Origin of the sequence: Fortiea sp. LEGE XX443 (assembly GCF_015206815.1) — a bacterium.
GTDB lineage: Bacteria > Cyanobacteriota > Cyanobacteriia > Cyanobacteriales > Nostocaceae > Nostoc_B.
Window position 1 is genome coordinate 1 of sequence record NZ_JADEXZ010000022.1, and the last position, 57,671, is coordinate 57,671.

54 protein-coding genes, 2 tRNA genes and 1 pseudogene are annotated in these 57,671 nt (G+C 40.0%); 32 read left to right on the forward strand and 25 right to left on the reverse strand.

Annotation, left to right across the window (positions count from 1 at the left end; genetic code table 11):
• Positions 1 to 93: pseudogene (locus IQ259_RS10760) on the forward strand (IS5/IS1182 family transposase); the annotation flags it as partial.
• A 70-nt stretch (positions 94 to 163) separates the two neighbouring features.
• Here IQ259_RS10760 and IQ259_RS10765 read toward each other — a convergent pair.
• Positions 164 to 919: a class I SAM-dependent methyltransferase gene (locus IQ259_RS10765; protein ID WP_193884509.1), complete on the reverse strand. Its 756-nt coding sequence runs from the start codon at positions 917 to 919 to the stop codon at positions 164 to 166.
• 192 nt (positions 920 to 1,111) lie between these two features.
• Here IQ259_RS10765 and IQ259_RS10770 point away from each other — a divergent pair, with 192 nt between their 5' ends.
• The 4 genes from IQ259_RS10770 (at position 1,112) to IQ259_RS10785 (ending at position 5,190) form a co-directional block, all read left to right on the forward strand.
• Positions 1,112 to 1,915, forward strand: a complete 804-nt coding sequence (locus IQ259_RS10770; protein ID WP_193884511.1) for an FkbM family methyltransferase — start codon at positions 1,112 to 1,114, stop codon at positions 1,913 to 1,915.
• A 92-nt stretch (positions 1,916 to 2,007) separates the two neighbouring features.
• The gene (locus tag IQ259_RS10775) at positions 2,008 to 2,667 is read left to right on the forward strand and encodes a glycosyltransferase family 2 protein (RefSeq protein ID WP_193884513.1); all 660 of its coding nucleotides are present in this window, start codon (positions 2,008 to 2,010) and stop codon (positions 2,665 to 2,667) included.
• Between the two features lie 47 nt (positions 2,668 to 2,714).
• Positions 2,715 to 3,887: a glycosyltransferase gene (locus IQ259_RS10780; RefSeq protein WP_193884515.1), complete on the forward strand. Its 1,173-nt coding sequence runs from the start codon at positions 2,715 to 2,717 to the stop codon at positions 3,885 to 3,887.
• 4 nt (positions 3,888 to 3,891) lie between these two features.
• Entirely contained in the window at positions 3,892 to 5,190 is a 1,299-nt protein-coding gene (locus IQ259_RS10785; RefSeq protein ID WP_193884517.1) for an ABC transporter substrate-binding protein, read from the forward strand.
• A gap of 50 nt (positions 5,191 to 5,240) precedes the next feature.
• On the opposite strand, the gene IQ259_RS10790 is transcribed toward IQ259_RS10785, so the two are convergent.
• Together IQ259_RS10790 and IQ259_RS10795 are read right to left on the reverse strand one after the other, a co-directional pair.
• Entirely contained in the window at positions 5,241 to 5,975 is a 735-nt protein-coding gene (locus IQ259_RS10790; protein WP_193884519.1) for a TVP38/TMEM64 family protein, read from the reverse strand.
• A gap of 378 nt (positions 5,976 to 6,353) precedes the next feature.
• Positions 6,354 to 7,067 carry a TIGR04283 family arsenosugar biosynthesis glycosyltransferase gene (locus tag IQ259_RS10795; RefSeq protein WP_193884521.1) on the reverse strand — a complete coding sequence of 238 codons (714 nt, stop codon included), beginning with the start codon at positions 7,065 to 7,067 and terminating at the stop codon, positions 6,354 to 6,356.
• A 713-nt stretch (positions 7,068 to 7,780) separates the two neighbouring features.
• Here IQ259_RS10795 and IQ259_RS10800 point away from each other — a divergent pair.
• Entirely contained in the window at positions 7,781 to 9,298 is a 1,518-nt protein-coding gene (locus tag IQ259_RS10800) for a catalase (protein WP_228014478.1), read from the forward strand.
• A gap of 347 nt (positions 9,299 to 9,645) precedes the next feature.
• Here IQ259_RS10800 and IQ259_RS10805 read toward each other — a convergent pair whose 3' ends face one another.
• The 3 genes from IQ259_RS10805 to IQ259_RS10815 form a co-directional block, all read right to left on the reverse strand.
• Positions 9,646 to 10,986, reverse strand: coding sequence for a TldD/PmbA family protein (locus tag IQ259_RS10805; RefSeq protein WP_193884525.1), 1,341 nt, complete (start codon positions 10,984 to 10,986; stop codon positions 9,646 to 9,648).
• Between the two features lie 96 nt (positions 10,987 to 11,082).
• Positions 11,083 to 12,555, reverse strand: a complete 1,473-nt coding sequence (locus IQ259_RS10810; protein WP_193884527.1) for a TldD/PmbA family protein — start codon at positions 12,553 to 12,555, stop codon at positions 11,083 to 11,085.
• Positions 12,556 to 12,717: 162 nt separating this feature from the next.
• Positions 12,718 to 13,596, reverse strand: a complete 879-nt coding sequence (locus IQ259_RS10815) for a TetR/AcrR family transcriptional regulator (protein ID WP_193884529.1) — start codon at positions 13,594 to 13,596, stop codon at positions 12,718 to 12,720.
• Positions 13,597 to 13,819: 223 nt separating this feature from the next.
• On the opposite strand from IQ259_RS10815, the gene IQ259_RS10820 reads away from it, so the two are divergent.
• From IQ259_RS10820 to mazG, 4 genes are all read left to right on the forward strand, one after another.
• Positions 13,820 to 15,055, forward strand: a complete 1,236-nt coding sequence (locus IQ259_RS10820) for an ABC exporter membrane fusion protein (RefSeq protein ID WP_193884640.1) — start codon at positions 13,820 to 13,822, stop codon at positions 15,053 to 15,055.
• Positions 15,056 to 15,165: 110 nt separating this feature from the next.
• A complete protein-coding gene (gene devC / locus IQ259_RS10825; protein ID WP_193884531.1) occupies positions 15,166 to 16,344 on the forward strand; it encodes an ABC transporter permease DevC in 1,179 nt (392 codons plus the stop codon).
• Positions 16,345 to 16,396: 52 nt separating this feature from the next.
• Positions 16,397 to 17,107 (forward strand): DevA family ABC transporter ATP-binding protein, encoded by a 711-nt coding sequence (locus IQ259_RS10830; protein ID WP_193884533.1) that lies wholly within the window; start codon positions 16,397 to 16,399, stop codon positions 17,105 to 17,107.
• Positions 17,108 to 17,519: 412 nt separating this feature from the next.
• Positions 17,520 to 18,344: a nucleoside triphosphate pyrophosphohydrolase gene (gene mazG, locus IQ259_RS10835; RefSeq protein ID WP_193884535.1), complete on the forward strand. Its 825-nt coding sequence runs from the start codon at positions 17,520 to 17,522 to the stop codon at positions 18,342 to 18,344.
• A 33-nt stretch (positions 18,345 to 18,377) separates the two neighbouring features.
• Here mazG and IQ259_RS10840 read toward each other — a convergent pair whose 3' ends face one another.
• Entirely contained in the window at positions 18,378 to 19,409 is a 1,032-nt protein-coding gene (locus IQ259_RS10840; RefSeq protein ID WP_193884537.1) for a tRNA-dihydrouridine synthase, read from the reverse strand.
• 582 nt (positions 19,410 to 19,991) lie between these two features.
• Between IQ259_RS10840 and IQ259_RS10845 the strand changes: the two genes are divergently transcribed.
• From IQ259_RS10845 to IQ259_RS10860, 4 genes are all read left to right on the forward strand, one after another.
• A complete protein-coding gene (locus IQ259_RS10845; protein ID WP_193884539.1) occupies positions 19,992 to 20,219 on the forward strand; it encodes a hypothetical protein in 228 nt (75 codons plus the stop codon).
• Between the two features lie 185 nt (positions 20,220 to 20,404).
• Positions 20,405 to 21,685 (forward strand): acetyltransferase, encoded by a 1,281-nt coding sequence (locus IQ259_RS10850; protein ID WP_193884541.1) that lies wholly within the window; start codon positions 20,405 to 20,407, stop codon positions 21,683 to 21,685.
• Positions 21,686 to 21,707: 22 nt separating this feature from the next.
• Positions 21,708 to 22,235, forward strand: coding sequence for a hypothetical protein (locus IQ259_RS10855; protein WP_193884542.1), 528 nt, complete (start codon positions 21,708 to 21,710; stop codon positions 22,233 to 22,235).
• 471 nt (positions 22,236 to 22,706) lie between these two features.
• Complete coding sequence (locus IQ259_RS10860) at positions 22,707 to 23,489, forward strand: histidine kinase (RefSeq protein ID WP_193884544.1); 783 nt, start codon at positions 22,707 to 22,709, stop codon at positions 23,487 to 23,489.
• A 152-nt stretch (positions 23,490 to 23,641) separates the two neighbouring features.
• Here IQ259_RS10860 and IQ259_RS10865 read toward each other — a convergent pair whose 3' ends face one another.
• The 4 genes from IQ259_RS10865 to IQ259_RS10880 form a co-directional block, all read right to left on the reverse strand.
• The gene (locus tag IQ259_RS10865) at positions 23,642 to 23,827 is read right to left on the reverse strand and encodes a YqaE/Pmp3 family membrane protein (RefSeq protein ID WP_193884546.1); all 186 of its coding nucleotides are present in this window, start codon (positions 23,825 to 23,827) and stop codon (positions 23,642 to 23,644) included.
• 121 nt (positions 23,828 to 23,948) lie between these two features.
• Positions 23,949 to 24,356, reverse strand: coding sequence for a phage holin family protein (locus IQ259_RS10870; RefSeq protein ID WP_193884642.1), 408 nt, complete (start codon positions 24,354 to 24,356; stop codon positions 23,949 to 23,951).
• Positions 24,357 to 24,536: 180 nt separating this feature from the next.
• Positions 24,537 to 24,806, reverse strand: a complete 270-nt coding sequence (locus IQ259_RS10875) for a tyrosine-type recombinase/integrase (RefSeq protein WP_370568015.1) — start codon at positions 24,804 to 24,806, stop codon at positions 24,537 to 24,539.
• A 170-nt stretch (positions 24,807 to 24,976) separates the two neighbouring features.
• Entirely contained in the window at positions 24,977 to 25,351 is a 375-nt protein-coding gene (locus IQ259_RS10880; protein WP_193884548.1) for a MerR family transcriptional regulator, read from the reverse strand.
• 114 nt (positions 25,352 to 25,465) lie between these two features.
• Between IQ259_RS10880 and IQ259_RS10885 the strand changes: the two genes are divergently transcribed.
• The 3 genes from IQ259_RS10885 (at position 25,466) to IQ259_RS10895 (ending at position 27,338) form a co-directional block, all read left to right on the forward strand.
• Positions 25,466 to 26,437, forward strand: coding sequence for an NAD(P)-dependent oxidoreductase (locus tag IQ259_RS10885; RefSeq protein ID WP_193884550.1), 972 nt, complete (start codon positions 25,466 to 25,468; stop codon positions 26,435 to 26,437).
• Positions 26,438 to 26,643: 206 nt separating this feature from the next.
• A complete protein-coding gene (locus IQ259_RS10890; RefSeq protein WP_193884552.1) occupies positions 26,644 to 26,886 on the forward strand; it encodes a hypothetical protein in 243 nt (80 codons plus the stop codon).
• A 2-nt stretch (positions 26,887 to 26,888) separates the two neighbouring features.
• Positions 26,889 to 27,338 carry an HNH endonuclease gene (locus IQ259_RS10895; RefSeq protein ID WP_193884554.1) on the forward strand — a complete coding sequence of 150 codons (450 nt, stop codon included), beginning with the start codon at positions 26,889 to 26,891 and terminating at the stop codon, positions 27,336 to 27,338.
• Positions 27,339 to 27,418: 80 nt separating this feature from the next.
• Here the strand turns inward: IQ259_RS10895 and IQ259_RS10900 are convergent, their stop codons facing one another.
• The 5 genes from IQ259_RS10900 to nagZ all read right to left on the reverse strand — a co-directional run bounded on the left by IQ259_RS10900 (position 27,419) and on the right by nagZ (position 32,187).
• A complete protein-coding gene (locus IQ259_RS10900; RefSeq protein ID WP_193884644.1) occupies positions 27,419 to 27,883 on the reverse strand; it encodes an SRPBCC family protein in 465 nt (154 codons plus the stop codon).
• 32 nt (positions 27,884 to 27,915) lie between these two features.
• Positions 27,916 to 28,104 carry a CPXCG motif-containing cysteine-rich protein gene (locus tag IQ259_RS10905; RefSeq protein ID WP_193884556.1) on the reverse strand — a complete coding sequence of 63 codons (189 nt, stop codon included), beginning with the start codon at positions 28,102 to 28,104 and terminating at the stop codon, positions 27,916 to 27,918.
• A gap of 11 nt (positions 28,105 to 28,115) precedes the next feature.
• A complete protein-coding gene (locus tag IQ259_RS10910) occupies positions 28,116 to 29,762 on the reverse strand; it encodes a radical SAM protein (RefSeq protein WP_193884558.1) in 1,647 nt (548 codons plus the stop codon).
• 350 nt (positions 29,763 to 30,112) lie between these two features.
• Positions 30,113 to 31,006 carry a hypothetical protein gene (locus IQ259_RS10915; RefSeq protein ID WP_193884560.1) on the reverse strand — a complete coding sequence of 298 codons (894 nt, stop codon included), beginning with the start codon at positions 31,004 to 31,006 and terminating at the stop codon, positions 30,113 to 30,115.
• Positions 31,007 to 31,101: 95 nt separating this feature from the next.
• On the reverse strand, positions 31,102 to 32,187 hold the full coding sequence (nagZ, locus tag IQ259_RS10920; RefSeq protein ID WP_193884562.1) for a beta-N-acetylhexosaminidase: 1,086 nt from the start codon (positions 32,185 to 32,187) through the stop codon (positions 31,102 to 31,104).
• Between the two features lie 257 nt (positions 32,188 to 32,444).
• On the opposite strand from nagZ, the gene pds reads away from it, so the two are divergent.
• From pds to IQ259_RS10940, 4 genes are all read left to right on the forward strand, one after another.
• On the forward strand, positions 32,445 to 33,884 hold the full coding sequence (gene pds, locus IQ259_RS10925) for a 15-cis-phytoene desaturase (RefSeq protein WP_193884564.1): 1,440 nt from the start codon (positions 32,445 to 32,447) through the stop codon (positions 33,882 to 33,884).
• Positions 33,868 to 34,800, forward strand: coding sequence for a 15-cis-phytoene synthase CrtB (crtB, locus tag IQ259_RS10930; protein WP_193884566.1), 933 nt, complete (start codon positions 33,868 to 33,870; stop codon positions 34,798 to 34,800). The genes pds and crtB overlap by 17 nt, the downstream gene beginning before the upstream one ends.
• Before the next feature lie 108 nt (positions 34,801 to 34,908).
• Positions 34,909 to 35,000 (forward strand) — tRNA-Ser (locus IQ259_RS10935).
• Between the two features lie 189 nt (positions 35,001 to 35,189).
• A complete protein-coding gene (locus IQ259_RS10940) occupies positions 35,190 to 36,503 on the forward strand; it encodes an ABC transporter substrate-binding protein (protein WP_193884568.1) in 1,314 nt (437 codons plus the stop codon).
• Positions 36,504 to 36,563: 60 nt separating this feature from the next.
• On the opposite strand, the gene IQ259_RS10945 is transcribed toward IQ259_RS10940, so the two are convergent.
• A complete protein-coding gene (locus IQ259_RS10945; RefSeq protein ID WP_193884570.1) occupies positions 36,564 to 37,361 on the reverse strand; it encodes a hypothetical protein in 798 nt (265 codons plus the stop codon).
• Positions 37,362 to 37,486: 125 nt separating this feature from the next.
• Positions 37,487 to 38,425 carry a serine hydrolase gene (locus tag IQ259_RS10950; RefSeq protein WP_193884572.1) on the reverse strand — a complete coding sequence of 313 codons (939 nt, stop codon included), beginning with the start codon at positions 38,423 to 38,425 and terminating at the stop codon, positions 37,487 to 37,489.
• Between the two features lie 6 nt (positions 38,426 to 38,431).
• On the opposite strand from IQ259_RS10950, the gene IQ259_RS10955 reads away from it, so the two are divergent.
• From IQ259_RS10955 to IQ259_RS10965, 3 genes are all read left to right on the forward strand, one after another.
• Positions 38,432 to 39,133: a C40 family peptidase gene (locus IQ259_RS10955; RefSeq protein ID WP_193884574.1), complete on the forward strand. Its 702-nt coding sequence runs from the start codon at positions 38,432 to 38,434 to the stop codon at positions 39,131 to 39,133.
• A 17-nt stretch (positions 39,134 to 39,150) separates the two neighbouring features.
• Complete coding sequence (locus IQ259_RS10960) at positions 39,151 to 40,170, forward strand: glycosyltransferase family 2 protein (protein WP_193884576.1); 1,020 nt, start codon at positions 39,151 to 39,153, stop codon at positions 40,168 to 40,170.
• 64 nt (positions 40,171 to 40,234) lie between these two features.
• Complete coding sequence (locus tag IQ259_RS10965; RefSeq protein WP_193884578.1) at positions 40,235 to 40,801, forward strand: Uma2 family endonuclease; 567 nt, start codon at positions 40,235 to 40,237, stop codon at positions 40,799 to 40,801.
• Positions 40,802 to 40,940: 139 nt separating this feature from the next.
• Here IQ259_RS10965 and IQ259_RS10970 read toward each other — a convergent pair whose 3' ends face one another.
• On the reverse strand, positions 40,941 to 43,532 hold the full coding sequence (locus IQ259_RS10970) for a tetratricopeptide repeat protein (RefSeq protein WP_193884580.1): 2,592 nt from the start codon (positions 43,530 to 43,532) through the stop codon (positions 40,941 to 40,943).
• 698 nt (positions 43,533 to 44,230) lie between these two features.
• Here IQ259_RS10970 and IQ259_RS10975 point away from each other — a divergent pair.
• A complete protein-coding gene (locus IQ259_RS10975; RefSeq protein ID WP_193884582.1) occupies positions 44,231 to 44,599 on the forward strand; it encodes a hypothetical protein in 369 nt (122 codons plus the stop codon).
• A gap of 552 nt (positions 44,600 to 45,151) precedes the next feature.
• Here IQ259_RS10975 and IQ259_RS10980 read toward each other — a convergent pair.
• From IQ259_RS10980 to IQ259_RS10990, 3 genes are all read right to left on the reverse strand, one after another.
• Positions 45,152 to 45,448 carry a hypothetical protein gene (locus IQ259_RS10980; RefSeq protein WP_193884584.1) on the reverse strand — a complete coding sequence of 99 codons (297 nt, stop codon included), beginning with the start codon at positions 45,446 to 45,448 and terminating at the stop codon, positions 45,152 to 45,154.
• Positions 45,435 to 45,740, reverse strand: a complete 306-nt coding sequence (locus IQ259_RS10985; RefSeq protein ID WP_193884586.1) for a BrnT family toxin — start codon at positions 45,738 to 45,740, stop codon at positions 45,435 to 45,437. The genes IQ259_RS10980 and IQ259_RS10985 overlap by 14 nt, the downstream gene beginning before the upstream one ends.
• 177 nt (positions 45,741 to 45,917) lie before the next feature.
• The gene (locus tag IQ259_RS10990) at positions 45,918 to 46,508 is read right to left on the reverse strand and encodes a hypothetical protein (RefSeq protein WP_193884588.1); all 591 of its coding nucleotides are present in this window, start codon (positions 46,506 to 46,508) and stop codon (positions 45,918 to 45,920) included.
• Between the two features lie 267 nt (positions 46,509 to 46,775).
• Here IQ259_RS10990 and IQ259_RS10995 point away from each other — a divergent pair, with 267 nt between their 5' ends.
• From IQ259_RS10995 to IQ259_RS11010, 4 genes are all read left to right on the forward strand, one after another.
• Positions 46,776 to 47,657, forward strand: a complete 882-nt coding sequence (locus IQ259_RS10995; RefSeq protein ID WP_193884590.1) for a hypothetical protein — start codon at positions 46,776 to 46,778, stop codon at positions 47,655 to 47,657.
• Positions 47,658 to 47,871: 214 nt separating this feature from the next.
• Positions 47,872 to 49,113: an MFS transporter gene (locus IQ259_RS11000; protein WP_193884592.1), complete on the forward strand. Its 1,242-nt coding sequence runs from the start codon at positions 47,872 to 47,874 to the stop codon at positions 49,111 to 49,113.
• A 567-nt stretch (positions 49,114 to 49,680) separates the two neighbouring features.
• Positions 49,681 to 50,250, forward strand: coding sequence for a Pycsar system effector family protein (locus IQ259_RS11005; RefSeq protein WP_193884594.1), 570 nt, complete (start codon positions 49,681 to 49,683; stop codon positions 50,248 to 50,250).
• 69 nt (positions 50,251 to 50,319) lie between these two features.
• The gene (locus tag IQ259_RS11010; RefSeq protein WP_370568016.1) at positions 50,320 to 53,574 is read left to right on the forward strand and encodes a pentapeptide repeat-containing protein; all 3,255 of its coding nucleotides are present in this window, start codon (positions 50,320 to 50,322) and stop codon (positions 53,572 to 53,574) included.
• Positions 53,575 to 53,717: 143 nt separating this feature from the next.
• On the opposite strand, the gene IQ259_RS11015 is transcribed toward IQ259_RS11010, so the two are convergent.
• Together IQ259_RS11015 and IQ259_RS11020 are read right to left on the reverse strand one after the other, a co-directional pair.
• Complete coding sequence (locus IQ259_RS11015; protein ID WP_193884598.1) at positions 53,718 to 54,467, reverse strand: sucrose-phosphate phosphatase; 750 nt, start codon at positions 54,465 to 54,467, stop codon at positions 53,718 to 53,720.
• Positions 54,468 to 54,902: 435 nt separating this feature from the next.
• Positions 54,903 to 54,976, reverse strand: a tRNA-Arg gene (locus IQ259_RS11020).
• A gap of 37 nt (positions 54,977 to 55,013) precedes the next feature.
• On the opposite strand from IQ259_RS11020, the gene moaC reads away from it, so the two are divergent.
• Positions 55,014 to 55,523, forward strand: a complete 510-nt coding sequence (moaC, locus tag IQ259_RS11025) for a cyclic pyranopterin monophosphate synthase MoaC (protein ID WP_193884600.1) — start codon at positions 55,014 to 55,016, stop codon at positions 55,521 to 55,523.
• Position 55,524: 1 nt separating this feature from the next.
• On the opposite strand, the gene IQ259_RS11030 is transcribed toward moaC, so the two are convergent.
• A complete protein-coding gene (locus IQ259_RS11030) occupies positions 55,525 to 55,722 on the reverse strand; it encodes a DUF2795 domain-containing protein (RefSeq protein ID WP_193884602.1) in 198 nt (65 codons plus the stop codon).
• 292 nt (positions 55,723 to 56,014) lie between these two features.
• On the opposite strand from IQ259_RS11030, the gene IQ259_RS11035 reads away from it, so the two are divergent.
• Both IQ259_RS11035 and IQ259_RS11040 read left to right on the forward strand, forming a co-directional pair.
• Positions 56,015 to 57,220 carry a sigma-54-dependent Fis family transcriptional regulator gene (locus IQ259_RS11035; protein ID WP_193884604.1) on the forward strand — a complete coding sequence of 402 codons (1,206 nt, stop codon included), beginning with the start codon at positions 56,015 to 56,017 and terminating at the stop codon, positions 57,218 to 57,220.
• Positions 57,210 to 57,602, forward strand: coding sequence for a response regulator (locus tag IQ259_RS11040; RefSeq protein WP_193884606.1), 393 nt, complete (start codon positions 57,210 to 57,212; stop codon positions 57,600 to 57,602). The genes IQ259_RS11035 and IQ259_RS11040 overlap by 11 nt, the downstream gene beginning before the upstream one ends.
• Positions 57,603 to 57,671 lie beyond the last annotated feature (69 nt).

The following is a 57,671-nucleotide window of genomic DNA, read 5'->3' on the forward strand; positions in this document are numbered from 1 at the left end:
CGATTAGTTCGAGATTATGAGTTATTGCCCGAAACATCGGAGACGTTTATTTACCTTGCCATGATCCGGATCATGGTGAGGCGATTGGCATAAAATTTCACCACTCAAAACTTTTCAAACACCCTCTTACACTAATGCAAATTTTCGCACATTCTTAACTACTCTAATTCCTGAATTCTTCCCATTTACGGTAGCAACGAGATGTAGTGTAATAAGGATGAAAAACCTCTAAAAAATTGCTCTGAAGTGTCTTGTAAAAAGTTTCTATTACGTCAGGATCATCAAGGTGAAAAGGGTAATCTTGATTAAAACCTTTAAAGAAATACCAGTTGAGGATAGTTTTACCACCAGGTTTCAGTGCTTTATGAAACTTGAGTAACTGCTGAATGGGATCTGACAAATGTTCTAAAACATCAAAGGAAATAATTGTATCAAATGTCTCATTTTCTGGCATTTCCATGCAAAAACTCATTTTGTGATTTAATTTCATTTGCTCACATCGATAACGCACAAAATTATAATTAATCGGATTAATATCACAATAAACCACTTGCTCAACCTTTGGGCAAAGGGCAGCATTAATCGCATGAGTACCAATTCCACCACCAAAATCTAACACCCGACCTTGGGCATGATCTACAATCAAATGTAAAATATTTTCAATATTTTGACTTTGTTCTAAATGCCAGTTTCCCAACTCAAATAAATAGACATCTCCTACCTTGTCACGATAAAAATTCGCTGCTGTTTCCCAATCAAAATCTTTATAGCCTAATTCGGCCATTTTTTCCTGTCCTACTGCTAACTTTTGTTCTAGTGTTTCTGAATCTAAATGTAAAAATTCCTGTAAGTGCTGCTTTAAATCAAATGAACTTTGCCAATATTCGCTTAAAAACGCTGGAGCAGGGTACTTAGCCATAAATCTAACTATTTTTATCAGTGGTTTATATTTTAAACTGAATCAACCTCTAATGTTTAACTGGTACTTAATAGAGTCTGCGGTATTGACTAAGAGAGCCTATCAGTGTAATGTAAATCACTAGCATTATTAATTGTAATGCTATCTTTTTAGTATGAATTAGTTAAAAATTAAGCATTTAAACTAATAACAATGAATAGTAATCTAATCATAGATGTTGGCGTTAATACAGGACAAGATACAGAATTTTATTTAAAAAAAGGTTTTAAAGTTATTGGTATTGAAGCTCAACCTAGTACTTACGAATCTGCAAAGCAGCGACTCAAGTATTACCTTGACAAAGGTCAACTCATTCTTTTGAATGTAGCTGTATCACCAAAAGATGAACCAGTTAGTTTTTATGCCAATTTAGAAAAAGACTTTTGGGGTACGACATCATTAGATAGGGTGAATGAAACCCAAGAGTTGTTTGGAACAAATTTTACTGAAATAACTGTTGAAGGAAGAAGATTTGAAAGCATTTTGGAAGAATTTGGTATTCCTTACTATCTCAAAGTTGATATTGAGGGTAGTGATTTACTTTGTGTAAAAGCATTAAAAAAATTTGACACGAAACCACAATTTATATCTATAGAATCAACCAAGACATATTGGAATGATTTATTGGAAGAACTTGCTTTACTAAAAGAACTTGGTTATCAAAAATTTAAAGCTATTAATCAAGCACGAGTACCTAAACAGGTATGTCCATTACCAGCAAGAGAAGGTGAATATATCCCTTATCAGTTTGAATATGGTGCTAGTGGACTTTTTGGAAAGGAAACTCCAGGTGATTGGCTGTTAGAAAGTGAAATAATCAAAGTTTATAAACGTATTTTTTTGACATATAAAATAATTGGATTAAATGGGATTATTCACCGGTTTCCAATCGGAAAGATATTTCTAGATGCTCTCAAAATTAGGGAACCTTGGTATGATACTCATGCCAGCTTATGAAAAAATACAGATAATTGAAGAATATTATGAAGCAAATTTATTGCCTAATTGCCTACTGCAACAAGTAAAATCATTAATCAAATATGAGTGTTATGAGTCCTATAAATTTTGATTTGATTCCAGAAATATCAATTGTTATCTGTACTTACAACCGGGCAAATTACTTAAATAGAGCAATTGATAGTGTTGTTGCTCAAACTTTTAAAGATTGGGAACTTTTAGTAGTTGATGATGGTAGCGAAGATAATACCTTTGAAGTTGTTAATAATTACGTTCAACAATTCAATAATATTCGTTATCTTAAACATCGCAATAAAAAACAAGCGTATGCTAAAAATGCTGGAATTCAGGCATCTTTTGGAAAATACATAACATTACTTGACAGTGACGATGCTTATAAGCAAAATCATCTAGAATCGCGGCTTGAATACCTGAAAAAGCATTCAGAAATTGACCTCATTGAAGGAGGATTCTTTTCTGAAGAAGAGATTTTTGTAGCTGATTATTATCAACCAGACCAAATCATCAATTTACGTGAATGTGTTTTAGGCCCTACATTCTTTGGTAAGAGGCGAGTATTTTTTGAGTTGCAGGGATTTAAGAATATTTCTTATGGAGAAGATACAGACTTTTGGGAACGAGCAGAAAAAATTTTCAAAACTCAAAAAGTCACAGAACCACAAACTTACGTTTATACAAGAGCAGAAACAAGCGTTACTAAGGATAATTTGGAACAGCGATCATTAACCTAAAAACTTTAATTCACTTTAGTTAGTATAGCTGTCAAGCTGCTTCAAACATGCACATTTGTCATATTATTCTAAATAACATTGGTGGAGCGCCAAAAGTTGCTGATTCTCTGATTACTTCCCAGAGTAACGCTGGTTGTAAAGTATCTGCTGTTGTTCTGACTGTTTTAGATTTACAGTGGATGGTATCTTTTAAAGCTGCAAAAAATGTGATTGTAATGAAAGTTGCAGGTACGCAATTATTTATCGGAGGAATAATACAACAAATATGGATAGCGATACAATTAAGTAAAGTTATTGCTGAACAGAAGCCAGATATTGTTATTTGTCATACTGCATTTATTACCAAGTTATTTTATATTTCTCAATTTATTTCTGGAAAATTTTCTGTACCCTATATTAGTTATATTCACAGCGATTATATTTCTGAATCATTGAGTAAAAGTAAAATAAATTCAATCAAAGCCAGAATACAAAACCAATATATAACTATTGATAATTGGATCAATTTAAATGCACTCAAACAAGCCAGTGGAATAGTTCTTGTTTGCAAAGCTCTTTATGAAAAATTTTCAAGTATTGGACTAAATCATGATCGAATGGTGATATCTTACAATCCAGCTATAAATGATACAAGTAACGAAATTCTGCACCCCATAGCCGATTCTTGGTTAAATAATTCAGATTTAGTTACTTTTGTATGTGCTGCCAGATTTCACAAACAAAAAGACCATAAAACCTTACTTAAAGCATTTGCTAAAGTTAGTAAAACTCATACAAATATCCGTCTAATTTTGCTAGGAGATGGTGAACTAGAAACAGAAATACAAGCTCTAGCAAATTTTTTAGCTATTAATAATATTGTCCTTTTTGCTGGGTCTGTTAACAATCCTAGAGCTTATTTCTCACTATCTAGAGCAGTTGTACTTTCTTCGCATTTTGAAGGCTTTGGACTGGTTGTTGTAGAAGCTGTAGCCAGTGGTGTAACATTTATTGCTAGTGATTGTCCAGTTGGCCCTGGCGAGATTTCTGAATTACTAGAATGTGGAACTTTATTTCCGCCAGGTGATGTGGATGCTTTAGCAGAAGCAATGATGAACTGTGTAAAAACTCCTAAAGAGATTATCGATCGCTCTCAGCAAATTGAACGAATTTTTAGTGAATCTAGCTGTGCAAATAGATTAGAAAGCTTAATATTTGATATCTTACACCATACTCAATAACGATATGTTTAAATCTGTTTGGCAGTTTTTACTGCGGGGAATGGTTGTGAGCTTGTGTCTAATATGTTTATCTGGTTGTCAGTCAATCACACAGAAGGACGATGGCGTAATTCATCTCACATTATGGCAATCTATCAATCCCCCTATATATCGAGATGTTTTTCAACAACTAGTAGATAGATTTAACCAAACTCATCCTGATATTTTCGTGGAATCTATCTTTGAGTCTGATCCACAATTACCGAAAATATTGACATCAGTTGTTGCTAATGTACCGCCTGATATTCTGTCATTTTATCCTGAATATACAGGTCAATTTGTGGAATTAGGAGCAATTCGACCGTTAGAAGATTGGTTAGAAAAATTGCCAGTGAAGTCTGATATTCGACCTAATTTACTGGAACAAATGCAGTTGAATGGTCATATTTGGTCAGTACCAATGGACACAAGTAATGTTGGAATTTTCTATCGACCTAAACTTTTTGCAGCTGCGGGAATTACAGAAATACCCAAGACTTGGGAAGAACTCAGACAGGTAGCGAAAAAATTAACCATAGACCGCAATGGCGATCGCCGTCCTGAACAGTATGGTATGTTATTACCCTTAGGAAAACAAGGATGGACAGTCTTTAGTTGGTTTCCCTTTTTGTACGCTGCGGGAGGCGAGATTGTCACTAATAATCGCCCCAATTTAACCAATGCAGGTGCGATCGCGGCCTTAAAATTTTGGGAAGACCTCATCAAAGATGGTTCTGTTATGCTTTCTCCTCCAGAGCGAGGCTATGAAGAAGATGCTTTTTTGACAGGGCGTGTGGCTATGCAAATTACTGGGCCTTGGACATTAATCATGAAATCTGCTGTTGATCATGAAGTATTTCCTATCCCCGCAGGTGTTAAGAGTGCTACAGTCACAGGCACAAGAAATTTCTTTGTGATGAAAACTACGCCAGCTAGAGAGCAAGCTGCACTCAAGTTTTTAGAATATATTTTGAGTGAAGAATTCCAAACAGAATGGAGTGTGAAAACCGGTTTTTTGCCAGTCACACTCAAATCTGCTCAAAGTAAAACTTATCAAGAATTTATCAACAGCCAACCACTGTTAAAAGTATTCTTTAATCAGCTACCCGTAGCAAAGGCTCAACCAAGAATTGCTGGATATAGTCGCATTTCTGACAGTCTTGGTCGCGCTATTGAAGCCACTTTACTAGGTACAGATCCAGAAACAGCACTGAAAAAAGCGCAAGCTAACCTAGATTTAATTTGGGAGCAGAATTCAGAAGTCAAAACTCAAAAGTCAGAATAGTTAAATCGTTAAGTAGAGTGTGTTACGCATTGCTTTAACCCACCCTACAACTAGAAATCATCTTTTGCTTCCATACTTTGAGCTAAAGCTTTATGCGCTACTTTAGTAACATAAATAGTCACAGCAACAGTAGCAACTAATCCAATCACTTGCATAATCAGCTGATAAGTTTGTGCTTCTGGAGTGAGTACTTGATTAGGCATATTAGCCATAGCTAAATTTCCAGCTAATGACCCAATATAAACATACATTACTGTTCCTGGAATAATCCCGAAAGAGCCTAATATATAGTCTTTTAAGGAAACTTGCGTTACTCCAAAAACATAATTTAATAAGTTAAAAGGAAAGATAGGACACAACCGAGTTAACAAAACAATTTTCCATCCTTCTTTAGCAACTGCCAAATCAATTGCTTTTAGTTTAGGATATTTTTCAATTTGACGTGATACCCAATTTCGTGATAAATAGCGTCCAATTAAAAATGCTAAAGTTGCACCAATAATTGCTGCAATTAATACATATACTGAACCCCAAAACAAACCAAATAAACAACCAGCTTTTAAAGTTAAAACAGAACCTGGAACAAATAATAATGTGGCTAAATTATAAATACCTATATAGGCAACAGCACCCCAAATTCCGAGACTGTTAACTTGGGCGACTAAAGTCTGAAAAATTGCTTGAAAGTTAAAAAATCTAGCAGCAAATATCAATGCAGCTACAAACATACTTAATAGTAAAAATTTGAGTTTACTATTGAATTTTGATTTTGATTTTGCAATCATGATATCTACAATTAAAAAGATATTTTTATTATAAATAACTAATAAAATTAACCGAAAATTTTAGTATTTAATGGTGTGTTACGATTAGTTATAACTTTCTTGAACGCTCGAATACTTGCCCGTAACACACCCTACTGGCGTGGCAAGGCTAAAATGTTGCATTATTATCTGCGTCTAAGTAGAAAGGTGCAAATAAACCGAACTATGTAACGGAAAGTAAAGTAGCTTGAAAACCTCTTCCCTTCTGCCTTCTGCCCTCTGCCTCCTGCCTGGTCATAGCGACAATTTTTAACACCTACCTACTTATGTGCGGTTAATTATTTCTTTCATCCTATACATAGCTTTGGATGAAAATATGCTATTTAGATGAGAAATAGCTTAAATTCTCCTAAATTTTTCCTTGCGATACCAGCTACGGATTCGCGTTGGTGAAACCCCAAGCAAATAAGCAACAATAATAATTTGATTTAGTAGGGTAGTTTTAAAAACCCCTTTTTGCAACCATCTCCGAGCAGAAGTCACTACTGGCGTGCTGATAATTACAATGCGTCCAGTAGACTTTAAATGCCGGATGAATTCAAAGTCTTCCATGATAGGTAATTCAGGGAAACCACCAATTTTTTGAAATACTTCTTGAGTTACAAATATTGCTTGATCACCGTAGGGCATTTGCAAAAAACGCGATCGCCATTTTACCCCTAATTCTACCAATCTTAAAGCTAAAGGTGAGGCATCAATCTGTAAATCAAACGCACCAGCTACACTCCCAGGCTGTTGTAGCGCCGTGCGTATCATCGCATCAAACCTCAAAGGTAAACGAGTATCTGCATGAAGAAACAGCAACACCTCGCCACTAGCAACCACCGCACCTGCATTCATTTGCACAGCACGGCCAGGAGGTGATGAAATAACTTTAGCACCCAAAGATTGAGCAATTGCTACTGTTTCATCACTAGAGCCACCATCAACCACAATCACTTCTATATTTGCACTAGATAGAGTACTGGCGATCGCTCCTTTAATATTTCCTGCTTCGTTGAGAGTGGGAATAATGATTGAGACTTGAGCAGTAGTCAGGTTTACCAAACTCATTAGTATGATTTACACGCGTCATGTAAGCATACTACAGTTATGTGAATAAACGCTTTCTCATCGCCAAGGCTTCCATGTACAGGGGTTCGGCCTTGTTGCGAGATTTAGTTGCGATCGCTTGAGGCTATTGGGGCAATATGTTGCTGAAGCATTAGTGTACACCAACTTCCTGAAGGAATAATCAATGCTTAATCTAATTACAATTAATTATTAAACTTGGGCTGTTATATTTCGGGTTGGTTCAAGTACAACTTTTTACTAACTCAGAATTATCCTAAGTCAATACAAGCTAAACACAGCCTGATTCCCAAGTACTCTTCCTAAATAATAGCGAAATTCAAACTCGATCTAAACACAAATTGATGTAATCGTCATTTTGATGAGACGATGCCCTTGGCAAAGTCTTTGACGAACACATCATTACTGATCTATATTCATCAACTGCCCAGTATTGCGTAACTACAGAGTTTTGGGTTGAATTCATTGTTGATAAATGAGCGATCGCAGCTAAGTGCAACTACTTTAAAGATATTTGCAACATTTTTGTTGATTCATATTGCCCTAATCACAAATATGAATTCTCAATCAACTTAAACTCTTCACCATTGGAGTTTGAGTCAAATTCAGCAAATCTATCCCTCAAAAAAGTGAGGTTTCTACTCATGAAATTTCCTAGATTGAAGCTCCAAAAAAATCTTTACCTTCCAGTGGTAATGACTTTAGCATTAGTATTAATACTTGCATTTAGTAATTATGTTAGTGCAAAGACTCCTTTAACTCGTGACAACGGCGCTCCAGTCGGCGATAATCAAAACTCCTGGACTGCCGGAGCAAATGGCCCCGTATTACTTCAAGATGTACATTTAATTGAAAAGCTGGCTCGTTTTGATCGCGAACGTATTCCAGAAAGAGTTGTTCATGCTCGTGGTGCTGGAGCCTATGGTGAATTTGTCAGCAATGGCGAGTTGTCAGACATCACAATGGCTGCTCCTTTTCAAAAAGCTGACAAAAAAACACCTGTATTTGTACGTTTTTCTTCAGTAATTCACCCTCAAGGTTCACCAGAAACTTTGCGCGATCCCCGTGGATTTGCGACTAAATTTTATACCGACCAAGGAAACTGGGATTTAGTCGGTAACAACTTACCCGTGTTCTTCATCAGAGATGCCATCAAGTTTCCTGACATGGTTCATTCTCTGAAACCTTCGCCAATTACAAATAAACAAGATCCCAATCGTGTATTTGATTTCTTCTCTCACATACCAGAAAGTACCAATATGTTGACTTATGTGTTCTCAGATATGGGTACACCTGTCAACTATCGAGAAATGGATGGTTTCAGTGTCCACGCTTACAAATTTGTGAATAGTAAAGGTCAATACAAGTACGTCAAGTTTACTTGGAAATCTCTACAGGGAGTGCGTAACTTTACAACCCAGCAAGCACAAAAAATGCAAGGAAAAGACTTTAGTATCCACACTACAGACCTTTACGAAAATATTCAGCGTGGCAACTATCCGGCTTGGGATTTGTATGTGCAGATTCTCAATCCTCAAGATATGGACAAGTTTGAATTTAACCCTCTAGATCCGACTAAAATTTGGCCTACTAATCTGGTTTCCATGCGTAAAGTAGGCACAATGACTCTAAATCGACTACCAGATAACTTCTTCCAAGAAACTGAGCAATCTGCTTTTGCGCCCAGTAACATCATTCCTGGCATTGAACCTTCTGAAGATAGACTTTTACAAGGAAGAATCTTTTCCTACGCAGATACCCAAAGGCATCGTCTTGGCGGAAACCACATGATGCTATCTGTTAATCAACCCCAAGTTAAGGTTAACAATAAAAACCAAGATGGTTATGCCAACTACTACAATACTAAATCTGACCTGAACTACGAGCCTAGCCAGGAACCCACAGATCCGCAACAAGACAGTAACTATCGCTACTCTCAGTTACCAATCGCTGGTACAACTCAACAGCAAAGAATTCAAAAAACTCTCAATTTTGAACAAGCTGGAGAACTCTATCGCTCCTTTAGTAAGCAAATGCAGGACAATTTGATTGCTAACTTGAAGGAAGATTTAGGAGCAGTCAAAAATGCAAATATCCGGACTCAAATCACTGCTTTCTTCTACAAAGCCAATCCGGAATATGGAACCCGTGTAGCTCAAGCAGTAAATGTTAGTTTAGATGCAGTTAAACAACGTGCTGCTGAACTGAACTGATATAGATTTGAAAGATTGCTCTCTAAATGTGATATTGTAATCCTCAATAATAGACAAGAAACAAAATACCCGACTTCTTAAAGAAGTCGGGTATTTGAAGTTGAAGCTATCTTCCGTAGGTTGAGTGAAAGTGGAATCCAACAAATGCCATTAACAAAACTACAAAATTCTCAACTACAAAAATATCTCGATTCAAGAAGTAAAATTTACGCTGCAATTATTTTCCCGATAAAAATATTTTTTAACAATATTATGTTTTGGTGTTGGGTTACGGCGCAAAATAGATTTACTATATCGCTACAATATCTCTCGTACGCCTCCACCCAACCTACTTTTTTTCAATTACATTATTCCCCAGTAATTGAAAGTCCCTCAACCCAAACCCTAGGAGCAACACCGCCTGGTGTTAGCTCAACTTCTTTTTCCATATAAACAATTGATTTCAGAACTTGTAAGAAATCACCAGCAACCGTTGCTGACTCAATACTTGTCTTCACACCTTTGTGAATTAGCCAACCATCAAAAGGCAAAGAAAATGAGCCTTGCAATGCTTTTACACCAGCGTGTAAAGCATGTAAATCATCGATAAAAATTACATTTTCCGCAGTTTCTAAACTTAATTCTTGTTCAGGAAATGCGGCTGCAAACACATGATAAAAGTTAGGACTAACACTAACTTTTGCACCAATACTTGCATTACCTGTGGGTTGAGCATTCAGTCTTTTAGCAGTACCAGCACTGTGTAAAAAGCCTGTCAATACACCATTTTCAATTAATGTCACCTTACGAGTGGGTGTTCCTTCACCATCAAAAGTTTCCGCACCAACATTAGCCGGATGTAGTGCATCATCGTAAACCGAAAGCAGTGGAGAAGAAATTTCTTTACCTAAATCATCGGGAGTAGACAGGCTTTGTTTATCCAAAATGCTTTGAGCATTGAACAAATTAGAAAAAGCACCCAACAAACTTAAAAAAGCATCAGGCGAGAAAACAACTAAATATTTACCAGACTGAATTTTTTCATAGTTCAAGTGACTGATAGTTTTATCAGTAGTTTCTTTGATGCAACCATTAATGTCAAGATCACCAACACCGCGACTAATTCTAAAAGCACTACCACTGCGTGGTTTTTTATTTTCTTCTTCAGTTTTACTGTAAAGATAAACTGAGGCGATAGAATGAGATTCTTTTCTAACTGCACCATCACTATTGAGATAAAATCTGTCAATATCTCTTTGAGCCAAGCCGTTGTAAGGTACACCCTTAATTGCTGGATGAGCCGTTAGTAGTTCTTTTTCTGCTCTCAGCAGTTTTTCTATCAATTCGGAAACTGGGGCTTGAGGCGTTTTATCATCTGGTGTGTGAGAAATAGGAACCGTCGCCTCTGGACTAAAATCAGGTGCATTTTCTTTAACACCAAAAAAACTAGCTTCATAAGCAGTTTTTAGTGCTAATTCTAATCCTGTGGGGTCTACATCTGTGGTGCTGGTGACACCAATTGTATTATGTTCATTCCAAACACGCACGGTAACACCAGAGCGATTTGAGGCTTTAACTTGTTTTGGCTCACCTTGATCTACTTGGACACTGGTTTCGTCTATGGTTGAGCCATAGATATCGAATTTTTTGATGCCAAGTTTCTCGGCGTTTTCTTTGGCGTAATTTGCAATATCGTTGATATTAGGCATAGTCAATTTTAGATTTTGGATTTTAATTTAACCGCCGATGGACGCAGATGTTTTGCCTTTTCATCTGTGTGCATCTGTGGTTTTATAAACGGATAATTAGCGGCCGCCGACGGTGATAGAGTCAACTTTGAGATGAGGTTGTCCAACTGTGGTGTAAATGCTGCCACTGACAGAACCGCAGAAACCTGGTGCTAATTCTAAATCTTGGGAACACATGGAAATTTTGTTCATAATTTCCTTGGCTTCACCAATGAGAATTGCTCCTTTTAGTGGTTTGGTGATTTTGCCATTTTCGATTAAATAAGCTTCATCGACACTAAAGTTAAATTGTCCTGTACCACCAACACTACCGCCACCCATTTTTTTGCAATAAATACCTTTATCAATTGAGGCAAATAAGTCTTCATTTGTATATTCACCAGTTGCTATATAGGTGTTACGCATCCGACTGGCAGCTGCAAAGGTATAGTTTTGACGGCGGCCACTACCTGTTCTGGGATGTCCAGTACGCCAGGAACCTGCTCTATCTGCTAGGAAGTTTTTGAGAACGCCTTTTTCTATTAGTAAAGTTCTTTGTGCTGGCATACCTTCGTCGTCCATGTCAATTGTACCGAAGGCATTTTCGGCGCGCCCTTCATCCCAAGCTGTTAAACTTTCGTGAGCAATTTTTTCGCCTTTTTTATCGGCAAAGGGTGTAGTATTACGCTCAATTTGAGTGGTTTCTAGTAGGTGTCCACAGGCTTCATGGAAGATTACCCCACCAAAGTGATTGGCCATGACAATGGGGTAAGTACCTGATTCAACATAATCTGCGTAAAGCATCTTCCCAGCAGATTCGGATATTTGCTCGGCGGCTTGTGTATAGTCCCAAGTTCTTAGAAAGTTAGCATCGCTGGTGTTTCCCGCACGTTCACCGATAGAAGCACGATTTGCACCATCGGCACACAATAAGTTAAATCCTACCGATTGGGTGAGGCGAATGTCACGGGCAAAGGTTCCATCACTGGAAGCAACTAGCACTTCTTGCCAATCTCGGAAATAAGTTGCGCGGCGAGATTGTACATGGCTGGCTTTTTGGTTCAGACTAGCAGTACCATCCAAAAGGATTTCGCCCATTTCGCGGATTGAGCTACACAGTTCTAACCATCCATTTTTGCCTCTTTTGGTGGCGTAATCCCGCAATAATTCCAGATTGATTTCCGGGATGAAGGAATAAGGTGCGGGTAACTGTAAGCCTAAGATAGAAAGTCCTTTTTCTAAGGCTGCTTTTAATCCAGAAAAGGAAAGGTCATTTGTGCTGACGTAGCAATCGCCTTTGCCACGAAATACTCTAACTCCTGCGCCTGTGGCTAAACTGGGTGAAATGCTGGTGATAGCATCATCTTCTGCTAAACAACTAATATAGTTGCGACGCTCTAAGAAAAATTCAATGAAGTCAGCACCGGCGGCGCGTCCTAGTCCCAAAAGGGTAGCCAGGGGGGCTTCCCACGTTTCATCGAATTTTTCTGTTGTGGAGGAGTATGTTAAGGTTGGAAGTTGGTTCGAGAGAAGTAGGGTACTTGTAAGCATGGGTAGCCTCGTGTGCTGGCTGAATTTCAGAGATTTAACTGAAAAATCCTAGTGTGTTAACTCTAGCAAATTTACCCAGAATAGAGAGGCAGGGGGCAGAGGAGCAGGGCGCAGGGGAGATGATTTTTTGTTTGTTGTTTCCATGTATATACAATAATAGAATTAATTCCCTCCTGCCTCCATATTGCCTTGACGAGCGAAGATTTCAATCATTTCGCTGCGGGTGAGGTTATTTTCAGCCGCTAATTCAGCCAACTTTTCCCAAGCTGTGTCTGTGAGTCTAATAGACCTTAATTGTTTAGGTTCTGAGCCGTAATCTGTTTGAAATTTGCCGGAAGAGTTACGTCTGCGCCTGGGTGATTTTTGTCTTGTACCGGAATATTTATCTGCAAGTTCAGTTTTAGGAATTTGATTAATAGTGATTAATTTAACTAGATTATCAATCAGGCGATCGCGCTCCATTGGTAAAATGTCTTGACCATGCAGCATATACTGAAGAATCATAAAATGTACTAGTGTACCAATAAAAATACGTGCAGCTACCTCTGGGTCAGGTAGTTGTAGTTCTGGATGGGCGGCAAAATATTGGCACATAAGTTCCAACCCAGGTTTTTCTATGTTGCGGAGGAAGACTTGCGCTAGTAGGGGGAATCGCCCCGATTCACCAATAATTAATCTGATTAAGCCGAGAAACTCTTGTTCGCAAGTAACCTTCTCTAAAACATTGGCCGCTACTTGGCGCAGCACAATTTTAGGTTCGCCTTGGTGAAATTCTGGGTCTTGGGGGTTAAATAATGGCAGACATTTTTCTTGAGCTAGTCGCTCAACAAGTGCTGCAAATAATGTTTCCTTGTCTTGAAAATAGCTGTAAACAGTTGTTTTTGACACTCCCGCTGCGGCTGTCACTTTATCCATTGTTGTAGCAGCATAGCCATTTTCGAGAAACTCTTGCATTGCGCCCGCTAGGATAGCATCGACTTTCTCGGCTGAAGGTGAACGGTCTATATTGTCTTGTTCTGTCTGTCTTTTGTTTTTTCTCATCTTCTGATTTTCTGGCTAAATCAACCTAGCGTAAAAGGGAGTGGGGAGTAGGGCTGAAATTTTCGGATGACTCTTGACATTATTGTAATGTACAGTTTAGTTTAGTTACAGTTAAACTAAACTAGATTGTTTAGTTAGCGTCCTAAACAAAAGGGGGCTTACGGTGAATAATGCAGCAGTTAAAGGTTCCGCATACTTCAAGCCTAGCTCTCGCCAACTAATAATGTTGGCAGCAGCGATAGGTTTTGCGATCGCAGGTTATAAATTTTGGCAAGTTCAATCAGCGCCTACCATTGCAGCGCCAACAACAGAGGTAAGCATACCGCAAATTACTACGGTGACAGCATTAGGTAGGCTAGAACCGAAGGGAAAGGTAATTAAACTTTCGGCCCCTGCTGCTAGTCAAGGCAGTCGGGTAGAGAAATTGTTAGTCAAAGAGGGCGATAAAGTAAAGGCTGGACAAGTAATTGCTATTTTAGATAATAGCGATCGCCTAGAAGCAGCTTTACAAGAAGCCCAAGAGGCAATCAAAATAGCCAAGGTCAATCTGGCGAAAGTCCAAGCAGGTGCGAAAGTGGGCGAAATCGAAGCCCAAAAAGCCGAAATTTCCCGCGTACAAGCCCAAAATATTGGTGAAATCAGAGAACAAAGGCAAACTGTTGCTAGGTTAGAGGCGCAATGGCAAGGTGAGAAAACAGCCCAACAGGCAACAATCAAAAGATTAGAAGCGGAATTGAAAAATGCTCAAGCAGAATTTCGCCGCTATCAGCAACTTTACTCTGAAGGTGCAATTTCCCAATCTACCTTTGACAGTAAACGCTTGAGTGTAGATACTGTTACCGAGCAGTTGAGCGAAGCCAGAGCCAATCTTAACCGCATAGATGCTACTGGTAGCAAGCAAATTAGCGAAGCCAAAACAGTTCTGGCGCGGATTGATTCTACTGGTAGCAAGCAAGTCCAATCAGCCGAAGCCAACTTAGACCGCATAGCCGAGGTACGCCCTGTTGATGTGCAAGCTGCAAAAGTAGAAATTGACCGGACTATAGCAGCGGCGAAGCAAGCCAAGGCAAACTTAGATCAAGCTTATGTTAAGTCGCCCCAAGACGGTGTAATCTTCGACATTCATACACGTTCTGGTGAACAAGTATCCAACGACGGCATCGTAGAAATTGGACAAACTAATCAGATGTATGCAGTTGTAGAAGTTTATCAAAGCGATGTCAGAAAAATTCGTCCTCAACAAAAAGTGCGAATATCTAGCAACTCGCTCCCTAGTGAACTACAGGGAAAAGTTGATTGGATTGGCTGGAAAGTGCAGCGTCAAAACGTCATCAACACAGATCCCAGTGAAAATATTGACTCTAGAGTTGTAGAAGTTCATGTGCAGCTAGATAACGCTTCTAGCACCAAAGCCGCTAAATTTACCAATTTGCAAGTCAAAGCGGTGATTGAATTATGACAAATCAATCGAACCACAGAGACGCAGAGAACGCGGAGAAATAAGAGTTTGGGAGGTTTTTGTGTGTGTCCATAACAAAGTACAAATAACAAATCAAACAAAATTGCTATATGAATCAAGTCATACAAGAATTGCAACGGCGCACACCTTTAGGATGGCTGCAACTAAGTCATCACAAAAGCCGCCTGTTAGTTGCATTAGCAGGTATAGCCTTTGCCGATGTTCTAATTTTTATGCAGTTGGGTTTTCAAAATGCGTTGTATGACAGCAACACTCGTCTGAATCGCGCCATACTTGCAGACATCATCTTGCTAAGTCCGCAAAGCCGGAACATGCAGAATTTATCTACCTTCTCCCGACGGCGACTGTTGCAAGCAGCAGATGTACCAGGTGTGAAATCAGCCGAAGCCATGTATATCGGTTTAGTAACATGGAAGAATCCTCAAACCCGTCGCAAAACTTCGATGCAAGCCATTGGGTTTAGTCCTGAGCAATCCGCCTTAGATATTCCCGAAGTGAACAGCCAATTAGACAAAATTAAATTACCAGACACATTCATTTTTGATCGCGCATCGAGAGGTACATATCAAGAAGTTATTCCGCAAATTGATGCAGGTAAAGTTATCACCACTGAAGTAGATAAACACACGATTACAATTAGCGGTACATTCAAATTAGGTGCATCTTTTGGTGCTGATGGCACATTAGTTTCTAGCGATGAAAACTTTTTGCGGCTGTTTCCCAGACGACAAGTAGGCAGTATTAATCTAGGTTTAATTAACATTCAACCGGGCTATAATTCCCAGCAGGTAGCAGCAGCTTTGAAATCGCATCTGCAAAGTCAGGATGTCAAAGTATTAACCCGCGCAGAATACATAAAAATGGAAGAAGACTATTGGAAAACAGAAAGTCCCATTGGTTTTATCTTCACTTTGGGCGTGTCGATGGGGTTTATTGTCGGCGTGATTATTGTTTATCAAGTTCTATCTACTGATGTGAATGCCCATCTCAAAGAATACGCTACCTTCAAAGCAATGGGCTATCGTAATTCCTATTTACTAGGAGTAATTTTTGAAGAGGCCATCATTTTAGCAGTTTTAGGTTTTATTCCAGGTTTTATTGTGCCTTTAGGACTTTATCAATTAGCTGCTAATGCTACAAATTTGCCTATATATATGACAGCAGTTAGGGCATTAATAGTTCTAATTTTAACCATAATTATGTGTACCATGTCTGGCGCGATCGCCACTCAAAAACTCCAATCAGCCGACCCCGCAGACATGTTTTAAACAAACATAATCTTAATTACGAATTACGAACTACGAATTACGAATTAGTATTATGCCAAATATACCCGTCATATCCATCCAAAATCTCGACCATTACTTTGGTAAAGGTCAACTCCGTAAACAAGTTTTATTTGATATCAACCTCACCATTAATACAGGCGAAATTATAATTATGACCGGGCCTTCTGGCTCTGGTAAAACTACACTATTAACCTTAGTGGGAGGGTTACGTTCTGCCCAAACTGGTAGTTTACAAGTACTAGGTAGAGAACTTTGTAGTGCGAGTAGTGGAGAACTCACCCAGGCGCGACGTAGCAACGGTTATATTTTTCAAGCCCATAACCTGCATGGTAGCTTAACAGCAATTCAGAACGTGCGTATGGGTTTGGAAGTACAACAAAAAATTTCAACCCAAGAAATGCTGATGCGATCGCAAGCAATGTTAGAAGCTGTAGGATTGGGACAACGCCTGAATTACTATCCAGATAGCTTATCGGGAGGACAAAAACAACGAGTAGCGATCGCTCGTGCCTTGGTAAATCAGCCTAAAATAGTCTTAGCCGATGAACCAACAGCCGCCCTGGATAAACAATCTGGGCGCGATGTCGTAGAATTAATGCAGAAACTTGCCAAAGAGCAAGGTTGTACAATTTTGCTCGTTACCCACGACAACCGCATTTTAGATATTGCTGACCGGATTATTTACATGGAAGATGGTCATCTTGTTAGAGATAGTGTGAGTGCTGTAGCACTAGAAAAGTAATATCGCTTTTCACCCTCTGAACTCTAACGTTCGAGTAAAAAGGCTCAACCTTCAGCCTTATAACTTCATCATTCCACGTCAGAACAGGAAATTTCAAGCTTAAAATAAGAACATTCTCACTTAGAACAGAAAGATTCTCACTTCAAACAGAAACGTTCTTACTTTAAACAAAAACGTTCTTACTTTAAACAGGAACGTTCTCATTTCAAACAAGAACATTCTCACTTCAAACAAGAATGTTGTCGTTTAGAACCTGAAAAGCCAAGATTAGGCGTAGACGAGAAGCAGCTTGTCGTCAGACATCGCATTCTACTCACTTCATCTCTGGGAATGCCTTCCCTTGTTCGCGGTTTGTGCCATATCATGCTTTGCTGAAGGTGAAAAAGTATTGAAGTGGACGACAAAGTTAGTTATGGAATCAAATCATCAAAATGCTGATACACTAGCAGCACTGCAAGAATTAATAGACGTAGTGGCAAAATTGCGATCGCCTGATGGTGGTTGTCCTTGGGATTTGGTACAAACTCCTGAAACTTTAACTCCCTACGTCATTGAAGAAGCGTATGAAGTCGTAGACGCAATCAAAAGCGGCAATCAAGCAGCAATTTCCGAAGAATTAGGCGATTTACTCTTACAAGTTGTCTTACAAACTCAAATCGCCAGTGAATACCAACAATTCACCCTGAAAGAAGTAGTAAATGGTATTTCTCAAAAACTAATTCGCCGCCATCCCCATGTGTTCGGTGATGTAACTGTGCAGAATGTCGAGGAAGTGCGGCAAAACTGGGAACAAATCAAAGCTGCGGAAAAAGGCGAACCATCCCCAGAAAATCAACAACTAAGCGCCAAACTCAGCCGTTACGGGCGCACCCTTCCCCCATTAATAGCAGCGATGAAAATTTCCCAAAAGGCGGCGGAGGTAGGCTTTGAATGGGAAAACATTGATGGGGTGTGGGCGAAATTTCACGAAGAGTTGGCAGAGTTTCAGCAAGCTTTAGCTGAGGAAACACCAGAACGCCAACAAGCAGAATTAGGTGATTTACTATTTGCCATTATTCAACTAGCGCGTTGGCACAATCTTGACCCTAGCGCCGCCTTGCAAGGTACAAATCAACGATTTGTCCAGCGGTTACAAAAAATGGAGGCAGTAGTTGACCGCCCCCTTTCGGATTACAGTTTGGATGAGTTAGAGATGCTCTGGCAACAGGCAAAAGCCCAACTTGCCCAAGAGTCTTGATATATACCAGTTTACAATTTGATGGTCACAGTCTTAACTTCGGCATATTGCTGTAGAGTAAGGAGCTAGGGCTAAAGTCTGCGTTGTGTCAGCAAGAAGAAAGCGATCGCACAAGTTAAACAGTTCTACCTCAGTTTGTGTTTGTCGCATCAGCCGCAAGAAATGACCTTCAGCGTCAACACTTAAGACAATGTAGTTGAGGAACTTTTTGAGGTAGCCGACACGCGATCGTTCTGGAATATTCGGGGCTTCTGGGGTTTGCCATAAACGCTCAATGTAGTTGCGTACTTCTGTTAAAGGAACAGGCGTAATCGGCTCAGATCGCAAGACTTGCCGAATTTGATGAAAAATCCAAGGATTGCCAATTGCCCAACGTCCCACCATCACACCAGCCGCACCTGTTTGAGAAAGCACTGATAGTGCTTGAGTCGCCGAGTGGATATTTCCGTTGGCAAGTACTGGACAATTGACCCGTTTGACCGCTTGGGCGATCAAATCATAGTTGACTGGCCCGTGATACCTGTCTTTTACCGTGCGACCATGCAAACTCAGCAAATCAACGCTATGGCGATTGATCAGCTCTAGTATGGTGTAAAAGGTATCGGTATTTTCAAAGCCTAAACGCATCTTGACTGTTAAAGGTCGATCATTAACAGCAGAACGTAGTTCTCCCAAAATTCGATCCACTTTTTCTGGCTTAAGCAGCAATCCGCCCCCAGCTTTTTTACGATAGATTCTCGGTGCGGGACAGCCCATATTCAAGTCAATTCCTGCGATATTATAGCCGCAGAGTTCCTGCGCTGTTCTGACTAAATCTGGAATGCTTTCGCCAATCATTTGAGCAAAAACAGGACGGCCTGTATCGTTTTGGGTGATTGATGCCAAAATACTAGGGTTGAGCCGTGAAGTCTCATTGACGCGGAAATACTCGGTAAAGAAGTAGTCAGGGCTGCCGTAATGGGCAATGACCTTCATAAACCAGAGGTTTGTCACATCCTGCATAGGTGCAAGAGCCGTGAGAGGTAGGTTTAGGTAAAGCGATTGAGGCAGCGATACCAGGGGCATAAAAAGGCTAGTGTCCGACAAAGCATCACTCTATCAAAAAAATTGTTTTGAGTTGGAGTGGCATCAACTGAAAACTCACTATTTAGGTGGAATAAAAAAGCAGGGGGGAAGGGAGCAGGGAGCAGGGGAGAAAAGCCACCTACAAGAGATGGGGTTTTAACCAAGGGTGAAAGGGAACAAGGGAGCCTGAACGAAGTTCGGTTTGTACCTAATCAATGGGAATGTGTATTTTGGACTGACCGAGGAATTGGGTGAAGGATTTTGTAGCTAGTAGCGAAGCAATATCTTCCTTAAGATAGTTAATTTTTATATTAAATTATTATATTTGACGCAAAATTTTCAATCTCAAATTTACTAATGCTTCTATGATTAACATAATTTTTAGCGATATCAAAAGTCTAGTATTAAGCAGCAAGTAATACTACAATTAACTGGTTAATAAATTATTAATTAAAGCAATAATCGCTTTAATTAAATTTGGCAGTTATTAGATCAGGTAAAGCGAAAAGTTTAAGCTTTTCGTGTAACTTTTCACTTCACTCTGCCAAAAACAATTAGTGAACTATTAGGTATCAAAAAATAATGCTGAAACGTCGCACAATACTAGCTGGTTTAACTGTGCTAGGCTTCATGCTGGCCATAAGTACAAAAGTCTACGGACAATCTACTAGCGGGCCAGATGCTTGGCAGACTGTTTACAATGATGCAGTTGCTGGGGCAACAACAATAATTTCAGTCCCGCTTTTGGGCTTTTTATTATCAGTTGTCTTACAAATAGTCTTCAACTTGGCAGGTTTTTGGGGCGGTTAATTCTTTGTCTCATACCTAAAGAGAGCCTAAATAGAGGCTGTTGCAGTGTAATTTTTTGCTAATTTCTCAGCCTGCGTAGACGCTCTGCGTCTTGTCGTCAGACATCGCCTCAATAAATCTTTCATTAATTAACGCAGATTATCCCATAACTAAATATTCCATAACCCGTGAGGACTTTTATTTCTATGTTCAAACCTCGCACAATTTTTAGTGCCTTAACTGCAATTATCCTAGCATTTGCCATCAGCACACAAATATATATACAACCCGCAGTAGCTGCTGGAGGAACGTGTAATCCAACTCTGGGAAACCTACCTATATGCCCAAGTGCAGCACCTTCCGAGTTAGCTAGTTTCATTGACCCAACTGCAACAATCACCAATCCCACAAATATTACTTTGGGCGAAAAAGTCTACGTCGCACCATTTGCCGAATTAGACGCTACTAATGCTCCTATCAGTATCGCAGCAGATTCTAACGTCCAAGACCAAGTGAAAATAATAGCGTCGGGAACGGGAGTGCAAATTGGCGAGCGTGTCATTATGGCACACATGGCCATTGTCAAAGGTGCAGCTAAAATCGGTACTCAAGGTTCAACCGGGCCTTTTACTGACCCAGTTACCAATACTCAGTTCAGCAACACTATTTCAAAAACGTTTCTCGCCTTCAACTGTGAAATAGACGGTGCAACTATAGAAAAAAACACGGTAATTAACTTTCTCGCGCGGGTTGGCCCTGGTGTTACCTTACCTGCGGGTAAAGTCGTCCTGCCTGGTAAAAACGTCACAACTAACCTACAAGCTACTAGCGGCAGCTTGGGGAAAGTAGTCAACCTAACACAAGCCGATGTTGCATTAATGGAAGGCATCATTGAAGTTAATGAAGCATTTGCCAAAGGTTATACAGACTTAGCGAGAGCAGACTTGTCAAACGTAACAGGGATAAATTATGCCCCAGTCACCTTTTTTAACTCCGGGGGTCTGCCGCAGATAGGGGGAAGTACGACTCGTGATCCGAACTATCGTAACCGCATTATCGGCAACATCACTTTCCAAGATTCTTTAGCAACACTCACCAACAAACTAGCTAGTAGAATTTCGCTGCGTGCTGATGAGGGTGAACCTTTTAATGTTGGCCAAATTGCTGGGATGGCAAACGATGTTGTATTTCACGCTTTAGAGACAACTAGCTTGACTCTTGGTAATGGGATTGGTTATGGGCCTCGTGCTTTAGTTCATGGCGGTAGGCAGGTTGTCAATGGTGTTGCTAATGGCCCTGAAACCAGCATAGGTGATGCCGTAGGGCTAGGGCCGAACTCTGTTATATTCCGTGCCAGCATTGGCAACAGATCGGCAGTTGGGCAAAGAAGCGCAGTCTTCAACTCTACATTAGCTCCCAGAACGTATATTCGTTCTCGAACAATCTATGCCGATAACGGTAGCTTGATTTTACCTGTGGAGTGGTAAGCAAATCACTGTTGCATAATTTATGAATCGGAAAATCTTGCCGCTAGTGCAATTACAATGCCTACGATTGGTGCTGCTGTTCACTTTGATATTCGGGCTGATACTAAGTATTGATAGTGGTTACTCTTTAGCTGCTGACATCACTTCTAATCAGCCTCAAGTTGTACAACCGCCAGTTAACGGACTTGTTTCTACATTGTCAGATGAAATTAAGGAATTACCATCAGAGTTAATTCGCTGGTCAACTTACTGGCAACTTTGCTGGGAACCATATCCCGAAGCAAAAGAATACGAACTACAAACGGTGCTTGTGGAAGGGAAATCTCCAAAGTTGAAACGTCAAAGCGATCGCTGTTTTCGTATTCAAGCTGCATCTAATGAAAACCAAAAATCACAAGGATTACTCAACCGTGAATTAATCTTGTTGATGCATAAAATTCAGCTAGGTTATCGAGTGCGAGCCGTTTTAGATAAAAACTGTGTCAGCGAATGGTCTCCAGTCATGGCAGTTGGTGCAACTACTGCCTCTGAATCAAATGGTACTAAATAGAATGGCACGCTTGTAAACGTGAAACCTCGTCTGGGTAGAAGGTAGTATTAAGTCCTCTTCTGTCACTCTCCGAAAATATCTGCTATTGCTGAATTCTAGAGCTTTTGTATAGGAAGCGATTGGCTTCGCCAGTGCCGTAGGCAATCGCCAGATTTTTTTCTAATCACAAATACAACACCCATTTTTTGTAATAGGATAGCTTGTATTGACCGACTGATAAAGCTTCTAGAGATTGCTCTCTCGGAAGGTGACAGAAGAGGGCTAACATGTTGTAGCAATTTGTACTTTCTATTACTTTTATAAAAAAGATACATTAAAACTGCGATACAAAACTGGTGATTAAAAACTGTTAATAATTGCTTATTTTCTATCTAAAGGAAGTGCCTACGCCCAAAAGAATACGCCAGAATATGAGTGTAGTACCAAGTTTAAAAATTTTTATCCAAATTAGCTAAATACCTAGAGTTAAAAATGGTAAGAAATATTAAAGAACAAATCCAAACAGACTTGAAACAAGTTAAAGAAACTGGTCAGTTGCGGACTGAAAGAGTTCGAGAAATTGTGAAGTCAGCAGTTTCTCAAGTAGCTTCTGAGTTGAAAGAAGGTTCTGTCGAACTGCGTACTCTTGTAAGAGATGCGGTTTCTGCTGTTATTGAAAACTTACAAGAGAAAGGTAATGAAGTTAAAGAGGATGTAACAGCATCCATTGAAGGAGCGTTAGAAGGAGTTAATCGTAAAAGACACGAAAGTATCGTTCAAACTCAGTCAGAACTCCAAAGGCTGCAAACTCTATTAGATAGTGAAGAAGAAAAGCTTCAACAAGATGTAGACGTGATATTAGCAGAGATTCAAGAAACAGGTACAGACAAAACTGCTGATACTAAAAATGTCATAGACTCGGCTGTTAGCGCTATCAAAGATAGTGACGAAGTTTCCTTATTGAAGAAACGTTACGCGCAATTGCAAGCACAACTAGCTATCGTCCGAGCTAATTTAGCTGCACGTTACGGCGGCCGTTCTGAAGAAATCCAAAATTATCTCAACGACGCAAAAACTTGGTATGATCAAGCTCGTCCGCAAGCAGAAGTCGTAGCTACACAGGTAGCACAAAAGCGATCGCAACTAGAAGATAAACTTGGGGAAGCAGGTACAGCTATAGCTAGAAAAGAATTCCAGCTTAAACAAACCTTACGAGAGTTACTTTTAGCAACCGCTGATTTGTTTAAAGAAAAAGAACCTGCGGATAAAAACTAGAAAGAAACTTAGAGATATTGCATTGCAACATCTCTAAAAAAATAAACATGATAAAAAGGGTGGACTATCTAAGTTCACCCTTAATTTATTGTCCCTATTTAGAGAAGTTTGTTTGAATCGATAACAAGTACTTTGCCTTAGAAGAAGCTATTTTAGTAAGTTCCACTATTAAATGCTTCTTCTTTTTTCGCAACTACCCAAACTGCATGAATACTGCCAGGAAGCCAACCGAGGAGGGTAAGCAAAATATTAATTACCAAAGTAGGGCCAACACCAACTGTTAGAAAAACGCCTAAAGGGGGTAATAAAAGAGCAAGTAGAAGACGAAATAATTTCATGGATTTGCTGTTATTTTTTTCAAATTGATTAACTCACATTTTCCGGAATTAACTTAACTACCAACTCTGTCTCAGGCATTATGTTAATTCTGAACTACGGTTTAGGTGAATAATACTTATCCTATTGCTGAGGATTTCCTTGAGGTAATTCACCTTGATTTGTCGTGTTTCCAGTTAAAGTCAAGTTTCTTTCAACAAAGTAGTTGCTAATAAAGGTGTTAGCACAGGATAGAACCACTGGTCCGAGAATAAAAGCGATAATTCCATGAACGCTAAACCCAGGAACTAAAAATGCGGCTAATGCGAAACACAAACCGTTAACAACTAAAGAAAAGGCTCCCAATGTGAGAAAGTTCAGTGGTAAAGATAGAGTGGAGAGAACTGGCTTCACAGAACTATTGATTAAGCCAATCGCTACCGCAGCAATTAAGGCAGAAGGAAAATTAGCAATATTTACACCAGGCACAACTAAATCAACAATTAGTAAGCTCAGTGCTGTAGCTAGAGTTATTAGAAAAGTTCCCAACATTTTTTTACCTAAAAAGTCAGTGATAGTTTGTTTGAATGTCTTTCTACTATCATTAACAATGTGGGACGATTTAGCCTCTCTTGCAAGATAGATTGAGTTTCTACCAATTGGCAGATTTCGGGAGAAACTTCGTAATTCTCGAAAATCTCCAGAAAAATGGATTACCACCTCGTCAAATCTCTAATCAAGGGGACTGCGGACAGCTTTTCCACCACGGTTAAGTACATGGGTATAAATCATCGTAGTCTTCACATCCTTGTGTCCCAGTAATTCTTGCACTGTGCGGATGTCGTAGCCGTTTTGTAATAAATGGGTAGCAAAACTGTGGTGAAACGTATGACAACCCACCTTTTTTTGAATACCAGCTTGACGAATTCCTTGTTTTAATACCTCTCTATAGAGAAATAAAATTGCGTTTAAAGCTTTATTTTGAGTAGATGCAGGCAGCAACTTTTTGGGGCGTTGCTGAATTTAGGGATGAAATAATGAACCGCAAAGTACGCAAAGTACGCATTCTCTACGAGAGGCTTCCGTCAACGCGCAGCGTCTCGTAGAGAAGAAGAGGTTTTGAGAGATAAATATCAGAAAATCATCCCGCATTTATGCAACACCCTTTTTGGTTATCCCTCTTCTAAATCTTTTGATTCTTGAGTAGTTCGATCACGCTTAGAAGTCAGGTAAAGCTTGATTTCCTCAAGCTGCTGCATTTTCTCACAAATCTCCTCAAGCTTGCGATCGATGACTTTCAACTTCTCAGTGAGTGGCATCGAACCGTTTCCCCAAGTATCAATCAGATGCTTAATCTCATTCAGCGTGAATCCCAAAGATTTGCCTTTTGTAATGATGACAACTCGTTCTAACATCTCTGAACTGAACTCCATATAGGTTCTTGTCCCTGCTTGTCGTGCCTTCGCCTCAATCAGTCCCATTTTTTCGTAGAAGCGGATCGTGTCCTTTGTCAAACCTGTTTTTTGGGCTAACTCACCGATCAACATCGTCGCCACCTAAATTCTGAAATTGATACTTGACTGTGGAGTATACTCCATAGCTTACGCTAGAGCGAAATCAATTGAACCCTTGAGAAAGAATTTGAGCGGCACAGGAGTACTATGAAAGCTTTTGTTACAGGTGGTTCCGGGTTTGTCGGTCGTTACATGATTCAGATGTTGCGCGATCGCGGGAATGAGGTCATTGCTTTAGCAAGATCCGAGCAAGCCGCGAAGCAAGTGACTCAGTTGGGTGCCAAGGTAGTGCGAGGCGATCTGCTGGATCAACCAACGATGCTTCAAGGAATGCAAGGTTGTGATGTTGTGTTCCACATCGCAGGTTTTTTGAGCATTTGGGGGCAATACAAATCGTTCTACGAAATCAACGTCCTTGGGACTGAGCGTGCGTTGGCTGCCGCACAAGTGGCAAACGTCCCTTGCTTTGTTCAGATTGGTGCTGCGGCTTCAGTTTTTGATCGTCAATCTTTATCTTGGATCGATGAATCTCATCCGCTCCAGCAGCCTGATTTTTCTCCCTACATTGCAACTAAAAGTATTGCAGAACAACGAGTCATTACTGCAAATCGGTCTGGCTTTAGAACCGCTGTGGTGCGTCCTTCCTGGATTTGGGGCAATGGAGATCACGTATTGCCTCAGCTAGTAACAGCCGTGAAAACTGGACAGTTTATCTGGATCGATCAGGGCAACTATCCTTATATGACGACTCATGTGATGAATGTTTGTCATGGGGCAATTCTAGCGGCAGAGCGGAGTCCTGGTGGACAAGCGTACTTCCTGAGCGATGGAGATGTCGTACAGTTTTACAGGTGGGTAACGACATTGCTACAAATTGCTGGAGTAAAACCAGGTCGGTTGAGTATTCCGAGATGGGTTGCTTGGAATGTTGCTGGATTAATGGAAATGATTTGGGGAATAACAAGGCAACAAGGCATCCCGCCGATTACTCGGACAATGGTTAGGCTGATTGGGCAGGAATTGACATTTACAGATCGTAAAGCACGAGAAGAACTCGGTTACACTCCAATTATGGCTCGTGATTCCGGATTGGCGGAACTTGCAGCTTTCTATCGATGAAATGGGCTAACAATCCGCTTGCACGCCGACTGTCTGGAGTTTCTCTGTTGAGTCTGCTGATATCACTCTATTAAGTACCCAAGCAAAATTAATTGTACATATTGATTGAAAACAAGAATGTCTGTATTCCTTACCTGTTCCCTGTTCCCTCTCCTAACTATAAAATTTATTTTGCACGACTACTTAACATAGCCTCTAGGTGAATCATGAATGCACAACTGATGATCCAACCCTCCTCTTTTATTGATGCTGGTATTCAAATCAAGCCAGTTCGAGGGCTGTTCTTATTCAAATTTAGTGAAGACTTGCAAGAGCGACTGGAGAACCTGAACGAGAAACAACGAGAATCGAAATTGTCACCAGATGAAGAAGTAGAACTGACTGGGATTTTAGAACTCGACCGAATTTTCACACTGCTTAATGCAAAAATTATTGCTGAGTCTGCGTAGGTATGGCGATTTCAAAAGAGATTCGGCAAAAGGTTCGAGAGCGGGCTAAGTATCTGTGTGAATACTGCCACTCCTCTGAAGAAGCCAGTGCAGCACGGTTTGAAATTGATCACATCCAACCGCGATCGCGTGGAGGGGCAGATACATTTGAAAATTTGGCTTTGGCTTGTCAGCGATGTAATAGCTACCGTTACAACTTCACAGAAGGGACTGATCCAGAATCTCAAGTTTCTACTCAGTTGTTTAACCCACGACTGCATCAGTGGAATGAGCATTTTATTTGGGAGAAGGGTGGTCTAGTGATTCGAGGCAAGACTTCCATTGGGCGTGCAACGTGCGATCGCTTAGATTTGAATGACCAGGAGCATAATGAGGGGGCGATTGTTAAAGCCCGTCGTCTTTGGATTCAGGGCGGTTGGCATCCACCATCCAATGATGATAGTGAATCCTAATGGCTAATAAATTTAGATGAGAAGGCGATCGCGGCGGCATAACTGAGACTGGAATTAGGACAAAAAATTAAATGCGAACTTCACCACAAGCTACCGCTTTTTCCTTCACATTCCCGCTTTGTTACGTAATGGCGGTAACGAAACATAGCTTCTAGTTGGGTTTGCACTAGCCAACCACTGATAAATTCCACTGTATCTCCACCAGGCATGGAGAAAGATATCGCATCTGTTAACTTAGTTTTGCCATCTTCCGGCTGAAATTCATGCCGATGTACCCAAGTTTCAAAAGGTCCGGATATCTGTTCATCTACAAACAGACGATATTGTTCACATTCAGTGTGGCGTGCTAACCAAGTTAAAGGAACTAGGCCAAGAAATAAGCGAAACTCTGTGATAGCGCCTATTTCTAGTCCTCCCTCCCGGCGAACTACTTTCATTGGTTGCCAAGGTGGAGTTAGCAGTTGCAAGATATTTGGCCTTTCATGAAATTGCCAAACTACTTCTATTGGCGCGTTAATCACAGATGAATGGTTGAAGTACAGCATTCTCAATCTAAAATCCAAAATCCAAAATTGCATCAGCCTTCGTATTCGGTATCAATTTCGATATCTAGGGTATCTTCATCAACCCGCACGTACAAAATATTTGGGTTACAGCAAACTTGACAATCTTCTACATAAGATTGCTGTCCTCCAGCACTCAAATCGATAAAGGTTAAGTTTGGTTCGCCACAAAAGGCGCAGTAATACTCAGCAGTTGTTTGCATTCAATTTTTTGCTATGAATTTAATGGCTGTAGTTCCTTGGGGGATGAGCGAAAATGACTGGTAGCCTCATCCAAGTGCTTTAGTAGTGTAGACTGCGGTAGCGCCCCTTGCAAGTGGCTCCAAGGCAAGACTTGGGCTGTTGACCAATTAGTATGGACGTAGAAATCTAAATCGGGGATTTGTCCTTTGAGTTGCTTGAAAGCACGTTTGTAACTACCCAAGGAGTCGCCAAAATCACGGGTAAGTTCGAGAAGTTGAGATAATCGGCGATCGCCTCTGGATAACAAAGCTTGTATGATAGACCAGTTATAACTTTCAGGACGAAAATCTATACCCTGGGGTTTGAGTTGTTTTTGTAAAAGTTGTAACCGCTTTTCTGCTTGGCGATTTACCCCAAACCATTGAAATGGTGTATGAGATTTAGGTACAAAGGTGCTGCATCCAAATGTTAATCGCAGTCCTGGTGCAGCTTTTTTGATACTCCGCATCATCGCCACAGTTGCTGCTAAATCTTCCGCTTCCTCACCGGGAATACCTACCATTCCGTAGAGTTTCAAACCTGTGAGTCCCCCAGCTTTGGCATTGATCGCCGCTTGGATAATTTCATCATTTTGTAGCTTTTTATTGATGATTTGGCGGAGTTTATCAGAACCACTTTCTACAGCAATAGTAAGCGATCGCGTGTCTCGTTTTGCTAAAGTTTCTGCCAATTGCACCGTGACTGTATTCGTTCTCACCGAAGCAATACTCAACCGCACATCGTCATATTTTGGCTGACTAATATAATCTAATAACTCAGCAAACTCTGGATGTTGCGTAACAGAAGCACCTAATAATCCCAGGCGATTTGTAACTTCTAAACCTCGTTCAATAGCGGGAATTAATGAACCTTCTAAGCTTGCAGTTCTAAACGGTAAAGTGAGATAACTTGCCAAACAAAAGCGGCACATTTCTGGACAACTTCTTACCACTTCCACCATGTAAATATTTTCCCAAGCCGCTTTTTCAGTTACTACAGTTGAAGCTGAGAGGATATTTCCGCGATAAGTTTGCTTCTGCACCACTGCGGGAACTTCTGAGGAAATAGGCTTGATTGACTTTACTTCACCATCTTGTGTGTGATATTCCACCTCATACAAACTCGGAACATAAATCCCTGGTACTTGCGCCAGTCTTTGGAGTTGAGTTTGTCTAGAAGCATTTCTGACTTCTTTATACGCCTCAATAAAATTCCCCAGCAGATTTTCGCCATCTCCTAACAAGATGACATCAAAAAAATCTGCAAAAGGTTCGGGGTTAGCGGTGAGAACTGGGCCACCACCAAAAATTATTGGGTGAGTATCATCACGAATATTAGCTCGAATGGGAATATCTAGAGATTCCAGCAAATTTAAAATATTCACATAATCCAATTCCCAAGAAATCGAAAACCCCACAATTTCCGGCTGTCTGGGAAGTTGTTCGTGAATATCAGTAAACAAACGACTCACCTGCACATCATCGCGCATTGCCAAATTTGCCCATACCACCTGATAGCCAAGGCTGGTAATTCCGACAGTGTACTCATTAGGAAAGGCAAAAATTACTGGGATAGCGTTGGTATCTGGTGTGGTGGGTGTGAATAAAAGTCGTTCAGCCGCAAATACAGATGATGTCATGTCAAAATAGTTCGTAATTCGTAATTCGTAATTGTTTATCTTTAATAAATCCTAAATAGATGTAAGTAGAAAGGTGCAAATAAACCGAACTATGTAACGGAAAGTAAAGTAGCTTGAAAACCTCTTCCCTTCTGCCTTCTGCCTTCTGCCTCCTGCCTTGTCATAACGACAATTTTTAACACCGACCTACTTATGACCTATCAGCGTCAATCTGCGTGCATCTGCGGTTAATTTTATATAAATTCAATTAATGCACTCTTTTAGCTGTGTCAGCCTACTACAAATTTATAGAAAATGCTATCTCAAAGTTTAAGCTTTTACTGCCATTTTAAAAGCTGATGCAGTGGATATTAAGAAAACCTAGCAATTAATTCTTCACGAGATAATTGCAACAGTAAAGGGGTAAACTCTTCTGGTGGTAACGCCAATAAAGGTTCAATAATTGCTTGAAGTTGATTATCTAATTCACCAAAACGAACTTTCAACAAATTTTCCACCACTAAGCGTTCACCTTGCTGAAGCCCTCGTCGTTCCCCTTCTTGTATCGCCTGTTCTCTGTCTTGTTGGTAAAGTGGTGCTAATCGCATAAGTAACTCCCTATCTTCTTCGTCTTGATTTTGAGTAAATTGTAAATTTTGTTGCAAGTTATACAGTAATTCTAATGCCGCTTTTCGGAAAGGGTTATCGAGAGAAAGTGCTTCTAGCTCGTCAATTGCTTGTTTCTGAACGTTTCCTCTACCAATAATTCTCAACCACAAGGTTTCTGGAAGTGCAGGTAACTGATGAATTGCTACTATAGCTGTACGCAAGTATTCTGCCATGAAGTAAACACCAGGCAAGGAATCAGCTTTGGGGTTAGCTCCAAATCCTGATAAGAGTGATGCTGATGCTGTTGGCGTAAGAATCCACAATTTTGGTAAGTCAGATTCTTGAATGCGGCTGCTATTTCGATTGGCTTGCCGTTGTAAGTCGCCACGTACCTCTAATAATTTTAGAAGACAATCACAGATTTCTGTAGCGGCAGCGGCATTACGAAAGGGTTCAAATAAGGAAGAGGTAGTGGCAAATTGACCCAATAAACCAAGTATTTCTGAAATATTACTTGGTTGTGATTTGGGGATGAAATAAACGTCTATTTCTCTGACTTCGCCTGCAACTCTTTTTGCTGCTTGGACTTGACCATAAGGGGTGAGTAATTGTTCTAGATAGTCTTTGGCAAATTGGTCGTGAATGAATCTGGTCATGAGTGGGAAATTTGGCAATGCAACCTAGTTTAAAGTCATGATGCACACCACAAATGAATTAATTCTTTTTTATGGATAAACTGCGGCTTTTTCTACTAAAAAGTACAAGCGATCGCCAATTCTGCATGTTGTAGTAAAGTATCTTTATCTAAAGTATGGACAAGATATTGCGGTGTTTGTGCTAAAAGTTTTTCAATTCTCTCTCTAGCTACTGTGATTACCGCTTCCTTCAGGCTACCCTTGCTTAAAGAATCAGCAAAATCAGCCGCCATATAATAAGTACGTTCCAGAGACGATGAATTGATATTCCGCGAAAGGATGAACAAGTCACATCCAGCATGAAAGGCGCGGGCCACAGTACCGCTTTGGGTAAACATATCTGAGATTGCTTTCATATCCAAGTCATCGGATACAACTACACCCTCAAACCCTAGTTCTTCTCGAAGGATATTTTTAAGAATAATTTGTGAGATGGTTGCTGGTACATCTGGGTCGATTTTGGGAAACAGGATGTGAGTTGTCATAATCAAAGGTACTTGAGCATCAATCAAGGCTTTGAAAGGTATCAGTTCTCGATTGCGTAAGTCTTGTAGAGTTAGATTCAGCACTGGTAATTCAACGTGAGAATCTGTACTTGTATCCCCATGTCCAGGAAAATGCTTGGCACATCCCAAAATACCAGATTCCCGAAGCCCCAGGTAATATTCAAGCGCACCATCAACAGCCGTTTCTGGTGTATTGCCGAAGGCACGCGCTCCAATTACGGGGTTGTGGGGATTAGAATAAATATCAGCGACAGGAGACCAAGATACATTAATTCCTAGTGATTTTAGTTCTGTAGCTGTTGCTTTTGCTACTTCACGGGTATGCGATCGCAACACCGAAGCATAGGGAAATCTGGTAATTGGTAAAGGTGTACGCACCACACGTCCGCCTTCATGATCTAAAGTCATGAACATCGAATCGCGTTCAGCATATTGTCGAATTTGATCTATCAGTTCTTTGAAGCTGGCTAACCAATCCTGATAGGGAACGCCATCCACAAAATTTTTACCAAAAAATATTACCCCAACTGGTTTTAATTCACTGAGCGCTCGTTTATCATCATCGCTCAATGTTGTGCCGGAAATACCGAGAATCAAGTAATTTCCGAATAACTCTAGTTCCTGTGATGTTAGCATATTTTGTTACCTTTAGATATTTAATAATGAGTATCAATACTTAAAAAATATATCTTTTTCCTCCTACATACCCTTATACCTCTACAACCTAAAATTAGGGACAAAGTGTAAAAAACCTACACCTATCAACTAAGAAAATTCCGTGTTACGAAAGTTTTTAGACCAGCGATCGCACAATTACTGCCAAATGTAACGGATTGCAACGTATAATGAGAACGGAAAAATGATGAAAAAGTATTGAACAATAGTAGGTTTAAATGCGAGTAGCGATCGCTGGCGCTGGTCTAGCAGGACTTTCCTGCGCGAAATATCTCACGGATGCAGGTTACACTCCCATTGTCTTAGAGCGTCGGGACGTACTGGGTGGCCTTGTAGCGGCGTGGAAAGACTCTGACGGCGACTGGTACGAAACCGGGTTACACGCCTTCTTTGGGGCATACCCCAATATGCTGCAATTACTCAAGGAGTTAGGCATTGAAGACCGCCTCCAATGGAAAGAGCATACACTAATTTTTAATCAACCAGAAAAACCCGGAACACTCTCACGTTTTGATGTTCCTGATATTCCATCTCCGTTTAACATCATTGCTTCAATTCTCCGCAACAACGATATGCTGACTTGGGAGCAGAAGATTCGGTTCGCTATTGGCCTGCTTCCAGCTATAATTCGCGGTCAAAAGTATGTCGAAGAGATGGACAAGTACAGCTTTTTGGAATGGCTGAAAAGACAAGGTGTTGGGGAGCGAGTAGCAAGCGACGTGTTTATTGCTGCTTCTAAAGCCTTAACCTTTATCAACCCCGATGAAGTTTCATCCACAATTTTATTAACTGCTCTAAATCGTTTTCTGCAAGAACGATACGGCTCCAAAATCGCCTTTTTGGACGGTTCACCTACAGAACGGCTCTGTCAACCTATCGTTGATTACATTACCGAACGTGGTGGAGAAGTCAGGCTGAACGCACCTTTAAAAGAGATTTTGCTCAACTTTGATGGTACAGTCAAAGGATTTTTGCTGCGCGGGTTAAATGGCGAACCAGATGAAGTTGTGACAGCAGACTTTTACGTATCAGCTATGTCAGTTGACCCATTGAAAGTCATGTTGCCAGAACCTTGGAAGCAAATGGAGTTTTTCCAAAAGCTAGAAGGTTTAGAAGGCGTGCCAGTGATTAACATACAGTTATGGTTTGATCGAAAATTAACCAACATTGATCAACTATTATTTTCGCGATCGCCCCTCCTCAGCGTTTATGCTGATATGAGTAACACTTGTCGTGAATATGCTAACCCTGATCGCTCAATGCTCGAATTAGTTCTGGCTCCAGCTAAAGATTGGATTAGCAAATCTGACGAGGATATTGTTGCTGCAACTATGACCGAGTTGGAAAAACTCTTCCCCGACCACTTTGGGAAAGACAATCCAGCAACATTGCTGAAATATCATGTAGTGAAAACGCCGCGTTCAGTTTACAAAGCGACCCCAGGTCGTCAACAGTACCGTCCGCCCCAAAAAACTCCCATAGCCAACTTCTTTCTGAGTGGAAGTTACACCATGCAGCGCTACCTTGGCAGTATGGAAGGGGCCGTACTTTCTGGTAAGCTAACAGCGCAGGCGATTTGTGAATCGCTGCCAGAGGCCAATGCCTCAACCTTGCAAACGCTAACCCGACCGCCTGCAACGAATGCTGCAACTGCCTGATTCCCCCCCGTGCATGAAAACGCTGGTCTCTGTAGACGAGTCATACAAACTTTGTCGGCAACTTATAGCCAAGTACTCCGCGACTTTTTACCTGAGTACTTTGCTTTTGAGTAAAGAAAAACGCCCTGCTGTTTGGGCAATTTATGCTTGGTGTCGCCGTACAGATGAATTAGTGGATGGCCCTGCATCTGCTCTTACCACATCAGAAACTCTAGATCAATGGGAGCAGCAGCTAGAGTCAGTTTTTGCTGGACACCCAGTAGAAAATTATGATGTAGCTTTGGCAGATACTGTCCAACGCTTTCCAATGGACATTCAGCCTTTTCGGGATATGATTGCCGGACAGCGTATGGACTTATACCGCAGTCGTTACGAAACTTTTGAGGAGTTATACCTCTACTGTTATCGTGTCGCCGGTACTGTAGGCTTGATGTCAACGGCAATTATGGGGTTGGATAACACCAGAAATACCGCTCCGTGGAACCGTAAACAACAGCCTTATACTCCCACTCAAGAAGAAATTGCTTTAGGAATCGCTAAACAACTGACTAACATCCTCAGAGATGTAGGCGAAGATGCACTGCGGGGGCGAATTTATATTCCCTTGGAAGATTTGGCAAGATTTAACTACACAGAGCAAGACTTGTTAAAGGGTGTAATAGATGAGCGCTGGCGTTCTCTCATGCGCTTCCAAATTGCTAGGGCAGAACAATTTTATCGCAAGGCAGAAAGAGGCATATCCTACCTATCTTCTGATGCCCGCTGGCCTGTTTGGGCAGCACTAATGCACTACAGTCAAATTTTAAAAGTGATTGAGCGCAACGATTATGATGTGTTCAATCAACGCGCCTTCGTCCCCCAATGGCAAAAGGTATCAACTTTACCCGTGGCATGGATGCGATCGCAAGTCTTATAAAATTAGTCCATAGTCAACAGTCAACAGCAATACCTCTTGACCAATGACTATGGACTAAAAATATTTGACTTTTTCCAAAAAACTGCTACCATAGATATTCGTGACCCTGGAGAGGTGGCTGAGTGGTCGAAAGCGGCAGATTGCTAATCTGTTGTACGGCAGGCAACTCCGTACCGAGGGTTCGAATCCCTCCCTCTCCGTTTTCCAACGAGTAAATCCAACTCAGCCCTGGATACTATATAAAAAATATTAAATTTAGAACTACACTGTTACTCCTTGTGGTAGATGCTATTATTTATCATTTGGAGTCTGTTAAGATCGAGCTAACCTGAAACATAGTTTGAATCTTACTTTCAGGCTCCTGAACATCACAGGAGTGAAAGTAAATTATGCCGAGAATTATTGCTCCCCTAGCCTTGAGTGTCGCTACCATTGTCACAGGTTTTCTGATGGCAGCTTGTGATAACGCTAATACCACCAACACCACAAGTACTGCATCCCCAACAGCAAACTCAACTACTTCAACAAATAGTTCTGACGGATTAAAAATTGGGACTCTACTACCCACAACCGGTGACTTAGCTTCCATCGGACAGCAGATGGTAGGCTCTGTACCTTTGCTTGTTGATACCGTTAATGCTTGTGGAGGAGTCAACGGCAAAAATGTCACACTTGTAGAAGTAGACGACCAAACCGACCCTAAAGTTGGTGCTTCTGGTATGACCAAACTGGCGACATTAGATAAAGTTGCTGGTGTAGTTGGCTCTTTTGCTAGTAGTGTTTCTACCGCGGCGGTTTCCGTTGCTGTACCAAATAAAGTTATGCTGGTGTCCCCTGGTAGCACTAGTCCTGTATTTACAGATAAAGCAAAAAAAGGTGACTTTAAAGGGTTTTGGGCGCGGACTGCTCCCCCCGATACTTATCAAGCACTAGCCTTAGCTCAATTAGCTAACAAAAAAGGTTTTAAACGAGTTTCAACAGTTGTCATTAACAACGATTATGGTGTTGGCTTTGAAAAAGCATTTGTAGAAACTTTTGAAAAATTAGGTGGCACTGTAGTTAATAAAAGCAAACCTGTCCGTTACGACCCCAAAGCCCAAACTTTTGACACTGAAGCAGCGGCTGCTTTTGCTGGTAAGCCAGATGTAGTAGTGGCGGTACTCTACGCTGAAACAGGTAGTCTACTCCTGAAAGCTGCTTATCAACAAGGTTTAACTAAAGGAGTACAAGTTCTGCTGACAGATGGCGTGAAATCACCCACGTTCCCAGAACAAGTAGGTAAAGGTAGCGATCGCAAATATATCTTAACGGGAGCGCTAGGTACAGTACCTGGTTCCGATGGCAAAGCCTTAGAAGCTTTTAACCAATTGTGGAAAGAGAAAAAAGGTGGTTCACCGGGAGAATATGCGCCACAAGCTTGGGATGCTGCTGCATTACTAGTTTTGGCAGCCCAAGCCGCTAAAGATAACACAGGTGTCGGCATCTCTAGTAAAATTCGTGAAGTTGCGGCTGGCCCGGGTACAGATGTTAGTGATGTCTGTGAAGGGTTAAAGTTACTCCGAGAAGGTAAACCGATTAACTACCAAGGTGCTAGTGGAAACGTGGATGTTGATGCTAACGGTGATGTCCTCGGTGTTTATGATGTTTGGACGGTAGGAGATGACGGTAAAATTAGCGTGATTGACAAAGTTACGCCTAAGTAATCCTTAAAAAGGCAAAAGAAAGAATTCTTTCTTTTGCCTTTTAGCTTTTAAATTAAGTAATTAGAAGCCGGTGAAATTGTAACCGATTCCTATCAACAAACCCACATCAGTTTGGTCAAAAAATCCGGCATTTACAGCAGCTGTGGCTGTAAATTGCGAGGTGATGGGTACATCAACACCACCAGATACCAAGAAAGCCACTTGTGAATTATTGCCAGTGGTAATGGCTGCACCAACTCCTACGTAAGGAGCAATGGCTAAAGGCTCGCTAAAAGGGTCTTGTTGCAGAGAAAAGTCGTAGGTAACGGGAACCAGAATTGTAACATTGTTACCAAACACAGCTGATGGTCTGACAGAGAAAGTATTTGTTAATCCCACCTTACTCAGAACTGCAAAGTTGCCATCTCCTAAAGATGAATCTCCGCCACTTAAACCAATATTAGCGCCAATACCGATATAACTTCTGCCACCACGGGTAGGTCTACCGACATCAATAATATCTGATTGGGCAACTTTTACATCCGATGGTTGAGCAGTAGATTCAAAAGACTCAGGAACAAGTGCATCTGATGAGGTCGCTACTGTTCCAGGCATAGGTGTGAGGTATGGGTAAGCACTGGGCAATTGCTGGAATGTAGTTAAATCTGCTGATGGTAAAGGAGAAAAATTTTGCTTTGTCATCTCTACTTCAGGATTTAACTGATTGGGAGACGCTGCGGTGACAGCAGACTCAGTTAACTGCTGAGTATTTGCTGTGTCTACTGTCTGAGCCATAGCGGAAAAACCAGAGGTCAAGACAGCAAAAGTAACTAAACCTGGTAAAAAAACAACATCTTTATGAAGAAAAATAGTATTCACATTCACTCCTAACAGAATATTACTGCAATAAATTGCGAATTTTGACTTTAACATCAGAAAATTCTTTCCTACATCCTGAGAAGGACGTAGGTATTGAGAATTCACAATTGGGAGTAATGAAAACTTTAAAGATTGCTAACGGCTTCCGCAACTAGTCTTGATACAAAGGGTAAGATATCGCGGTTGTTGGCGTTGGCTTTACCTTCAGTAAAAACAATTAATAAGTAGGGACGCTGATTAAGTATCTCAATATATGCTGCATCATGACGAACTTGACTTGTCCAACCAGCCTTTGACCAAATTTGGGCTTGTTGAGGTAAAGCACCGCCTAAAAAACCTGTGATTTGGTCTTCTTCGACATTTTTAGGTAAATCATCAGGGTTAAGACTGCGTTTGAGCAAATTCATCATTGCTTGCGATCGCCCACTCGCAACTGCTACACCACCTACGATACTATGTAGCAAACGCGCGATCGCATTTGTCGTTAACATATTGCGATTATCAAACGTCTCTCCATAAAATGCCCGTTCCCTTCCATAAGGGCCATCACACCAAGTTTTTTGACAAACATTTATCGTCTCCATCTCTTCCCAACCCAAAGACTGGTAGTAACGGTTGACAATATGACGCTGTTGCTTCCAAGTTTCAAATGGCCCTGGTGGTAACTCTGGCCCGGAAGTAGTACCAGTCAAAATATCTACAACTAAACTTGTGGCATCGTTACTAGAATCAATTATCATATCGCCCAAGGCTCGCTCCAATTCCTTAGAGGTTTGGATCATGCCTTTTTCTAACCATTCATTTACTGCTACCAAGTAAAATAACTTAACCACACTCGCGGGATAAATCCGTTCAACACCACGATACGTGAAACCACGGACTGGGTGATTCCAAAAGGCATCTGGAGTTAAAGCGCCACCAGTATTTACGGGTACTGGCGGATCGTAGACAATCCAAGTCAGAGCAATTTGATTTTGAGCTAATGTCGGAAATGCTGCCCAGGTTGCCTCTAAAATGTCATTACCCAAATTCTCTAGTTGTTCGTCTTTTCTAAAAAAAACCATTGAATAATGCTCTCTAATTCAGAATCCCAAATCCTAAATTTGACCGTAGATAAATACCAATGTCTCGCTGAACTCAACTTATATGATTCTCCTGCATGTACGCGCTTGGCAACTCAGGCTGCTGTTGGGCGACATTTGCGGGTAACATCAAATCATCAAGATACAGCAGTTGAGGTGTATTTGTGTGAGGATGATTATCCAGGCTGGGTGTCGTTTTTGGATTTGGGTTTATTACAACCTGCTACTGTACATTATCAAGCTGCAACATTTGCGGAAACTGAAATTAAAAAACTGCTTCCTAAGGTTATCGCTTTTACCCAAAAAGCTATGGAGCAATCTAATGAGTATCTTTGGGGTGGTACAGTGGGGCCGAATTACGATTGTTCTGGTTTGATGCAGGCGGCGTTTGTATCGGTGGGGATTTGGCTACCAAGAGATGCTTATCAGCAAGAAGCTTTTGTCCAAGCAATCACCTTAGAAGAATTACAGCCAGGGGATTTGGTGTTTTTTGGGACACCTGAAAAAGCTACCCATGTCGGGCTTTATTTGGGTGATGGGGCTTACATCCACAGTTCTGGTGCAACTCAAGGACGTAATGGGATTGGGATTGACATTCTCTCGGAACAGGGAGATGCGGTGAGTCGGTCATATTATCAGCAACTGCGAGGTGCTGGCAGAGTTGTGAAGAGTTACGAACCACAGAGATAGAGAGGGTGCAGAGGGTTATGAGGAGTGGGTTGATTTCAGAAGGAATGGGTCAGGAAAATGGGGCAATTTCGGCAAGTGTACCAGATGTGTCGGTGGTTGTACCGGTGCGTGATGAGGTGGAAAGTTTGCCACATTTACTAGAGGCGATCGCATCTACTTTATCTGATAATCAGATCAATTATGAAATCATCTGTGTGGATGATGGTTCAACTGATGGTTCTGCGGAATTTCTCAAACAACAAGCACAAATCCGCACTGATTTAAAAGCGGTGATTCTGCGGCGCAATTACGGACAAACCGCAGCGATGTCTGCTGGGTTTAACTATGCAGTTGGTAAGGCAATTGTAACTTTAGATGCTGACCTGCAAAATGATCCCGCTGATATCCCAATGTTATTAGCGAAGTTGGATGATGGCTACGATTTGGTCAGCGGTTGGCGACAAAAACGCCAAGATGGCGCGGTTAATCGTTTACTTCCTTCTAAAATTGCCAACTGGCTAATTCGGCGCACAACTAGCGTGTATATTCATGACTATGGTTGTTCCCTGAAAGCCTATCGGGCAGAATTGGTGGCAGATATGAATCTTTACGGCGAATTACACCGATTTTTACCGGCACTGGCTTATATTGAAGGGGCAAGAATTACAGAAATGCCTGTGCGTCACCACGCCCGCAAATTTGGTCGCAGTAAATATGGGATATCGCGGACTTTTCGGGTGTTAATGGATTTGTTAACTATTTTGTTTATGAAAAAGTTCCTCACCCGCCCGATGCACGTTTTTGGGTTGCTGGGTTTGAGTTCGATGGCTGTGGGCGTAGGGATAGGAATTTATTTGACCTTTGTCAAGTTGGCGATGGGTGAGATGATTGGTAATCGCCCGTTGTTGATTTTGGCAGTTCTGTTGTTGGTGACTGGAGTACAGTTGTTTTGCTTTGGTTTGTTAGCAGAGTTACTGATGCGTACCTACCATGAATCCCAAGGACGACCTATTTATCGAGTACGGGAAGTAATTGAAAACAAAAATACCCGAACTTGATGTAATTCATCATTAAAATTAATTGTAGGTTTTTCTTTTTTTGCCTTTTGCCTTTTGACTTCTTATGATAGCCTCCTCTCAACCCAACTATTTCACACCCGACGAATATCTGCAAATGGAGGAAACAAGCTCCATTAAACATGAGTACATCAACGGCTACATTTACGCAATGGCTGGAGCAAGTGATCCTCATGTTACCATCGCTCTCAACCTTGCCACACTTCTGCGGAGTCATGTGCGTGGTTCTGGCTGCCGTGTTTACATTGCTGATATGAAAGCTCGAATTGAATCTTTGAATCGATACTATTATCCTGATGTTATGGTGACTTGCGATTCAAGAGATCAAGAAACACCCGTACATAAAAGATTTCCCTGTTTAATTGTTGAAGTTTTATCTGACTCGACTGAAGCCTTTGACAGGGGTGATAAATTCGCTGATTACCAAGCACTAGAAAGCTTAAAAGAATACGTTTTAATTAACACCAAACGCCAGCGAGTTGAATGTTTTCGACGTAATGATGATGGCTTGTGGGTTTTACAAACATACACATCCCAAGAAAAATATTTTCGACTCAATAGTATTAATTTTGAGGCAACAATAGCAGAACTTTACGAAGATGTAGTGTTTTAATAATGCTGATACCAATTTGCAATGACGCTCGTTCCTCTCTACGAGACGCTGCGCGAACGCTAACGCAATTCGTAGTTAAGAAACTTAGCTGTGACAGTCCACTATTGGACTATCACATGTCACCTGTTTCCTACTATATTCACCGTGCGTCGCCAATGATGACAAATGGCGACCAATAAAAGGGATGACGGTCAATTTGCTTTAACTTGGCTTTTTGTAGTGCTTCTCCTTTACTCATGCCTTGCTGGAGATTTGCATAAAAATCAACCATGAGTTTTTGGGTTGATTCGTCTTCAACCGCCCACAAACTCGCCATTACTGCTTTAGCACCAGCACGTTCAAATATATAGGCAACACCAGCAATGCCTACGCCTTTATCATCAATTTTTTTGGCAGTTTGACAAGCACTAAGGGTTAATAATTGTGTACCTTTTAAACCTAAAAATGCCGCATCAGCAATGTTAAACTGTGTATCGGCAAACAGCAATGAGTTATTTTTTAAATTTAATTCTTTACAGTCGGTATTTTGGAAGCAGCCGTGAGTTGCTAAATGGACTAAATTAAAACGTAAGGCTTGATTTTTGAAATTTGCTAAAGTGGCTTTATTACCAAGATAAGCCTCACTTCCTGATAATTTCTTTGTGATTTCGTTGACTTCTATTTCTGCGCCTGGTAAATTTTGTGGATCACGAGATACGGGATTACCAAATGCTAAGACTTTTGGTAATTGGTTTGTAGTTTCTTTTAGTGAACCTAAAGAGCTTGTGGAAATGCGAGTGAGATAATTGACGGGATATTTCTGGATTAAATATTTTTCAGTTTTGCTGTCGCGGAGGGTTTCAAAAGGAAGATAGCGGAGTTTGCCTGTGGCGATGATGCTTAATTGCTTGGGTTGCAATTTTTGGATTTCAGCTTCTACAGGTCGAATCAGAATATCATATAATTTAACGCTATTTTCTGCGTAGTCAGGATCACCGTCATTTTCTACTTGCTCTAGATATTGGGTGAGCAGTTGATCAAATTCATCAGGTTTGATTAATGTTTTAATAACGGTTACTTTATTTTTAGTTAAGATAAATATTGCTAAAGACTTTGGTATACTTTCCAAATTGGTCAACAAGACAGGTTGAATTACTACTGTATCGGCGGGAATGGATGATTTAAGCTGGTCAATATCGGCAGGTGTGGTTTCAAAGAGTTCGGCAACTTCGGGAAATTGGCGAGATATTTCTGTGGCTTGCTGATAGACTTGTGTTTCTAATTGGCGAAATTTTTGGGCGACATCTGCGGAAAAGTTATTTTGCAGTTGTTGTCGTTGAGCTTCTAGTTGTTGATTTTTTAAATTCCAATTATTAATAGCTTGTTGGGTTTGGGGGTTAGCAACTTTGGCATTAATTAAACGATTGTAGTCAGCTAAATCAGTAGTGCTGAACAGGTTAACCCAGGCAAAAGCTTGGTCATATTTCTTTTGATCAATTAAGACATTGACTAAAGCAGCACTCCAGTCATTTTGCTGTAAAAACTTTTGGCGATTTTCTTGCTGTAAACTTCGGCGTATTTCTAAGTTGATTTGCAGAAATTTTTCTAAATCAGTAATGGCTTTACTGGGTCGATTTGTATTATGAAACAATATACCTCTATGACCCAAAGTATTAGCTTCCCCAAAGCGATCGCCCACGGCACGTCTGAGGGGCAGAGCTTGGTTGTAAAATTTTAGTGCTTTCTCCTTTTCTCCTAAATCTGAGTAGACTACACCAATGTTATTGAGAGTAGTAGCTTCCCCGGAGCGATCACCCACCGCACGCCACAGGGTCAGAGCTTGGTTGTAAAATGACAATGCTTGCTGTTTTTGTCCTAAATCGGAGTAGACTAAACCAATGCCACTGAAAGTAGTAGCAATGCCAGAGCGATTGCCCACGGCACGATACAGGGGCAGAGCTTGGTTGTAAAATGACAGGGCTTGCTGCTTTTCTCCTAATGCCCAGTAGACTGTACCAATGTTATGGAGAGTAACAGCTTCCCCAGAGCGATCGCCCACCGCACGAGATAGGGGAAGGGCTTGGTTGTAAGATGACAGGGCTTTCTGCTTTTCTCCTAATGCGTTGTAGACTGAGCCAATGTTATTGAGAGTTCCGGCTTCCCTCGCGCGATTGCCCACTGCACGCCATAGGGGCAGAGCTTGGTTGAAAAATGACAGGGCTTGCTGCTTTTCTCCTAAATCGGAGTAGACTAGACCAATGTTATTGAGAGTAGTGGCTTTCCTAGAGCGATCGCCCACCGCACGAATTAGGGGCAGAGCTTGGTTGTAAAATGACAATGCCTGCTGCTTTTCTCCTAATGCGTTGTAGACTGCACCAATATTATTGAGAGTAGTGGCTTCCCCCGCGCGATCGCCCACGGCACGATATAGGAGCAGAGCTTGGTTGTAAGATGACAGGGCTTTCTGCTTTTCTCCTAATGCGTTGTAGCAAAACCCTAGCTCATTGAGTACAAGTGCTTCAAGTTTTTGGTCTTTTTGTTCTCGTACTATAACCAAAACTTGCTGGAATATGGGTATGGCTTGTTGATATTCTTGTTGTCGTCCCTTTTGTATCGCCTGTTCTAGTAGTTTTGTGGCTGTTTCTGCTTGGTTTTTTTTTGTTTCTCCCCAACTGGGTTGAGTTATGAGCGTTACTGTTAGGGGAGTTAAGTAAACACACGCAGCTAATACACTGGTAAGAATTTTTTGCATATAGCAATTTGATTTGGTTTGGGAAAATTGAGAAGTTTAGAGGATGTTTTTAAAGTTTGCTTGTTGGTGGCGGAAGATTTGAGATCCCCCCCAACCCCCCTTATATCAATTCACAATTCGCAATTCGCAATTCGCAATTAAAAAGCTTAGATGCAGCAAGGCTTTCAGGATTTAAATCCGTATCATCTTTTTCGTGAAATGGTATTAAAAAGGGGGGCTAATAATCCTCTTAAAGTCCCCCTTTTTAAGGGGGATTTAGGGGGATCTTCTACAAATAATCAAGCGATCGCACTGTTGCAAACACTACATTCTTCTATAGTAGGGCGATGGCTATGCCCGCCGCAGGCATCGCAAACTCAAATTTAATGCTAGGTAAGGTAATCATATCTCCCTCAGTGTTTTGCTTTCTCTGAAGTAACTTCCGCTTTCCTTGAAGTAACTTTTGCTTTCCCGGAAGTAACTTCCGTTTTCCTTGAAATAACTTTCGCTTTCCCGGAAGTAACTTCTACTTTCCCGGAAGTAACTTTTGCTTTCCTTGAAGTAACTTCCGCTTTAACATTTCCGTGTTTCCCTCAATCTGTAGCAGTTTCCGCTTTAACATTGGTTATTTAACAAAAATCAATAATTTTACGTATGGCAACTTTTTATACAATTGTCCACCATAGAGTAAGGATAAATTCAAAAAATGAGTATTAATTATGTCAAGAAGAAAGCGCACTTCACGTATTCTCGACAAAGCCGAAATGCGTCTAGCAAGTATTAAAGCTATCAGTCCTGCGCTAGATGTAGGAGAAGGATTAACAGTCACAGATTATACTGAGAAAATTGAAAAGATGCGACAATTACTGGAGGCGTACAATACCACCCTCTCTAATATTGATGCTTTATTAACCCAGATTGTGGAAAATGAAGAACATTTAGCAGATTATTCTGAAAATGTTTTGCGTGGAATTGCTTATAAGTTTGGCAATAATAGTCATGAGTATCAAATGGCTGGAGGTACTCGAAAAAGCGATCGTAAGCGTGCAATGCGTCAAAGCATGGTTTTAACTACTACCTCAAGCTAACGTGAGTTTGATGAACCTCTCCCCAACCCCTCTCCGCATCGGCTACCGTGTACACACAAATTATCTAATCACCCCAAAATTGTTTTTTGTAGGGTGTGTTATGCCTCTGGCTAACGCACCATCGAAGATTTTCGGTGCGTTAGGACTGTCGTCCATAACGCACCCTACCAGATGAAAACGAAGCAGAGTAGGATTTTTAGACTTGTGTGTACATCGTAGCTCCGCATCGGAGAGGGGCTTAAATCCTCCTAATTTTGAACAAAAAATTTAAGGTTTTAAAGTATTAAACGTAGGTTGGCTAAAGCGCAGCGCAACCCAACATGGATCTGGGAAACTCAAGATAGATATTTAGGATGTGTTAGCGTCAGCGTAAAGCATCACCAAATATCTCGGTGAGTTACGGCTGTCGCCTAATGCACCCTACTGGACTAATAACTGTTCACTGTTCACTGTTCACTGATTTAATAAGGTGTTGCTTGAATTGTCATTGTTCTTTTTTGTAGAGTTACGTTATTTTTGCGTAAGTTCTATTAAAAGAATGAGGCGATCGCACTAACAATTAGTTTGAGAGCTAATTTCTTGTAAAATCTCTGAAATTTCTGCTTCTGATTGAATATGTCGTGCCAGAACTTGAGCAGTAGCCTCTAGCACGCGGTTAGAAAATAACTTAGCTACATCTTGGCGTAAACCTTGCCCAATATAAAATTTAAGTAATGCCTCACAAGACATGTCTCGACTGTCTGCTATTTTTTTGAGCGATTCTAAGGTATCTTTAGGGATTTCTAAAGATACTGTTTCATGTGAGCGTGGACGCAGTTGTAATGTAAATTCTTCTTCAGGGTTGTTCATAAAGCTTTCTTTCTGTACGAGTTGCTAGACGAGCGGAAATGATCCGGTTTCGTAATCCACGTTCTACATAGACAACAAGCAACAAGCGTTGTTCAAGAGAATACCCAATGATAAAAGCCCGTTGTTCGCTACTAGTAGTATTGATAGGATTTGCATCGCCGGTTTGATAGAAAGGATCAAAGAAAACCTCTGCGGCTTCTTCAAAAGTAATGTCATGTTTTTCGATGTTGCTTCGGGCTTTATTGCTATCCCACTCAAATTCAACACCTTGTAGGCGATAAACAATATCCATGCGTTTATTTTATCGTCATAGTATTAGACATAGGTTGAGTGTTTGCCTTACAGCCCTAAGGGCATCCTACGGCAGGCGTTTTCGTAGGGTAGCGCAGCGCAACCCAACATGGATCTGGGAAACTCAAGATAGATATTGGTGTTGGGTTTCCTTACGTCAACCCAACCTACAATAGTGTTAATAAGGTGTTGCCTGAATAGTCATTGTTCTTTTTTGCGGATCAAACTGGAGTTGATCTACTACATATTGCCTATCTTTAGCTACTGATTTAATACCTAACAACTCTGCACGGGAAACTACAGGGGGAGCCAAGGTAACTTCTGCTTCACCTTTAGCTGGATTTTTGATTTTAAAAGTATCTACAGGGACACCATTCCAAGTTACTTGTTTACCTGTAGGGCGTTTGGGTTCACCCCGAATAATTGGAGGGACGCGGCTTATGTAAGTAGACGCATTTTTGAACTTTACTTTTTCAATTTTACCTAAAGGAATGGAGCGGGTTTTGCTACTACGCTGAATTGTTAATGTTTGTCCTTGAGCGTCTACTTCAATTACCCTACCGCTGAGGGATTCTCCTCCTTTTAAAGAAATATCTGCAAAATCTGGTAAGGCTATTGGCAATGCTATAGCCTGTAATTTAACTGGTGCTTGTGCTACTAACAAATTTCCTGTCTTGACTTCCTTGGCGATCGCAGATATTGTATTTCCTGCCAGCAATGCTCCTGTTCCCAATACTCCGGCAAATATCACCTTAAAAACAGTTGTCATAGTCTTAACACGGTTATTTATGTATTAATCCTTTGTTTAACTTCTTTATTATTTAGCAAATTTCCGTAAAATAACGGAAGATAAATTGTTTTATTTAAGAAATTATGGTGTTTTTTGTTGTTTATGGTTCAATAGAGTTCCGTTAAGGTTTTGATCCCCCTTAGCCCCTTCAAAAGGGGGGAATCGGACTCTTGAAGTCCCCCTTTTTAAGGGGGATTTAGGGGGATCAGATGATTTGTGTGTCTAATTATCCCTTGGAGTGCTTCTGTGACTTCAAACCCCAACACAACCTCAGATCCAAATATTTTAGGTAAGTTTACTAGTGTAATTGGTTTAATAGGTGCGGCTCTTTTCTTTGCAGGGTGGATTTACCGTTGGGCATATTTCTACTTTTTTCAACTAGAAATTTCTAACCTAGATTTACCTGCACAGTCGTTTCTCATAGTTCCCATACAAATATTTTTTGGGGATGGTTGGGCAATATGCAAAACTGCGATCGCTTTTTTGTTGGCGGCGATCGCTATTAATGTTACACTGTGGTTAATTAGAATCTCTAGCGAATTTTTTGTTAACCGCTTCCAAGATTTATCAAATCGCATCATTCGTGTGACTCAAAATAAGCGGTCAATAACAGCTAGATTTCTCAAGTCTTTGGTTAACTATAGTTCTCAACAGCTGCGTTTAGTAGATTTTTTGCGATCGCTAGTCAATGAAATTGTAATTGTATCTTGGGTTTTAATTGTGATCTTTTGGTTAGCGCAGTGGCAAGGCGTTACCGATGCACGACGAGATGCTGGGCAAAATTCTACCTTACCCGTAATTGCCCTAATTACCCCAGAAGAAAAGTTTGTCGCCGGACGCAAACTTGATGATGCGTTTGCTGATCCGCCATTGAAAGGCTACAGAATAATTGGAGATAGAGGTTTATTTGAAGACCTACGCGGTAAAGAAGATACTGATGTCAGCAATCCCCAGCAGCCGAGAGTTTGGCGCTTACTTCTAGAACGTGGCGGCTGGATTTATTTGTTTCCGACTTTACCACCAAATGCCACACCTAATAACCGTCCAGCAGTAATCGCTATTCAAACAAGTGATAAAGGACATTTGCTAATTCGCGCTCCAGAAGTTTCTAAAACCCCGACTCCTTGAGACTCGACTTTATCCATTTTTGAGAATATGGAAAGCTAAGACGAGGAAATATAAGCATGGAAAAATCTAATTATCAAGCACTATAAATTTATTGTGTTGCTGTCAATATCTCTTGTGCGCCTCTACCCAACCTACTCTCAAAAAGTAGTGGCAAAAAATGTTAAATAACGTAACAATACTAAAACAACACAGTTAGCGTTTTTTTGCATCTGCCTTGAAAGCTTTTAATACATTTGATGCCGACCTTCGGCGTAACCTGCTAGTTTTATTTACGGCAGGTTTATTATTCTGGACTAGTACAGCTGCCTTTTTACCAACGCTACCGCTATACATCAAAGATGTGGGGGGTAGTAATCAAGAAATTGGCATTGTCATGGGTGGTTTCGCCATTGGGTTGTTGCTGTTTCGTCCCATGTTAGGACGATTAGCCGATCGCCACGGTCGTAAACTCGTATTAATAATTGGCACAACTGTAGCAGCGATCGCTCCTTTTGGCTATTTGACTTTGACATCTATCCCATTATTATTCTGGCTGCGGATTTTTCACGGGATTAGCATTGCGGCTTTTACTACTGGCTACAGTGCTTTGGTAGCTGATTTAGCTCCTGTTGCTATTCGTGGTGAAATTATTAGCTATATGAGTCTGACTGCTCCCATTGGTTTAGCTATTGGGCCAGCCGTGGGAAGTTATTTACAGGAGGCTTCTGGTTACTCACACTTCTTTTTATTATGTGCAGCAGTCGCTTTTACTGGTCTATTGTGTGCGTTACAAGTCATCAATCCACCATTAATTACAGCACGGTCATCAGAACACCAAAACAGTAATTTTTGGCAAATTCTTGTAAGTCCACGGGTGAGAATTCCAGCTATTGTCATGCTGCTGGTAGGTACATCCGTCGGTGCTGTACATGTTTTTATATCCTTATTTATTAAATCTACTGAGGTAAGTTTTAATGGTGGCTGGTTTTTCACAGTTGCAGCTCTATCCAGTTTTACTATCAGGGTGTTTGCTGGTCGAGCCAGCGATCGCTTTGGACGGGGTTTGTTTATTACTTTTGGGATTACAGCCTATACCTTAGCCTGCCTATTACTATGGCAAGCTAACAGTACCAATGCTTTTTTGTTATCTGCCATTGCACAAGGCTGCGGTGGTGGGACAGTGATTTCAATGGTGACTACGATGATGGCAGATCGTTCACTACCTCAAGAACGTGGGCAAATTTTTGCTATTTGTATGGCCGGATTTGATTTAGGGATTGCGATCGCTGCTCCTGTATTAGGATATGTTGCAGAAATAGTTGGCTATCGCAATATGTTTGGCTATAGTACAGCCTTAACTTTCTTAGGACTGCTAATTTTTCTCACCCTATCTAACAAAAATTTACCTAGTTCTCTGCGTTTTGCTCTGGGTCGCGGTGAAGATGCCTTTTCGTTGAATAATGTTGACGTGAGTTAAATGTTTCAGCGTTGAAAAGATTTGATTTGTAGTGAGATAAGACTTTAGCTCATTACAAATCTGTAAAATATTAGAGATTATTTTCAGTTTCTAGTATCTTGTTTCTTCTATTATTTGAGATTTGTGAATTTTCGGCAACTTTTCTACAATACAAATAACAAATGTTTCTGCAAAATTAACAGTTTTTTATATTTGTTAATAATTACTTGAATCTTACAAATTTATTACTATTGCTCTTGTTGATTTAAACATTATTTTTGAATTTTTAGTTTATAATGCTATTCATTATGTGTTTCTTAAATATCAATAAATACAGTTCAGTTAAGGTTATTGGTTAGCCTTTGGAATCTGTAGAGGTGTTTTTTTACACCTCGGCAAGGTTTTTCATGTTTATAGTAATCTGCATAAGATATACAAACACCTATTTGCCTTGTTTCTTCTCTTAAATAATGAATTTGTAAATCAAATGAAATTGCTATATATAAATCATCTGTAGGTCATTTTAAAGATAGACATAAAAACATAACCCCATAAATATGATAAGTAAATTAGACAAGCAAATATTTTATGGATGAAGTGACCAGTAAACTACTAATTATTTTTCAGAATGTCAATGAATGGCTGAGATTTGCAGAAGCAAAAAATGCTGTTTTACTAGCTTTCTCTGGTGCTGGAATTACTGCAACTATCACCATTTTAGCTACAGTAGAAAAGCTCCCAAGCTCTTTGCGTATTGGATTGTTATTAACAACATCTCTGCTGTGCGTTTCAGCCCTAATCTGTTCTCTATCATTTATTCCTAAAACGAACTTAGAGCGACTGCTATCGTTACAAACAATGTCTATGAAAAATTCTACATCTGCAATCAGAGATACAGATAACCTGTATTTCTTTGGCGATTTACAAAAATACAATTCGCAAGGATTACTTAAAGCATTAAATAAGTATTATTTTGATAACAATATGAAACCTTTTAAAAAAGAATACAAAGATATAGCCAGCCAAATTACGATTAATGCTAGAATTACGTTTTTAAAATTTAGAATATTTACGTATGCAGTTTATATTTTAATTATCTCTATTTTAGTAATTCCTTGTTCAACGTTAATTAGCTTAGTAATTTATAAAACATTATAAATAAAATTTTAGCAAAATTCTCTAATCCCAAACCTACCAAAAATTTACTAATAAACTATGCAAGAGATTGTGACAAAAACTGTGGTTGAAATTGATCTTGCTGGATACAGTGATATTGTAAAGAGTATGCAACAAGACTATGATGTAGATGCTGTGCCATACCTCAACAAGAATATTCAGCGTTTTATTGATGATAGTTTAAAAGAAATAGATAATAGTAAATATATTGTTCAAGACAAAAAAGGAGATAATCGTGTTATTTTCTTCGATCATGCTAATGATGCTTATAAATTTGCCGAAACTGTTCATAGAAAAACTAAATTATATAACGTTAGCACAAACAAAAAATTTGCAAAAAGATTGTTCCGCATCGGTGCTGCAACTGGCAAATTTGTTATGAACTATGATGGAGAGAACTTTACAGGCTACGATATCATCACTGCTTATCGGTTAGAAGCAAAGGCAGAACCTGGAAAATGCTTTATTGTTGATGTAGAAACATTCAACTCTCTTTCAAGGGAGCTACAAGACAAATTTGATGATGAAAAAACTGTATTTGGTAAAAAAAGAACAACTGTATGTGGTGAAAATGTATGTGATGAAAAAGAAGAGGAATTTCAAGCTCGGAGTTGCAAAATTATCTATGATAATTTATTAGAATGCTTCGAGAAATTGAATAAAGAACAAAAACAGCTAGTCTATCAAATTGGGCTTGAGGGACTTGAGTATGATGACAACCTATCTGAGGAGAGTAAAAATAATGTAGAAAAATTAGTAGAGCAAGAATTAATCATAAAACAAGAATATGACTCTAGAACAAGATTTATTTTAGCCAATAATTTCAATAATTTTTTTCAAGAAATAATCGTTAAAATTATTGTTGAAGAAATTAGTACAAAGAAATTAGACATATTAAAAAAATATTCAATTCTAAAAATATTAACACGAAAAGATGTACATAAATTGCTGCAAGAAAAACTATCAACAATTCCTCAAGCTCAAGACGATAATTCAATGCTTGGTGAATATATTTATAACATAATTCATACTTGGCAGAATACTCCAAATCTACCACAACTATCAGACAATTATGCAGCAGGAAATCTGCTAAATTTGTTGTTGCAATTTGATCTTAAAACAGATTTTAGCTATTCTAACTTATCAAACATATCTATTTGGAATGCTGATTTAACAAAGGCTACTTTAACAGGAGTAGATTTTACTAAATCTAATCTGAAAAACTCTATATTTTCTCAACCATTAGGTTGCATTCATTCCATTGCTTTTGATGCTGATGGTGATTATTTTGCTACAGGTGATGCTCATGGTTCAATTCGAGTTCATAATGCCAAGACTTTAGAACTATGTATTTTTCATAACGAAAGAAACAGTCCGATTTGGTCAGTTGCTTTTGGAAAAAATAAACAACATGAGCGAATGTTAGCTTGGGGAGCAGAAGATGGCAGTGTGAAATTGTACAAAATCACCTCCACAGATAATAAGATGAAGCTGAGTCTTATTGATTCACTAGATGTAACAACACGTATATTATCTGTAGTATTTAGCCCGGATGGGTATACTTTAGCAAATGGAGGAGATGGAAATAATGCGATACATTTTTTAAAAATTAATAATGATTATCATCCAAAAGGCACTTTAGATACTAGTGACGTATCTTGTATGGTCTTTATTAATAATGATTGTATTGCTAGTGGTAGCCAGGATGGATATATCCGCCTTGGGTATATAGAACAAGCAAACCACAGGCAAGATTTCAGTCAAAAGGTACATCAAGGAGTAGTACGATGTATTGCATTTTATGGAAAGAAAGAGGAAGAGAGGCGAATTTTAGTTAGTGGTGGAGAAGATGGCAAATTAAAAATGTTGGATTTAACTAAACATCCTCTCCACCCTGAAGACATCAAATTTGAAACAGAAATTAGTCAAGTACGGACAATAGCATTTAGTCAAGATGGGAATATTCTTGCTGTTGGATGTATAGATAATAATGCAAACGGACAGAGTGAACACAAAATTAGGCTGTGGAGTTTCTCTAACAGAGAATGGATAGGACAACCACTAGAAGGTCATAAGTATTCAATCAGAAGTTTAGTGTTTTCACCCCAGCCTAGTAATTCTCAACTTTTAGTAAGCGGTGGAGATGGATGTACCGTCAACTTTTGGCAGAAAGAAAACGAAATATGGAGAGGTGAGGAGAAGCTAAAAGGATATGCTAATCGTATCTGGTCAGTAGCACTTAGTAGAGATGGTAAAACCTTTGCTTGTGGAGGTGAAGACAATAAAATCCATCTTTGGAATTATCATGAACGCACACATATTCCACTTCAAACGCTTACCGAGCATACTAATTGGGTTTGGTCAGTAGCATTTAGCCCCAATGCTGATATTTTAGCGAGTGGTTGTGAAGATAATAAAATTTATTTGTGGGGGTTACAAGAGGGGAAATGGCAACCCATCCGTGAATTGGTAGGAAATTCTGAAGTCAAGGGACATGATAAACGTGTTCGAGGTGTTGTGTTTCATCCTGATGGATATAATCTGATTAGTGCAGGAAATGATAATAGAATTATTTTATGGGACATAACAGATTTAAACAGGCCTCAAATATTACCGGGGTTTACTGAACATAATGACCGAGTATTATCTGTAGCTTTTAGTCCAGATGGTAATTACCTAGTTAGTAGTAGCCGTGATCAAAATATTTATCTAATAGAAGTAGAAACCCATCATCAACCGTACTCGCTAGGAAATCATTACTTGCTAGGAAATCATACAGATTCTCATAAAGATCAAGTTCATAGCATTGCTTTTAGCCCAGATAGCAATCTGTTGGTTAGCGGAGGTTTTGATAAAAAACTAAAATTGTGGGATGTTAAGAGTCGAAAACTTATTCGGACTTGGGATGGATATCAAAAAATACTATCTGTCGCATTTCATCCAAAAAAACAACCAAAAAAACTAATTGTAGCTAGTGCTGGGCATAATCACATTATTCAACTATGGGATATCGATGATCCCAATAATGTAAAACTTATAAAAACATTCAAAGGACATAAACGCGCTGTAGAGTCTATAGTATTTACTCCTGATGGCAAACAACTGATTAGCTGTAGCCAAGACCAGACTATCAAGTTTTGGGAGGTAGGAGGAAAACTTAATATTAGTATCCATACTATAGAACTTGGCAAACCATATCAAGGGATGAATATTTATGGTCTTGATGGTTTGGACTCAGCCCAAATCTCAGCTTTAGAGGAACTAGGAGCTTTAAAATTAGGACTTAAGCATGAAAACGAAAAATAAATGGCAAGGTTGTAAAGATATGGGGGTGTATGTATACAAAACCTTTACATTCCATACCTTTTCACCCCTACACCCAGTCTCCACCGACAATCTTTGTACATAAGTCCTGAAAATATTGAAAGTTAACTCAACGATTTAGTTAATTATTCTAAAAATCCAAAATATTGCAATCCTTCTCCAATTCCATTGGCAAACTTGGCTGTTGCTAAATAACGATTTGGGTTTGGGTTAGCCTTGTGCCAATCTAGCAATTCTTGTCTTGCATTACCGACAATAATACCTTTTTCCTCCCTATTGGCAAACAAGGCAATATCATTACCAGAGTCTCCACAAGCAACGGTTTTTGCTACATCTATTTCTAAATATTGCCGTACAAAGGTCATTGCCATACCTTTATTTGCGTTACGTGGCAAAATATCTAAATCTTTACCACCGCTATAAATAACTTGAATATCTAATTCCTGTTCTAACAAAGCACGTTCTAACTCTGGTACGACTTTTCCAGCAATTTCTTCTTTAAGAAGATAGCTTACTTTAAAATCTCTTTGTTCACTTGCGGGTTGAGGTTTCAAGTCAGGAAAATTTGCCGATATTTTTTTTACTAAATCTCTATCCCAAGCTTGAGAAAGTTTATCAGACCATGTAGAATCCGGGTCTTGACTACCATTGATATAAATTTCTGTACCTACAGAACAAACCAGTATATCTGCATCTAATAGTGTTTTTTCTTTGGCAAGTTTTTGAAAAAGAAAAGGTGAGCGACCAGTTGAATAAACGATTTTAGTGCCATATTGCTGACGATGCAATTCTAGCTGCTGATTTAGTTGTGCCATTGCATCATCATCACCTATCAGTGTATAGTCTAGATCCGTGATGAAAAGAAACTGTTTCATAACTCTGCCTCTTGAAATATTAACTATATGATTTCAAAAATACTCGTATAAATAAATCAGATTGCAATGTCAAGATTGGTTGACATCTGCTGTTTGATTAATTGATAAATTTGGTCGGCAGGGTTTTTGAGGATTTGGAGTATTTGGTTTGCCCTGCATAGGTTTAAACCCTGTTTTTAAATAAGAAGATTTTAAACTTAGCTAAACACGGTAAATCATACCACAACTTTAGATTTAATTACACAATAATATTTTGAACCCTGGGAAAGAGTAATTTACATTTAATACACGATTGAAAACATCAATATTTAGTATTGATATTATTCCACTATTATTTGGATACACTTATCTCTCAGATGGCATAGATTATAAATTGAAAAAGCAAAAGGCAATGGAATATAGTTTTTTTGCCTTTTGCCTTTTTACTTTATTAAACGGGCGAGGAGGGATTCGAACCCCCGACACCGTGGTCCGTAGCCACGTGCTCTAGTCCACTGAGCTACACGCCCCTGCCAGAAAAACATCTTAGCACTTTATTCTCGAATCATGCAAGAGAATTCTCCCAAAAATTTTTCTGTTGACTTAACTCATCTGGATGCTCAAGGACAAGCACAGATGGTAGATGTTTCTGGTAAAGCACCCACAATCCGCCAAGCAGTTGCTGTTGCTAGAGTGCGGATGCTACCAGAAACTTTGATTGCCATTCAGGACGGCAATACTCCTAAAGGTGATGTGTTAGCAACGGCTCGGATAGCAGGGATTATGGCAGCCAAACAGACAGCTAATTTAATTCCTCTGTGTCATCCATTACCATTACAAAAAGTTACCGTAGAAATTACCCCCGATTCCCAATTACCTGGTTATCAAATTCAAGCTACCGTCAAAACCAAAGCTGAAACTGGCGTAGAAATGGAAGCTTTAACTGCCGTTTCTGTAGCAGCATTGACTTTATACGATATGGCGAAAGCCTTAGAAAAGTCGATTCAAATTGAATCAATTCACTTAATTAGTAAAACTGGTGGGAAATCTGGAGATTACACTGCATCAGAACTATAGCCTACTCAATCTCACCTATAGCTTTGTTGACATCAGTTGGGCTGTCAAATTCTTCATCATTAGGCAATTGCTCTAACAGAGATAGAACCTTGCGATCGGCTCCCTGCTTTTGAGCATGTTGAACTAATTCTTGTTTATTGGCAGGATAGTCCATGCCTTTTAAATGTTTTTGAATTTCAACTGGGTTTGCTTTAGCCATTTTTGCCACCTACCTCTTAAGGACATTTCCATATTCACAAGTGGACATATTGGCTCCCTCTATCAAATAGGTGAATCATTTTTAACACATATAAATTTAAAGCTCACTCAATCGATTGATGCACTATTTTTGATCTTCGATAGTTTTAAAATTTGCTATGAATTATGTAGTAATAGATACATTTAGGCAAAACTTATATTTATTGAGATAGTTCTTTATTATTAGAATTCCTGTCTGATTAATATGGCTAAATCTGATCGGAACATTTCTACAGCTAAGGAATGTTAAAGCTATGTCCCCTCAAGAAATTGATGTATTAGAAGCACGACGCGTATACAAATCTACTGGTGCAATTCCGGCTCAGATGTTGCGCTCAACTATCTATCGTGCTTGGGAGCGATCGCACCTGCAAGGAGCTAATCCTCTGGATCTGCAAGCTGAAAAACTATCAAGTTTAGATACAGAGCGTTTGATAGAAAAAAAGCAGACTTTGATTAAAGTGGCTACTCCTTATATTCGTATGCTCTCACAGGCAGCTGGCACAGATCGTCATGCAGTCATGTTAGGCGACAGCCAAGCGATCGTGCTGGATGTAGCGGGTGACAAACAAACTGTACAAGGGCCAGAACCTTTTCCTGGGCCTGGTTCTTTGCTATCTGAAGCTGTAGCTGGTGCGAATGGTATCGGGACACCATTAGCAGAAGCAGATTATGTAGAAATTGTTAGTGCAGAGCATTTCATTGATGGGTTTCATCCATTTACATGCCAAGGAATTCCTCTACGCGATGACAATCAAGAAATTATCGGAGTACTGAGTATCTCCCTACGACGTGCAGATGCTAGACAACGGCTGAAAGAGATTTTGCTGTGTGCGTCTCACGGAGTTGAAGCAGAATTATTAATCGCCAACTTAGAAAAAGATGTTCGTAGTGTATTACAGTCAAACCCCAACGAATATCAGCCACTCGAACAATTGCGTCAAGATATTATCCAAGCACATCAGGCGGCACGCTTAAAACTTGAAGTCGTTTCGCGGATGGTAGCGGTTAACCGTTTAGACTATGCAATTCAATTGCTACGTCAGGCTGAACAATCAATTCAAATATTTCGTCGCCGTGCCGAAATTTGGCGCAATTTAGCATCCTTTGAGATTGGTACACTCCAACCTGTGTCACTAACTGGTAATATATCCGATTTACTGGATCTTCTCTCGACGGAAGCAGCCATTCGTCAGGTAGAAGTAGTTACTGACTGGTACGAACCAATCACAGTAGTTGCTGATCCCAGAAGCCTTTTACGCCAGTTGCTGCGTTATTTTATTCAAGCTTTTGATAATGTAGGCAAAGGTGGAATAGTAAAAGTAGTAGTCAAGGAAATTCCCAAGTCTGAGTTGGCCCAAGTCAGTTTCATCGTAATTTCAGTCTTTAACATCGCTCAATCAGCATCAACCTCGCAGTTTTTTTATCTACCAATAAAAAGAACTAAAGATGAACAGTAAAAATTCGGGAAAGCGCAAAGTACTGATTGCAGACGATGACGATGATAGCCGAGCTATGCTCATGTTTCTCTTAGAAGAAGAAGGTTGGGAGGTAAAGGAAGCTAAGAATGGTCAAGAAGCTTTAGAAATAGTAATCAAAGAGCGACCAGATTTACTAATTTTAGATAATAGAATGCCGGAACTCACAGGAGTTGAAGTGTATCAGCAAATCCAGGCACAAGCTATAAATATAGCAGTCGTATTAGCCACGGCACATGGCTATCTAGACGAATTAGCCTCATCTTTGGGGATTGCTCATTTTATTTCTAAACCCTATGACATTCCAGAGTTGTTAAAAACTATAGAGTCTGCTTACAAAAATTCCTTCAGCAACTCTAACTGAGGTTGAGACGAAAAGAATTTATGACAGGTTGTCTAGGTAAACACTAAGACTACACAAATATAAATAGGC

Coding starts and splice junctions, on each gene's coding strand:
- IQ259_RS10765 (WP_193884509.1), bottom strand. CDS start 919: ATGGCTAAGTACCCTGCTCCAGCGTTTTTAAGCGAATATTGGCAAAGT.
- IQ259_RS10770 (WP_193884511.1), top strand. CDS start 1,112: ATGAATAGTAATCTAATCATAGATGTTGGCGTTAATACAGGACAAGAT.
- IQ259_RS10775 (WP_193884513.1), top strand. CDS start 2,008: ATGAGTCCTATAAATTTTGATTTGATTCCAGAAATATCAATTGTTATC.
- IQ259_RS10780 (WP_193884515.1), top strand. CDS start 2,715: ATGCACATTTGTCATATTATTCTAAATAACATTGGTGGAGCGCCAAAA.
- IQ259_RS10785 (WP_193884517.1), top strand. CDS start 3,892: ATGTTTAAATCTGTTTGGCAGTTTTTACTGCGGGGAATGGTTGTGAGC.
- IQ259_RS10790 (WP_193884519.1), bottom strand. CDS start 5,975: ATGATTGCAAAATCAAAATCAAAATTCAATAGTAAACTCAAATTTTTA.
- IQ259_RS10795 (WP_193884521.1), bottom strand. CDS start 7,067: ATGAGTTTGGTAAACCTGACTACTGCTCAAGTCTCAATCATTATTCCC.
- IQ259_RS10800 (WP_228014478.1), top strand. CDS start 7,781: ATGACTTTAGCATTAGTATTAATACTTGCATTTAGTAATTATGTTAGT.
- IQ259_RS10805 (WP_193884525.1), bottom strand. CDS start 10,986: ATGCCTAATATCAACGATATTGCAAATTACGCCAAAGAAAACGCCGAG.
- IQ259_RS10810 (WP_193884527.1), bottom strand. CDS start 12,555: ATGCTTACAAGTACCCTACTTCTCTCGAACCAACTTCCAACCTTAACA.
- IQ259_RS10815 (WP_193884529.1), bottom strand. CDS start 13,596: ATGAGAAAAAACAAAAGACAGACAGAACAAGACAATATAGACCGTTCA.
- IQ259_RS10820 (WP_193884640.1), top strand. CDS start 13,820: ATGTTGGCAGCAGCGATAGGTTTTGCGATCGCAGGTTATAAATTTTGG.
- devC (WP_193884531.1), top strand. CDS start 15,166: ATGAATCAAGTCATACAAGAATTGCAACGGCGCACACCTTTAGGATGG.
- IQ259_RS10830 (WP_193884533.1), top strand. CDS start 16,397: ATGCCAAATATACCCGTCATATCCATCCAAAATCTCGACCATTACTTT.
- mazG (WP_193884535.1), top strand. CDS start 17,520: ATGGAATCAAATCATCAAAATGCTGATACACTAGCAGCACTGCAAGAA.
- IQ259_RS10840 (WP_193884537.1), bottom strand. CDS start 19,409: ATGCCCCTGGTATCGCTGCCTCAATCGCTTTACCTAAACCTACCTCTC.
- IQ259_RS10845 (WP_193884539.1), top strand. CDS start 19,992: ATGCTGAAACGTCGCACAATACTAGCTGGTTTAACTGTGCTAGGCTTC.
- IQ259_RS10850 (WP_193884541.1), top strand. CDS start 20,405: ATGTTCAAACCTCGCACAATTTTTAGTGCCTTAACTGCAATTATCCTA.
- IQ259_RS10855 (WP_193884542.1), top strand. CDS start 21,708: ATGAATCGGAAAATCTTGCCGCTAGTGCAATTACAATGCCTACGATTG.
- IQ259_RS10860 (WP_193884544.1), top strand. CDS start 22,707: ATGGTAAGAAATATTAAAGAACAAATCCAAACAGACTTGAAACAAGTT.
- IQ259_RS10865 (WP_193884546.1), bottom strand. CDS start 23,827: ATGAAATTATTTCGTCTTCTACTTGCTCTTTTATTACCCCCTTTAGGC.
- IQ259_RS10870 (WP_193884642.1), bottom strand. CDS start 24,356: ATGTTGGGAACTTTTCTAATAACTCTAGCTACAGCACTGAGCTTACTA.
- IQ259_RS10880 (WP_193884548.1), bottom strand. CDS start 25,351: ATGTTGATCGGTGAGTTAGCCCAAAAAACAGGTTTGACAAAGGACACG.
- IQ259_RS10885 (WP_193884550.1), top strand. CDS start 25,466: ATGAAAGCTTTTGTTACAGGTGGTTCCGGGTTTGTCGGTCGTTACATG.
- IQ259_RS10890 (WP_193884552.1), top strand. CDS start 26,644: ATGAATGCACAACTGATGATCCAACCCTCCTCTTTTATTGATGCTGGT.
- IQ259_RS10895 (WP_193884554.1), top strand. CDS start 26,889: ATGGCGATTTCAAAAGAGATTCGGCAAAAGGTTCGAGAGCGGGCTAAG.
- IQ259_RS10900 (WP_193884644.1), bottom strand. CDS start 27,883: ATGCTGTACTTCAACCATTCATCTGTGATTAACGCGCCAATAGAAGTA.
- IQ259_RS10905 (WP_193884556.1), bottom strand. CDS start 28,104: ATGCAAACAACTGCTGAGTATTACTGCGCCTTTTGTGGCGAACCAAAC.
- IQ259_RS10910 (WP_193884558.1), bottom strand. CDS start 29,762: ATGACATCATCTGTATTTGCGGCTGAACGACTTTTATTCACACCCACC.
- IQ259_RS10915 (WP_193884560.1), bottom strand. CDS start 31,006: ATGACCAGATTCATTCACGACCAATTTGCCAAAGACTATCTAGAACAA.
- nagZ (WP_193884562.1), bottom strand. CDS start 32,187: ATGCTAACATCACAGGAACTAGAGTTATTCGGAAATTACTTGATTCTC.
- pds (WP_193884564.1), top strand. CDS start 32,445: ATGCGAGTAGCGATCGCTGGCGCTGGTCTAGCAGGACTTTCCTGCGCG.
- crtB (WP_193884566.1), top strand. CDS start 33,868: ATGCTGCAACTGCCTGATTCCCCCCCGTGCATGAAAACGCTGGTCTCT.
- IQ259_RS10940 (WP_193884568.1), top strand. CDS start 35,190: ATGCCGAGAATTATTGCTCCCCTAGCCTTGAGTGTCGCTACCATTGTC.
- IQ259_RS10950 (WP_193884572.1), bottom strand. CDS start 38,425: ATGGTTTTTTTTAGAAAAGACGAACAACTAGAGAATTTGGGTAATGAC.
- IQ259_RS10955 (WP_193884574.1), top strand. CDS start 38,432: ATGCTCTCTAATTCAGAATCCCAAATCCTAAATTTGACCGTAGATAAA.
- IQ259_RS10960 (WP_193884576.1), top strand. CDS start 39,151: ATGAGGAGTGGGTTGATTTCAGAAGGAATGGGTCAGGAAAATGGGGCA.
- IQ259_RS10965 (WP_193884578.1), top strand. CDS start 40,235: ATGATAGCCTCCTCTCAACCCAACTATTTCACACCCGACGAATATCTG.
- IQ259_RS10970 (WP_193884580.1), bottom strand. CDS start 43,532: ATGCAAAAAATTCTTACCAGTGTATTAGCTGCGTGTGTTTACTTAACT.
- IQ259_RS10975 (WP_193884582.1), top strand. CDS start 44,231: ATGTCAAGAAGAAAGCGCACTTCACGTATTCTCGACAAAGCCGAAATG.
- IQ259_RS10980 (WP_193884584.1), bottom strand. CDS start 45,448: ATGAACAACCCTGAAGAAGAATTTACATTACAACTGCGTCCACGCTCA.
- IQ259_RS10985 (WP_193884586.1), bottom strand. CDS start 45,740: ATGGATATTGTTTATCGCCTACAAGGTGTTGAATTTGAGTGGGATAGC.
- IQ259_RS10990 (WP_193884588.1), bottom strand. CDS start 46,508: ATGACAACTGTTTTTAAGGTGATATTTGCCGGAGTATTGGGAACAGGA.
- IQ259_RS11005 (WP_193884594.1), top strand. CDS start 49,681: ATGGATGAAGTGACCAGTAAACTACTAATTATTTTTCAGAATGTCAAT.
- IQ259_RS11015 (WP_193884598.1), bottom strand. CDS start 54,467: ATGAAACAGTTTCTTTTCATCACGGATCTAGACTATACACTGATAGGT.
- moaC (WP_193884600.1), top strand. CDS start 55,014: ATGCAAGAGAATTCTCCCAAAAATTTTTCTGTTGACTTAACTCATCTG.
- IQ259_RS11030 (WP_193884602.1), bottom strand. CDS start 55,722: ATGGCTAAAGCAAACCCAGTTGAAATTCAAAAACATTTAAAAGGCATG.
- IQ259_RS11035 (WP_193884604.1), top strand. CDS start 56,015: ATGTCCCCTCAAGAAATTGATGTATTAGAAGCACGACGCGTATACAAA.
- IQ259_RS11040 (WP_193884606.1), top strand. CDS start 57,210: ATGAACAGTAAAAATTCGGGAAAGCGCAAAGTACTGATTGCAGACGAT.